The following is a 53,960-nucleotide window of genomic DNA, read 5'->3' as shown; positions in this document are numbered from 1 at the left end:
GGCTGATGCGCGCGGACGGCTCGCAGCGCAGCGTCCGGATGAGCATGATGCCGCTGGCCGACGAGCACGGCGCGCACGGCCGGGTGCTCTGCATGATCACCGACACCACCGACCACATCGACGCCCGCGGGCTCAAGCGCCAGCTCGACCACCTGCGCCGGCTGGACAGCATGAGCCAGCTGATCGGCGGCATCTCGCACGACTTCAACAACCTGATGACCGTGGTCCAGGGCTCCGCCGACATGATCGCGACGACCACGGCCGAGGGCTCGCCGCAGCACCAGATGGCCAAGGACATCATGGACGCGGTCAGCACCGGGCGCACGCTCACCCATCAGCTGCTGGCGTTCGGGCGCACCGAGGGGAACCGGCCGGAGGTCATCCCGATCCCGGACCTGCTCACCGACGTGCAGAGCCTGTTCAGCCGTACGCTGGGCGAGCGGATCGGCCTGGACCTGGCGTTCGGGCCGGACATCTGGCCGGTCCGGGCCGAGCGCGGGCCGCTGGAGCAGGCCCTGGTCAACCTGGCCGCGAACGCCCGGGACGCGATGCTGCACGGCGGCATGCTGCGGGTGGCGGCCACCAACGAGGTGGTGGAGCCGGGCCAGCTGGCCGAGGGCGCGCCGACCGGCCGGCTGGTGCACATGGTCATCCAGGACACCGGCACCGGCATGAGCGACGAGACCCGCCGGCGGGCGCTGGAGCCGTTCTTCACCACCCGGCCCACCGCGGCCGGGCTGGGGCTGGCCACCGCCGCGGGCGTCGTGCAGGGCATCGGCGGGCACATCTCGCTGGAGTCGCAGCCGCGGATGGGCACCACCGTGCACCTGTACCTGCCGGCCGCCGAGGAGCGCACCGGACCCGCGGTGGACCGGCAGAGCACCCCGTCGGTGATCGGCCGGGTGCTGATCGTCGAGGACCAGCCGGAGGTGGCGCAGCTCGTGCAACGGCTGATCGCGCCGGCCGGCTACGAGATCACGGTGGCCACCGACGCGCTGACGGCGGTCACCCAGGTGGCCGCGGGCGCCCACCCGGACCTGCTGATCACCGACGTGGTGATGCCGGCGATGACCGGCCCGGAGCTGGCCGCGGCGCTGCGCACCCACCACCCGGACCTGCCGGTGCTCTACATGTCCGGTTACACCGCGGCGTCGCTCGGCCCGCAGCTGCACCTGGACGCGAACAGCCTGCTGGTGGAGAAGCCGTTCACCCGGTCGACCCTGCTGGGCGCGATCCGCTCGCTCTGCGGACCGCAGCCGGTGCCTCAGTCCGGGAGCTGACCGGCCCGCGTCCGCGCCTCCGCGACGTCGGACGGGAGTGCAGAGCGGGCGCGGGCGGCGAGCAGATGGAAAGCCTGGGCCTCCGCGGACGTACCGGGCCGGTCGAAGCGCGGGGAGCCGCACGCGCCGCGGACGACACCGAACCGGTCGACCTCGCGGCTCGCCGCGGCCAGCAGGTCCCGGCCGACCTTCGCGTAGGAGCCCGGCAGCCAGCCGTCGGCCGCGCCCACCGACGCCGCGTAGGAGAACATCTGCGCCGCGTTCGTCTCCCGGAACGTCGCCGGGTCGTCCAGCACGTCGTGGAACAGCCCGTCCGGCCGGCGCAGCGCCAGGCAGGCGTCCAGCACCTCGCGGGCGTGGGCGGCCAGCCCGGCCCGCCCCGGGAAGCCGGGCACCAGGCGCAGCGTCCGCGCTATCGCCGCCACCACCCAGCCGTTGCCGCCACCCCAGTGCTCGGCCCGGCGCAGCGAGCCGGTCTCCTCCGACCAGATCGCCGCGTACAGGCCGTCGGCGCAGAGCCGGCGGCGGTGCCCGTCCAGCTGGGCCTGGGCCAGGTCGGCGCGGCCCGACAGGGCCAGGAACGGCACCACCATGTAGACCGTGTCGGCCCAGACCTCGCGGCCGCCGAGCAGGTGGAACAGCGTGCCGTCGCCGGCCCGGGGTGCGTCGTCGGCGAGCCAGGCGAGCTGCCGCCGGGCCGCGTCGGCAAAAACCGCATTCCCGGTACGCCGGTACGCCGCCAGCACCGCCTCCCCGCACGCGGCCCCGTTCACCGCGCCCGGCTCGGCCACGTCGGCCAGCCGCCCGTCCGCCGCCTGCCGGGTCACCGCCGCCTCGGCCAGCAGCAGCGCGAGGTCTTCGCGGCCCAGATCCAGCGCGGCCTGCGCGGCGACGCCCTGCTCCCACGACTGCCTCTGCACGGCCAGCAGCGCGGTCAGCACGGCGTCCAGCGATGTCATGCGAACAGCGCGCTGACCGACTCGCCGTTGTGGATGCGGCGCATCGCCTCGGCGAGCGCGGGCGCTACCGAGAGCACGGTCAGCTTGTCGGTGTGGTGGTCCTTCGGGATCGGCACCGTGTTGGTGCAGACGATCTCCTCGATGTCCTTCTCGGCCGACAGCCGGGCCACCGCGTCCGCGGCGAACAGCCCGTGCGTGCAGGCCACCCGGACGCTGCGGACGTGCCGCTCGCGCAGCCGGGCGAGCAGCTCGAAGACGGTGCTGCCCTTGGCGATCTCGTCGTCCAGCACGATCACGTCGCGGTCGGCCACCTCGCCGATCACCGAGCTGATCACCACCTTGTCGTCGGCAAAGCGCTGCTTGGCGCCGGCCGCGACCTCGATGCCGAGCAGCCGGGCGAACGCCGCGGCCTCCTTGGCGTTGCCCAGGTCCGGCGAGACCACCACGGTGTTGCTCAGGTCGTAGCCACGGAAGTGGTGCGCCAGCTCGCGGAGCGCGTGCAGGTGGTCGACCGGGACGCTGAAGAAGCCGTGCACCTGCGGCGAGTGCAGCGTCATGGCGAGGATCCGGTGCGCCCCCGCGGTCTGCAACAGGTCCGCGACCAGCCGGCCGCCGATCGAGATGCGCGGCGCGTCCTTCTTGTCGCTGCGGGCGTACGCGTAGTGCGGCAGCACCACGGTGATCCGCCCGGCCGACGCCCCGCGCGCCGCGTCGAGCATGAACAGCAGCTCGACCAGGTTCTCCTGCACCGGCGGCACCAGCGGCTGGATCAGGAACACGTCTCGTTCCCGGCAGTTGCCCTGCAGCTGCACCTCGATGCAATCGTTGGCGAACCGGGAGGTCTTGGTGGGAAGCAACGGGACGCCCAGGTGATCACAGATCTCGGCTGCCAGTTCCGGGTGGGCACTCCCGGTGAAAACCGCGATGTCACGCACGGGCACCACCCTAAGGGCAGCGCCGCCGACACCGGTGGGCGACCGGCCCGCCGCGCGGCCGGGTACCTCGGACGAGCGGATCTCGCCGGCTCGGCCAGTGGGAACCCGGTCGTCACCTTCTGACCGGCGGCGGGTTCAGGTGGCGGTCCGGATCGTGGGTTTGAGGGTCACTGTCGAGTTCAGGGAGTTGGCGATGTAGCACTCCTCGTGGGCCTGCCCGACCAGCGTGAGCACCAGCGCTTCGTCGGTGCCGGGGGCGACCTCGATCACCGGCGCCAGCTCGATCAGCTCGATCCGGGCGCGGCGCAAGTCCTCGCTGAGGTGGCCCACCGCGTTGTCGGTGTAGCGCACGACGTTCACGTGCCGGCGCGCCGCCAGCGACAGGAACGACAGCAGCTGGCAGGAGCTGGCCGCCAGCACCACCAGCTGCTCCGGGTTCAGCAGGGTGGCGTCGCCCCGGAAGTGCGGGTCGGCGCTGAGGTGCAGGGCCGCCTCGGCCGGTGGTGCGGTTGCCGCGTGGCTCCGGGGGTACGACCGGTAGCCCTCCCCCGTCGAGCCGTGCCACTCCAGGCGGGCCTGGTGCGTCAGTCTCTGCATGGCCTCAGCGAAGCAGACCACCGCGGTGATGTCACAACCAGCCGCGCCGCTTGAGATAGACGTACAGCCCGGTCGCCGAGACCAGGATCATGGCCAGGCTCAGCAGGAAGCCCCAGAACTTCTCGTAACCCCAGTACGGCACGTTCTGCCCGAAGAAGCCGGTCAGCGCCGTGGGCACGGCGATGATCGCGGCCCAGGCGGCGAGCTTGCGGGTCACGTCGTTCAGGGCGTTGCTCTGCTCGTTGAGGTCCGCGTCGAGCAGGCTGTTGATCCGGTCGCGGGCGTGGTCGATGGTGTCGAGCGTGCGCCGGGCGTGGTCGTCGATGTCCCGGTAGTACGGCGCGAGATGCTCGTCGACCAGGGCGGTGTCGGCGTGCATGACGTCGGCGAGGAGCCCGGCCATCGGCGCGGCCGGGCGGCGCAGTGCGGCCAGCGTCTTGCGCAGGTTGAAGCCGTACAGCCGGACCGCGCGGGGCGCGCCGCCCTCCTCGAGCATCTCGTCCTCGGTCTTGTCCATCGCCTCGTCGAGCCGGCGGGCCGCCGCGAACTGCCCGTCCACGATGACGTCGAGCAGGCCGTAGACCAGGAAGCCGATCCCGGCGTCCGGGGCGAGCCCGGCGTCGGCGTCCCAGCGCGCGATGAGCTTGGCGGTATCGCCCGCCGACTTGCGGACGGTGATCAGCGCCCGCTCGGTGATGAACACGCTGATCTCGGTCTTGCGCAGCTGCGGCCCGGGCGCGTCGAGGTCGACCTCGACGTCGTAGACGTTGAGGAACAGGTGCCCGGGATAGCGGTCGAGCTTGGGCCGCTGGTGGTCGTGGACGGCGTCCTCGACGGCGAGCGGGTGCAGCCCGAACTCGGCGGCGACGGCCTTGAGGTCGTCCAGGTCGGGGTCGAAGAGGTCCAGCCAGAGCACCGCCCGGGGGTGCGCCCGCAGCTTGTCGGTGATCTCGTGCGGGTCGAAGCCCTCGGCCACCACCTGGCCGGCCTCGTAGAGCCGGGTGTGGGTGGGGCAGGTCGGCGCCGGTGTGTCCATCACAAGGGACCACTATGCCCCGCGCCGCGACTGCCCGAACAAAGGGGACTTTCGACCCGACCCAAACGCGTTCCGGTGCCGGATGCTGCCTATCGGGCCGCCCCGCCACTCCGACCGGCGAGGCCACGCGAAGGGAACGATCATGAGAAGGCTGGCCGCCGCGGCAGCACTGTCCGCACTCCTGCTGACCGGTTGCGCGAACAGCACCACCCCGCAGCCGGTCGCCTCGGCCAGCTCGACGGCCGGGCAGGCGCTGCTGGCCAGGTACGGCCTCGACAACAAGACCACCGTCGAGATCATCGACCGGCTCGACCGGCTGGGCGGCACCGATCGGCCGGCCGACCTGAAGGCCTCGGTGCGCCGGGACGCCCTGATCGTCACCGGTGGCACCCAGGAATTCAGCCTCGCCATCCCCAACGACCGTTTCTACCTGTCCGTCGCCCCGTACGTCGACAAGACGCACGAGTGCTTCTATCACTCGCTGACCACCTGCAAGGGTGAGCTGGGCGGCAAGGACATCCAGGTCACGATCGTCGACAAGACGCACGACCGGGTGCTGGTCGACGAGCAGCGGACGGTCTTCGCCAACGGCTTCACCGGGTTCTGGCTGCCCCGCGACATCAAGGGCACCCTGCGTGTCTCGTCCGGCGGCAAGGTGGCCGAGACGGCGTTCACCACCGACAAGGATGCGCCGACCTGCCTCACCACCCTGCGCCTCAGCTGAGGCCCGGCGTCATCAGCGGGCGAACGTCTCGTACTCGGCGACCCGGGGCGTGCCGTCCGCGCCACGGATCACAAACGTGATCTTCCGCAGCGAGACCGGCGTGAACGTGATCGTCCCGGCCCCGCTGCCGGCGGCCAGCACCGCGTTGGTGTCGTGGTTGCGCACCTGCCAGGCCCCGATCCGGCCGCCGCCGGGCGCCTCCCGGATCCGGATCCGGGACACCGTGACCGGCACCGGCCACTTGATCGAGACCTCCCCGGTCACCCCGACCGGGGACCAGAAGGTGCTCAGGCTGCCGTCGCGGACGTCCTTGAAGCTCCGGCCCTCCGCCTTGGTCGACCCGTCGGCCTCCCCGTCGCCGCGCAGGCTGAGGTTGGGCGCGGCCGGCGGCGGCGTCGTCGGGCGGGTCGTCGGAGCCGGTGGGCGGGTCGTGGGGCGGCGGGTCGCGGGCGGGCGCGTCCCGGTGGCGCTCGCCGGGGCAGTGGACTGCGGGGAGATCGGCAGGACGGACGGATCGGCCGGCTCGGCGGGGAAGGTCGCCGGCTCGGCCGCCGACGGTGGTGACCACGGCTCGGCGAAGGCCAGCGGCGGCGGCTCCCGGTCGGGCCGCAGGGCCAGCACGGTCAACCCGATCAGCAGGACGCTGCCGGCGACGGCGGCGATCAGCGTCCATCGGGCTCGCGCGGAGGCCTGCCAGATCATCACGGGGCGCCAGCGTAGCGGTACCGAGGGCTGCCCGACAGGGGGAAGGGTCACCGGCGAGCGGCGCGCTCCCGATACGCGATCATGTTCATCCGGTTGCCGCAGCGCACGCTGCAGAACCGCTTGAGCCCGTTGCGGGACAGGTCGAGCAGCAGGCCGGCGCAGTCGTCGGCCGCGCACACCCGCAGCCGGCGCATCTCGTTCATCCGGATCACGTCGATGAACGCCAGCGCCGCCTCCACCCGGATCCGTTCGGCCAGCGGGGCCTCCGGCGCGGTCGCGTGCAGGTGCCAGTCCAGCCCGTCGTGCCGCACCAGGTACGGCAGCGCGCCGGCGTCGCGCAGCATCCCGTTGACCGACTCCACGGCGGCGTCCCGGTCCAGGGTCCACACCCGGCGCAGCAGGTCGCGGGCCCGCCGCACCTCCCGCAGCTCGGCCTCGTCGTGGTCAAAACGCCCGGAGTAGGAGAACCGGACCAGCAGGGCGGAGAGCTGCTCGACGGTCACGAGCTCGTCCTCGCCGCTGCGGGAGGCGCCGGCCTCGGTGTTGCCGAGGGCGACGACGAAGGCCAGCGACTCCTCCGTGTCAGGGGCAAAAAGCAAGTTGACTCCTCACTCGGACCGCCCTAGCGTCAGGGTCGTCAGCCAATTTAGCCCATGACGTAGCCGGACCGGGGAGTGCCATGAAGTCGTCGTCGAGGTCCACCGGACTGATCGCCGCGCTGATCTCCTGCGTCTCGTTCGGCACCTCCGGCGCGTTCGTCAAGCCGCTGCTGGAGGCGGGCTGGTCCCCGGCCGCGGCGGTCACCGCCCGCGCCCTCACCGCCGGGGCTGTGCTGCTGCCGTTCGTGCTGGTCGCGCTCCGCGGCCGGTGGGCGTCACTGTGGCGGGCGCGGTGGCGGGTCCTCGGCATGGGGCTGATCGGGGTGGCGTTCACCCAGGCCGCCTACTTCGCCGCCATCCGGCGCATCCCGGTGTCGACGGCCCTGCTCATCGAATACCTGGCGCCCCTGCTGCTGGTCGGGTTCGCCTGGGCGACCACCCGGCGGGCGCCCCGGGCCACGGTGCTGCTGGGCTCCGTGCTCGCGGTCGGCGGCCTGGTGCTGGTGATCGGGCCCGGCGCGCTGCAGGCCGTCGACCCGGTCGGGCTGGCGCTGGCGTTCAGCGCCGCGATCGGCTGCGCGCTGTACTTCGTGATCGCCGCCCGCCCCGCCGACGACCTGCCGCCGGTCGCGCTGGCCGGCGCCGGGCTGCTGCTGGCCGGCATGGTGCTCGCGCTGGTCGGCGCCGCCGGCCTGCTGCCGTTCACCGTTGTCCTCGGTGACGTGCCGCTGTTCGGCTCGCCGTTGCCGTGGTGGGTCCCGCTGCTCGTGGTCGCGGTCATCGGCACGGCGGTGGCGTACGCGACCGGGATCACCGCGTCGGCCGTGCTCGGCTCGCGGCTGGCCTCGTTCATCGGGCTGCTCGAGGTGGTCTCGGCGTCGCTGTTCGCCTGGCTGCTGCTGGGCGAGAAGCTGACGCCGCTGCAGTTCGCGGGCGGGGCGCTGATCCTGGGCGGGATCGCGGCGGTCCGCAGCGAGCGCCCGGCGGTGCCGGACAGGTCGGCGATCGAGGCGCCGCCGGCCCGCGAGCCGCTCCCCGCCCCGCTGTCGTAGCCGGGCGGGGCGGCCGGGACCCGTCAGGAGACGGCGGGGTACGGCAGGGTGGCCGGGCGCAGCGGGAGCCGCGTGCCGGTGGCGCCCAGCGTCGTCGCGGCGTTGCGGCGGTACAGCCGCCCACCGAACCGGAGCCAGGCGACGCTGCCGTCCGAGCCGCGCACGAAGTTCGCGCGGGAGTGCGTGTCCGCGCCGCTCGGCTCCAGCGCCAGCACGTAGTCCCGGCGGTAGAAGCCCAGCCGCAGCCCCTCCACGCCGCCCACCCGCGCGCTGAGCTGCCCGTCGTCGGCGACCAGGTCCACGCCGAACACGTCCGAGGTGCCGTCGAAGCCGATCTGCTCAGCGGTGTAGTGGCCGGTGTAGGCGGCGAGCGCGGCGTCGGACAGCGCGCGCGGCACGGCCGGCAGGTTCCGCACCCCGGCGAAGCGGCGCAGCGCCCAGTCGTCGGCGAACAATTCGGCGGTGAGCCCCGGCCCGCCCTCGGAGTTGGTCAGCACGGTGAGCGCGAAGCCGCGCTCGGGCACCATCAGGAACCCGGAGTGCTGCCCGGCCCAGTCGCCGCCGTGCTGCACGACCTCCGGGCCCTCGGCGGTGGGGCGCAGCAGCCAGGTCACGCCGACCCCGTCCAGCTCGACGAAGAGGGTGCCGCCCGGACCCGGGTGCGACTGCATCGCCCGCAGCGAGCGCGGGGTGAGCAGCCGTCGGCCGCCGCCAGGCACCCGGCCGTCGCCGAGGTGGAAGCGGGCCCAGCGCAGCTGGTCGCGGGCGCTGGAGATCAGGCCGCCGGCCGGGTGCACGCCGCGCGGCATGGCCAGCAGCTCCGGCAGCGCGATCGGCGCGCCGGTCTCGTCGTTGGCGTGCGGCACGGCGAGCACGGCGCCGGGCATCTGGTCCAGGAAGAACCCGCTGTGCCGCAGCCCGAGCGGGCCGGTGACCAGCGCGTGCAGGGCCTGCTCGTACGTCGTGCCGGTGGCCACCTCGATCAGCCGGCCGGCCAGCGAGATCGCCGCGTTGTTGTACGCGAACACCGCGCCCGGCGGGGTGAGCTGGGGCAGCCGGGACATCCCCGCGACGTACCGGGCCAGGGCGGCGTCGTCGGCGCCGGTGTCCAGGAAGAAGTCACCGAGCCAGCCGGCGCTGTGGTTGAGGACCTGCCGCACGGTGACCCGGTCCGAGGCCGCGGGGTCGGCGGTGCGGAAATCCGGCAGGTAGCGGCGGACGGTGCGGTCCAGGTCCAGCCGGCCGCGCTCGACCAGCCGCATCACCGCGGTGCCGGTGAAGGTCTTGGTGGTGGAGGCGACCCGGAAGACGGTGTCGCCGTCCACCGGCCGCGGGTCGTCGACGCTGGTCACGCCGAAGCCGCGGACGTACTCGGTGCCGCGGTGCAGCAGGCCGACGGCCACGCCCGGGATGCCGTACTTCGCCATCCCGGCGCGGATCTTGTCCTCCAGCTCCCGCAGGGCGGACGGGGCCCGGCCGGCGCCGGCCGCGGGGGCACCGATCGCCGTCCCGGCCACCACCGCGGCGGTGGCGCTCAGCAGCGTCCGGCGGGACATCGTCTGGGACATCGGCCTGACCCCCTGTCGTCCGCGCGCCCACGGTGGCGCACCGGCACTCCACAGTATTCAGACGGGCCGATGCCGGGCTGCCGGATCTAGGACACCAGCGGGATGCCCGGATCGGGGCGGAGCGCGACCTTGACGGCGCCCGCCCGCGGCCCGGCCGACGCGGTGCGCAGCGCGGTCCGCCAGTCGTCCAGCCCGAACGTCTGGGTCACCAGCCCGTCGACCACATAGGACGGATCAGCCAACCACTCCACCACCTGCGCCATGGTGGTCCGCCCACCCAGCGCGGCCTCCGGGCCCGAGTTGACGGTGCCCTGCACGGTCAGCTGGCGGTTCCACACCAGCGACCAGTCGACCGGCTGCTTGCCGGCGCCGCCGACCAGCACCAGCATGCCGGTGGGGCGGAGCAGGTGCAGGCCGAGGTCGAGCGACTGCGGCAGGGCGACGCAGTCGAAGACGACGTCCACGCCCTGCTCCAGGACGGGGATCCGGGTCAGGCGCGGCCGGATCACCCGGCCGCCGTGCAGCTCGGCGAGCGCCTCGACGACGTGCGGGCCCGGCGCCAGCGCGCGGTCGGCACCCACCCGTACGGCGTGCGCCTGGCTGAACGCGCCCGGGCCGACGGCGGTGATGTCGAGGTCGGGGTGCAGCCGGCGCAGGGCCGCGATCAGGAGCAGGCCGATGGTGCCCGGACCCACGACCACCGCCCGGTCGCCGCGGCGCTTCCAGTGCAGCGCCGCGTGCAGGGCGATGGAGGCGGGTTCGGCCAGCACCGCGCGGTGCGACGGGATCGCGCCGACCGGGTGCAGCTGGGTCTGGTGTGCGACCACGTACTGGCTCCAGCCGCCGCCCAGCGTCGCGTCGAAGCCCAGCGTGGAGGAGTGGCACCGGGTCACCCCGGGCTGGTCGAAGCGCTCGCACACGTACGGGAATCCCTCGCGGCAGGACCGGCAGGGCGCGAACCCGCGATGCGCGCAGGACAGCACCGGGTCGATCGTCACCCGGTCGCCGGGCGACACGGCGGTGACGCCGGGGCCGGCCCGGTCCACCACAGCGACGATCTCGTGGCCGAAGATCTGCCGGCGCGCGGCGTAGAAGGCGCTGAGCACCAGCGCGGTCTTGGCGTGCGCGACGGCGGTGTCGCTGCCGCAGATGCCGGACAGCTCGGGGCGCAGCCGGACCCAGCCGGGCGCCTCCGGCAGCTCCGGCACCGGCAGGTCGTCGCGCAGCGAGATCATGCCCGACGATCCCCAGCCTGCGCCCTTGCCGAGGCCGCCGGGCAGGCGCTGGGCGGCCGCGGTGGCCAGATACCGCGGGACGGACAGGTCGGTGAGGACACCTCGCATGGTCATCCCCCAGGACCGTACGGGAGGAGCCGTCGCGCGGACAGCCCCTCCCGCCGGCGCTACGCGGCGTAGGTCTCGAACTCCGCGACCTTGGGGGTGGCGGTCGAGCTGGTGATCCGGAACGTGATCTTGGTGAGCGACGTCGTGGCGAAGCTGATGACCCGCGCGCCGCTGCCGGAGGCCAGGACGGTCCCGGTGCCGTGGTTGATGACCTGCCAGGCGCCGATGCTGCCCGCGGAGCCGGCGGCCTCGCGGATATTGATCCGGGAGACCGCGGTCGCCGAACCCCACTTGATCGAGATGTCACCGGTGGCGCCGGCCGGCGACCAGTACGTGCTCAGGTCGCCGTCGCGGACGTTGCCGTACCCGGTGCCGCTGGCCTTGCTGGAGCCGTCGGAGCCGGCGCCGATGCTCAGGTTCGTGCCGGAGGGCTGCGTCGGCGTGGGCGTCGGCGTGCCGGTGGGGCTGACCGTCGGGCTCACGGTCGGGCTGACCGTCGGGCTGACGGTCGGGCTCACCGTGGGGCTGGTCGGCGTGCAGTTGCCGTTCGACACCTGCAGGCCCTTGTTGGCCCCGGCCGTCTGGGCGACGATCGCCGGCACGCAGCTCGCCCCGTCCAGGCTGTACGCGTACGGGATGCTCACGGTGGTGTTGGACACCGGGTCGGGCCCGGCGGGGTTGTTGTCGGTGCCCGGCGCCGACCACGTCACGTTGTCGAAGATGTTGCCGCTGACCTGCCAGAAGCCGGCCTCGCTGGTGTAGAACGTGCCGAGCACGTCCTTGGAGTTCCGGAAGTAGTTGTTGTCCACTTTGGCGCGCGCCCCGGCCCGGGAGTTGATGCCGGACTCGTTGAGGCTCACGTACGAGTTGTTGTAGATGTGCGCGATGCCGCCCCGCAGCAGCGGCGTGCGGGAGTCGAGGTTCTCGTACAGGTTGTGGTGGAACGTGACGAAGCCGTTCGTCCGGTCGCTCTCGCTGGAGCCGATGAGGCCGCCGCGGCCGGAGTTGCGCAGCGTGCTGTAGGACAGCGTCACGTACTGGACGTTGTCCTTCATGTCGAACAGCCCGTCGAAACCTTCCGACTCCCCGCCGGAGGCCTCCAGGTTGACGTGGTCGACCCAGACGTTGCGGACGGTGCTCTCCATGCCGATGGCGTCACCGCCGTTGGAGGTGGGTGAGCCCGACTTCTTGACGTTCCGGACGGTCACGTTCTGGATGATGATGTTGCTGGACTCGCGGATGTGGATGCCCAGCTGGTCGAAGACCGCACCGCTGCCGACCCCGACGATGGTGACGTTGCTGATCTGCTTGAGCTCGATCACCCCGGCCGCGGTGTTGCAGCTGTCGCCCGACACCTTGGCGGTGTTGCCGTGGTTGATGGTCCCCTGCACCTCGATGATGATCGGGGTGCTGCTGCTGGCCCGGCCGCACAGCGCGGTGTGGATCGCCGTCCCGGTGGTGGCCCGCACCGTCTGACCGCCCGCGCCGCCGGTGGTGCCGCCGTTCTGGGTCGCGTAGCCGGTGACGCCGCCGACCGCTGCCGACGCCTGCGTCATCGGCAGCGCCACCACGATCGCGGCGCCGGCCGCCACGGTGGCCGCCGCCGCGGAGAGCCGCACTGCAGCTGTTCTTCTCATCCTCGCCTCACCTTGTGTCGTCGAATGCTCGTTCGCGGGCCGTCGAGGCGGGCCGCCCGCCGTCGGCAGGACGCTGGTGCCGCTGCGCCGGATCGGTGGAAGTTCGCCAGGAAAGCGCTTTCCTCTGGGAGGATAGAGAGATGTCTATCGACAAGACAAGGACCTGTCCGGATTACGGGGGTCTGATGCCCTACCGCCGCGGCAGGGTGCCGGCCAGCACCAACAGGGCGATCGTCAGGACGACCTCGAGGCCCAGCCCGGTGCCGACACCGACGGCGTCCCGCAGTGAGAAGTGCTCGAAGTGCCGCACGTGGAACACGAAGTGGGTGAGCGAGTAGAGGCCGAAACCGGTGAGCGCCGCCAGCACCAGCCGGCGCTCCAGGTGCACCGCCGCGAAGATCAGCACTCCCACCAGCGCGATGTTCAGCCCGCCGACGTCCGACACGAGGTGCTCGTTGAACGGCGGGTCCAGGCGCACCGTGGGGAAGTCGTCGTAGAAGGAGCGCGGGAAGAAGTACTGCCAGACGCCGACGCTGCCGTCCAGCACGATCAGCAGGACGAGGCCCGCCCGCAACCAGGTTTTTCGAGTCATGCCCCGGGGACGAGCCACGAGCCGCGGGTGTGACATCACCGGCCCGCCGCGGGCAGCCGGATGGTGAAGGCCGCGCCCTGCCCGGGCCGGCCCCACGCCTCGATGCTGCCGCCGTGCCCGGTGACGACCTCCCGGGCGAGCGCGAGGCCGAGCCCGAAGCGGCGGTTGTCACCGTGGCCACCGCGGGCGAAGCGGGCGAACAGCCGTTCGGTGTCGGCCGGGTCGAAGCCGGTGCCGTCGTCGCGGACCACCACCGTGACCATGGTGTGGTCCGTGCCGAGGCCGACGCTCACGTGCCCACCGGCCGGCGTGTGGCTCAGCGCGTTGTCGACCAGGGCGGTGAGCACCCGCCGCAACGCGGCCTCGTGGCCGGGGACCACCGACGGCCCGCCGGCGTCGGGGAGCAGCGCCAGCTCCACCTCCTGCGCCCGGGCCCGGTCGGCCTGGCCGGCGACCACGTCCGCGGCCACGGCGCCGAGGTCCACAGGCTCGCGGGCGTCGTCCCGGTGGCCGAGCTGGCTGGAGAGCAGCAGGTCCTCGACGACCTCGCCCAGGTGCCGGGTGCCGGTGACCAGCCGGTCGACGTCGGCGGTGATGTCCGCGCCCGCCGCGCCGGAGCGCAGGTCCAGCTGGAGCAACTGGGCGCGGGTGTGCAACTGGGTCAGCGGGGTCCGCAGCTCGTGGCTGGCGTCGGCGACGAACTGCCGCTGCCGGGCCAGCGCGTCCACCAGCGGGGCCGTCGCGCGGCGGGCCAGCAGCGCCGCCGACAGCAGGGCGATGAGCAGGCCGACCAGTTCCCCGGCGGCGAGGGCGCCGAGCAGCCGTTCCCGCTCCTCGTGCTGCTCGTGCCGGCTCATGACCACCTGCACCACCCGGCCGTCCCGCCGCCGGGTCAGGGCCAGGTAGCCGCCCTCGCGGCCGTCGATGCCGGTGGTCTCGCTCGCCCCGCCGGCCCGCACCCGGTCCAGCGCGCCCCGGTCGGGAAGCCCGGCGGGTGCGTCCGCGGTGGCCGTGATGCCGCCGGCGGGATCCGCCACGAAGATCCACACGTCCGGCGGCGGATCCGCCACGTCCTCCGCGGTCGCGGCGGTGTTGCGCAGCAGCGTCGCGGCGGCACTGTCCTGGCTCCGGATCACCACGGCCAGCGCGAGCACGCCGAGCACGAGCAGGCTCACCGTGATCGCGGCCGCGGTCTGCAGGGCGATGACCCGCCGCGCCCGCGCCAGCAGCACCTGGTCCGGGTCGGGCCGCACCGGCTCCCGGCGCATCAGCCGCGCCCGAGCCGGTAGCCCACACCCCGGACGGTGCCGACCGCGCCCGCCCCGAGCTTGCGCCGCAGGTAGTGCACGTAGGTGTCGACCAGGGCGACACCGGCGGCGTCGGGAAAGACCTCGGCCATGATTTCCTCCCGGGTGAACGCCCGCGCCGGGTTGCGGGCCAGCAGCCGCAGCAGATCACTCTCCCGGCCCGACAGCCCCACGACCGAGCCGTCCGGCCCGGTGACCGTCCGGGAGATCAGGTCGAACGTCGCCCCGCCGACCGCCACCTGCTCGCCGGACGCGGGACGCCGGCGCAGCAGCACCCGCACGCGGGCCAGCAGCTCGTCCACCTCGAACGGCTTGACGAGATAGTCCTCGGCCCCGCTGTCCAGCCCGGTCACCCGGTCGGCCACCGTGCCGAGCGCGGTCAGCACGAGCACCGGCACCGTGACGCCGGACCGGCGCAGCCGGCCCAGCAGGTCGAGTCCCTCGATGGCCGGCAGCCCCCGGTCGAGGATCATCGCGTCGTACCGGCGGGTCAGCGCCAGGTGCAGGCCGGCCTGACCGTCCGGGGCGAGGTCGGGCTCGTAGCCGGCGCCGCGGAACAGCCGCAGCAGCAGCGGGCCCAGCTCGCGGTCGTCCTCGACCACCAGCACCCTCGCCGCGGGCGGCGCAGCGTCCGTCATCGGGTCACTCTCGCAGGCCGGAGATGGGAAGACTCCAAGATTGTCTCCCTAACCTTCGCGGAGACCTCGGGCGCCCGCGCCCGCCGCCTCGGAAGGACTCTCATGGGCTCCGTCAACGGACTGCCGGCACACATCCTGCTCGTCCACGCCATCGTGGTGTTGCTCCCGCTCGCCGCCCTGCTGCTCGTCCTGACCGCTGCCTGGCCCGCGGCCCGCCGGCGCCTCGCCGCCCCGAACGCGATCCTGTCCGTGCTCGTGGTCGTTCTCGTCCCCGTGACGACCAGCTCCGGCGAGTGGCTGGAGCACCGGGTCACCGGCTCCGAGCTGCTGCACGACCACGCCGAACTCGGCGAGACGGCCCTGTGGGTCGCCCTCCCGGTGGCCGTCCTGGCGCTGCTGATCTGGTGGCGGCAGCGCGAGGAGACCGGCACGACCGGGCGGCGCACCTACCTGGCGCCGGCGTCCGTCACGGTCACCCGGGTCGTCGCCGTGCTCGCCCTGGTCAGCGCGCTGGCGGCCGGCTACGACACCTACCTGATCGGTGACTCCGGCGCGAAGGCGGCCTGGACCGGCAACTTCAGCGCCACCCCGCGCTGACCCGCAGCAGGCCCGACCGCGTCACCAGCAGCGCCTCGTACCCGTCGAGCCGCTCCAGCCAGGGCACTGCCTCCGGCCCCCGCGCCGCGGCCGCGGTGGCGTAAACGTCGGCCCACAGCAGAGTGGGACCGGTCACCGTGACTGCCCGGGTCACGGCCGCGGGCCGCCGGGCGTACGGGTCGATGATGTGCGCCCCGCGGTGGGCGCTGCCCGAGGTGGCGACCGCGCCGGAACGGCGTTCGACCACGCGCATGACCCGGGCCGGGTCGTCCGGGTGCTCGATGCCGATCCGCCACCCGGGCTGGTCCGCCGGGGTGTGCACCAGGACGTCGCCGCCGGCGTTGAGGCACCACCCGTAGCCGTCCGGGGTGCCGAGGTGCCGGGCCGCGCGCTCCACCGCCCACCCCTTGACCAGGCCGGAGGGGTCGTAGCGCGGCGCCCCGGTGCGCGGGTCGGGCAGCCCGCGCGGGTCGAACCACCCCTCGGTGCGCCGGCGGGCCTCGTCGCACAGGGCGACAACCTCCGCCAGCATCGGATCGGCGTCGGCCAGGCGGAGCGCGCCGCGCTCCCACGCCGAGAGATCACTGTCGTCACGGTACGGGCTGAGCACGGCATCAACGCGGCGCAGCTCGGCGTAGACGGCCGCGACCCGCTGCTCGACGCCCTCGTCGGTGAGCCGGTCACCGCGCAGCTGGATGCTCACCGGCAGGCCCATGATCTGCTCGACCCAGGCCCGGCGCGGGGCGGCGGTGGTGGTCACGAGAGGTGGGCGGCGTCGAGGGCGGACTGCAGCGACTCCAGGTAGCCCTCGCTGGTGACCGTGGCGCCCGAGACGGTGTCGATGTCCGCGCTCTGTGCCGCCAGCGTCTCCTGCTTGAGCACCGGCAGGGCGTACGCGTTGATCTCCTGGTCCTTGTGGTTCTCCTGCGGGTAGACCGGCACCCCGACGTCGGTGATCTTGCCGTCGGTGACGGTGATGGTGACCTGCACGTCGCCCCAGCGGGTGGACGCGACCGTGCCCGTGTAGGTCTTCGAGCCGGTCTCCGCGGACGACCCGGTGCTGGTCGGGTCCGGCTCGGCGGCTGTCGTGGGTGTCGTGGTGGTCGTGGTGGTCGTGACCGGGGCCGCGGTGGTCTGCGCGGGGGTGTTGGTGCTGGTGCGGTAGCTGAACAGCAGCACCACGGCCGCCACGGTGGAGAACAACCACAAGCTGATCCGTCGCATCGCTCATATCCTTTTCGGAGTCACCAGGAGAACAGTTCGGTGTGCAGGTTGCCGGGCTCGGCCCCGGCGGCGAGCGCGGCGGCGCGGGCCGCGTCGGTCCACGCCTCGGGCCCGCAGAGGTAGACGTGCGCGCCGGCGATCTGCGGGGCCATCTCGCGCAGCGCGTCGGCGTCGGCGTGGTCGGCGAACTGCCCGGGCAGCCAGGACGGCCGGGCGGCGCGGGCGCCGAGCAGATAGACGATCCGCACCCCGCGGTAGGCGGCGAACCACTCCAGCTCGGTGCGGAACGCCACCTCCGCCTCGGTCCGGGCGCGGTAGATCAGCGTCGCCTCACCCGGCCGGTAGTTCAGCTCGCCGAGCAGCGACAACAGTGGCGTGACCCCGATGCCGCAGGCCATCAGCACCACCGGCCCGCCCCGGTAGGTCTCGCCGGTCAGCTTGCCGTACGGGCCCTCGATCAGCGCCCTGGTGCCGGGCCGCAGCGACGCGACGCGGGAACTGCCGTCGCCGAGGTCCTTCACGGTCACGCGCAGCAGCCGGCCGTTCGGGGTGGCCGACAGCGAGTACGGGTGCGACCGGGACCAGCCGGGCCCGTCGAGGAACCGCCACTGGAAGAACTGCCCGGCCCGGACCGGCAGCCGGTCCAGCCGGCGCCCGGTCAGGTAGACCGAGGTCAGCCCGGGACCCTCCGGCTGTACGTGGCTGACCACCAGGCGGTGCCGCCACGAGCGCCAGGCGGGCAGCCCGACCCGGTAGACCAGCACCGCCCCGGCGGAGACCGCGTACAGCGTCCACCAGTACGCGGTCGACGCCGCCGAGCCGATGAAGTCCGTGCCGGTCCACAGCTGGTGCGGCAGCGCGAGGCCGACGCCGAGGTACGCGTACAGGTGGAGCAGGTGCCAGGACTCGTACCGCAGCTTGCGCCGGGCCGCCCGGATCGAGGTGACCACCACCATGACCAGGGCCAGCGTGCCGGCCGTGGCCAGCAGCATGCCCGGGTACGTGAGGATCATGTCCCACAGCTCGGCGAAGGCGTTGGTGTGGGCGGCGCCGGCGTAGCCGAGGGTGATCAGCACGATGTGCCCGATCATCAGCCAGAAGGAGCCGAACCCGGTCCACCGGTGCCACCGGGTGAGCCGGTCCTGGCCGAAGGCCCGCTCCACCACCGGGATCCGGGCCATCAGCAGCACCTGGAGCAGCAGCAGGTCGGAGGCCCACAGCCCGGTGAGCCGGCCGATCGCCGACACCGCGTCCGAGCCGCCGCCGGTGACCTGCCGCACGCCGCCGTGGCTGACCCACAGGGCGGTCACGACCAGCAGGCTCAGCCCGGCGGCGAGCCCACCGGCGTCACCCCACCAGCGCGGCGTCACCCGGCGCCGCGGAAGGGCGAGGCCGGGTGGCGGGGCGAGGGCGGCGGGAGCGGTCGAGGTGGTCATGACATCAGCATCGGTCGGGAAGTTGAGAAACCGAGGCTCGAAACTATGCGCTGCCTATGAGCCGGCTATGAACCTCGGCCCGGCGCCGTCAGCCGACGTGCGGGCTGCGGCGTTCGATGAAGACGACGTCGCGCCACCGGTTGCCCTGGGCGACATGACGGCCGATCCGTTCCCGGATGCCCACGGTGCGGAAGCCGGCGGCCCGGTGCAGGGCGAGGCTGGCGGCATTCTCCGGGAAGATCCCGGACTGGATGGTCCAGATGCCGGCCGCCTCGGTGGCGGCGATCACCGCGTCGAGCAGGGCCCGGCCGGCGCCGCGCCGCCGGGCGGCCGGATCCACGTAGACGGAGTGCTCGACCACCCCGGCGTAGACGCAGCGGGAGGAGACCGCCGAGACGGCGACCCAGCCGAGCACCGTGCCGGGGTCGTCCGCCGCGACGGCGACGAAGCGGTGGTCCGGCAGCTTGCCCGCGTCGAACGCCGCCCAGTCGGGCGCGGTGTGCTCGAAGCTGGCGTTGCCGGCGTCCATGCCGGCCTGATAGATCGCGAGCACCTGGGCGGCGTCCCCGGCCCGCATGGCCCGGATCACCACGGCGGTCATGCGCAGGCTCCCGCCGGCGCGGGACGGCCCATCACGACGTCGGCGGCGGACGGGAAGCAGTCGACGCAGCGGGTGTTGATCCGGTAGTGCCGGGCCGTGCCGACCGGCTCGACCAGCACGAAGCGCACCTCGGTGAGGATCTTCAGGTGCTGCGAGACGGTGGACTGGGCCAGCCCGGCCGCGGCGACGATCTCCGCCACCGGCATCGGCCGGGCCTGCCGGGCCAGATACTCCACGATCTGCACCCGCGTGGGGTCCGCCAGCGCGCGGAACCAGGAGGCGTACTCCCGCGCGGTGCTCCGATCGAGCAGGTCTGCCATCGTCCACCCCTTCATCGTCAATCGCCGATCAACGATGAAGTGTACCCGGGATCGGTTATCCGCAGCAGCCCTGCCCCGCGGCGACGGCCTCGGCCTTGGCCGCGCCGCCGCAGCACGAGTCCTCGGCGACGGCGGCGGCCGTCGTGCCGCAGCACGGAGCCGCGCTCCGCTCGGGCTGGTCCGGCGCCGCCCCGGACGGGGCGCCGCAACAACCGCCGCTCCCGCTCACGGCGAGCGTCTCGGCGGGGGAACTGCCGCGGGTGTGGGTCTCGGTCATGGTCACTCCTCGATTCGGTTCGACGTCTGTCGAACTTGATGACTGTCGAAACCGACAGTTGCACGTGGATTCGATATCTGTCAACCTCGAAGCATGTCAAAATCAGAGACGCCGGTCGCCGACGTGCCGTGCTGCCCGCCGATGGCCACGACCCGCGTCCCGGCAGCGTCCGCCGCCGCGCTGGCGCACGCGTTCAAGGCGCTCGGTGACCCGATCCGGCTGCAGCTGATGTCGATGATCGCCTCGGCCGAGGCCGGCGAGGCCTGCGTCTGCGACCTCACCCCGGCGTTCGAGATCTCCGGGCCGACCATCTCGCACCACCTCAAGGTGCTGCGCGAGGCGGGGCTGGTCGATGCGGAGCGGCGGGCGAGCTGGGTCTACTACCGCGCCCGGCCGGGCATGCTGCAGCGGCTCGCCACCCTGCTGACCGTCGACGAGGCCGCGCACGCGTGACCGGGGTGGGCTACCCCTCCGGGGGCGGGCAGCAGCAGGCCAGATAGCCCTGGAGCTCGGTCAGCCGGGTGCCGATCGAGGCGGGGTCGGCGCGGTAGCGGACGAGCTTGCCGTCGCGGGTCGCGGTGACCAGACCGCCGCGGCGCAGGATGGCCAGCTGCTCGCTGGCGGTCGACTGGCCCAGCCCGCAGCAGCCGGCCACCTCGCCGACGGTGAGCTGCTTCCCGCCGGCGAACAGCGTCATGATCTGCTGGCGGGTCTCGCTGGCCAGCGCCTTGAGGAAGTCCCGGGCGGGCCCGTCCAGGGCCGGTGGTGTCGTCATCAGGTTTCAGTCTGCCCCATCACAACGTTTCGTCTTTTTCCGATGTGACGATACATTGCTCGGATGAGTGCCGCGGACGTTGTCATCATCGGGGGCGGTCAGGCCGGCCTGGCCACCGCCCACGTCGCCGCCGCCCGAGGGCTGCGGCCGCTCGTGCTGGAGGCCCAGGCCGGGCCAGGCGGCTCCTGGCCGTCCTATTACGACAGCCTGACGCTGTTCTCGCCGGCCGGATACTCCGCGCTGCCCGGCCTCGCGTTCCCCGGCGACCCGCAGCACTACCCGCTGCGCGACGAGGTCGTCGACTACCTGACCGCCTACACCGCGCGGCTGGCCGCCGAGGTCCGGTTCGGCAGCCCGGTCACCCGGGTCGAGCCGGACGACGACGGGTTCGGTGTCACGACGGCGGACGGCACGGTGGTCCGGGCGCGCTCGGTGGTGGCGGCGACCGGCGGGTTCGGGTCCCCGTACCGGCCGGCGCTGCCGGGCCTGGACGACTTCACCGGCACGGTGCTGCACTCGGCGCAGTACCGCAACGCCGCACCGTTCGCCGGCGCCCGGGTGCTGGTGGTCGGTGGCGGCAACTCGGCGGTACAGATCGCCGTCGAGCTGGCGGCCACGGCGCGGGTGACCCTGACCACCCGCGGGCCGCTGCGCTTCCAGCCGCAGCGGTACCTGGGCCGCGACTTCCACTGGTGGCTGCACCGCACCGGCCTGGACTCGTCCCGGCTCGGGCCGCGGCTGGCCAGGGGGCCGGTGCCGGTGATCGACGACGGCCGGTACCGGGCGGCGCTGCGGGCTGGGCGGCCCGACCACCGGCCGCTGTTCGCCCGGCTCGACGGGGACCGCGCGGTGTGGTCCGACGGCGCGTCCGAACGGGTCGACACGGTGCTGCTGGCCACCGGCTACCGGCCGCACCTGCCGTTCCTGGACGGCACCGGGGCGCTCGACGCCTATGGTGTGCCGATGCACGAGGGTGGCTTGTCGACCGCCGTACCCGGTCTGGGTTTTGTGGGTCTGGAACGGCAGCGCAGCTTCGCGTCGGCCACCCTGCGCGGCGTCGGCCGGGACGCGGCCCACGTGCTGGGCGCGCTGCGGCCGGCCCGGCACGCGGCGACCCGCGGGTGAGCACGGTCGCGGTCGCGGCGCTGCTGATCGCCTCGATGCTGGCAATCGGTACGGCCCTGACCGTCGCCGACTTCCGCACCCTGGCCCGCCGGCCCGGCGTGGTCGCGGGCGCGGTGGCGCTCAACGTGCTCGCCGTGCCGGGGCTGGCCGTGGCGCTGACCCGCCTGGCGGAGCTCGCGCCGGACGCGGCCCTGGGCGTCGTGCTGGCGGCGGCCGCACCGGGCGGCGGGACCGGCGCGCTGCTGACCCTGTACGCCCGCGGGGACCTGGCCGTCAGCGCCGCGCTCCAGGGCATCCACGCGCCGCTGGGCCTGATCAGCGTCCCGGCCTGGGCGACGGTGGCCGGGCACGACGTGCTCCCGGCCGGCCCGGGCGGGCTGCTGCTGATCGGCACCGCGCTGCTGGGCCAGCTGGTCCCGCTGGCCGTCGGCATGGTGCTGCGGCGGCGCCGGCCCGACCTCGCCGCGCGCGTGCACCGGCGCGCGCGCCGGGTCGCGGACGTGCTGCTCGCCGGGCTGGTGACGTACTTCGTGGTGACCGGCGCCGGGCGGCTGCCGCAGCTCGGCTGGGAAACCGTCGCGGTGATCGCCGCGGTCGTGTCGGCCTGCCTGGCCCTTGTGCTCGTCCCCCGGCCCGGCCCGGCGGCGGTGCGCCGGGCCGTCGTCATGACGACCACCGTCCGCAACCTGTCGCTGGCCCTCTTCGTGGCCTCGACCGCCTCCGCCACGGTGGCCCTCACCCTGCTGGCGTACGGGCTGCTGATGTACGGCCTGTCCGTGCCGGCCGCGTGGCGCCTGGCCCGCAGCCCCGGCGGGGTGACCATCGGATGAACAACCGGCCCCGCCTCTTGCGGCGCCGAAAAGCTCAGTACATATTGAGTCAATGGCCACTGAGCGGATGTCCCTGAGCGAGCGGGCCCGGGTGCACGCCGCCCTCGGCGACCCCGCGCGCCTGGCGATCGTCGACGCGCTGATCCTCGGTGACGCCTCGCCCGGCGAGATCGCCCACGACCTGGCGCTGCCGACCAACCTCGTCGCGCACCACGTCAAGGTTCTCGCCGAGGCCGGGCTGCTGGAACGCACCCGCTCGGAGGCCGACCGGCGCCGCACGTACCTGCGGCTGCGACCGGAGACCCTCGCCCTGCTCACGCCACCCCGGCTGCCGGACCCGGCCCGGGTGGTCTTCGTCTGCACGCACAACTCGGCGCGTTCGCAGCTCGCCGCCGCCCTGTGGGCCGACCGCACCCACCGGCCCGCCGCGTCGGCCGGGACCCACCCCGCCGACCGGGTGCACCCCCGGGCGGTCCGGGTCGCCCGCCGGCACGGGCTGCGGCTGCAGCCGGCCGGCACCGCGCACGTCGACGACGTGGTGACCGGCGACGACCTGATCATCGCGGTCTGCGACAACGCCCACGAGGACCTCACCGCGACGGCGCGGCCCCGGCTGCACTGGTCGGTGCCCGATCCGGTACGCGCGGACACCGACGCCGCGTTCGAGGCCGCCTACACCGAGCTCGCCGGGCGCATCGACCGGCTCGCACCCGCCCACCACCTGGAGAAACCCCACTCATGAACCCTGTTGCGACCTGGCGGCGCCTGCTCGCCGAGTTCGTCGGCACCGCGCTGCTGGTGACCGCCGTCGTCGGCTCCGGCGTGATGGCGACCACGCTGTCGCCGGACGACGTCGGCCTGCAGCTGCTGGAGAACTCGGTCGCCACCGCGTTCGCCCTCGGCGCGCTGATCCTCACCTTCGGCCCGGTCTCCGGGGCACACTTCAACCCGGTCGTCTCGGCCGCCGACTGGTTCCTCGGCCGGCGCAGCGGCACCGGCCTGACCGGCACCCAGCTCGGCGGGTACGCCCTGGCCCAGACCGCCGGCGCGATCGCCGGCTCGGTGCTGGCGAACCTGATGTTCGACCTGGCCGCGGTCGACTTCTCCGGCAAGCAACGCTCCGCCGGGCACCTGTGGCTGGGCGAGGTCGTCGCCACCGCCGGGCTGCTCCTGCTGATCTTCGCCCTCGCCCGCTCCGGCCGGGCCGCGGTCGCCCCGGCCGCGGTGGGCGCGTACATCGGCGCCGCGTACTGGTTCACCAGCAGCACCAGCTTCGCCAACCCGGCCGTGACGATCGGCCGCGCCTTCACCGACACCTTCGCCGGGATCGCCCCGGCCTCGGTGCCCGGCTTCATCGTCGCCCAGCTCGTCGGCCTCATCGTCGGCACCGGGTTGCTGCTCGCCCTCTACCCGGGTGTGGGTCAGGCAGCCGGTGAGGTCGTGGTCGCCCATGACAACACCGACGCGCCTTCACCCGTCGGCCACCCATGACAGACCGACCACCCTTCGGCCGGCTGATCGATCCCACCCACACCACCAGGAGACACATCCGATGAGCAAGCCCAGCGTCCTGTTCGTCTGCGTGCACAACGCCGGCCGTTCCCAGATGGCCGCCGGCTGGCTGCGCCACCTCGCCGGCGACACCGTCGAGGTCCGCTCCGCCGGCTCGGCGCCGGCCGAGACCATCAACCCGGCCGCGGTCGAGGCGATGCGCGAGGTCGGCATCGACATCACCGACCAGACCCCGAAGAAGCTCGAATGGGAGACCGCCGAGTCCTCCGACGTCATCATCACCATGGGCTGCGGCGACGCCTGCCCGATCTTCCCCGGCAAGCGCTACGAGGACTGGAAGCTCGACGACCCGGCCGGCCAGGGCGTCGAGGCCGTACGCCCGATCCGCGACGAGATCAAAGCCCGGATCGAGCACCTGCTCGCCGACCTCGTCCCGGGCCCGGCGCGGCAGCGACCCTAGCCGCGCCGACCGGCGTTCGCGTCGCCCCAGAACGCCAGCTCGCCGCCGGCCAGGCAGACGATCAGGAAGCCGCCCGGGCCGGCGACCGCCCAGGACTCGACGTCCGGGTCCACATCGACCAGCAGCGTCGAGCCGCTGCCGAAGGTGATCTCCAGCTCGCCGGTGTCGCGCGCCCGCGCGGTCCGGACCACGTCGCCGAGCAGCGTCGCGAGGGCGTCCGAGGGGTGCTCGCCGGGCTCGACGGCGGCGTGGCCGTGCGGGCCGTGCAGGTGGGCGACGGTCTCGATCAGCACCTGCCGGCCGCCGGTGAAACCGAGCACCACGGCGTGGCCGAGCCGGAGGAACTCCAGCTTCTGCCCCGGCAGCAGCGGGATCGGACGGTTTGACCGGGGACGCCGTCCCGCGCCCATGTCGGCGACCATGACTGGCAGCATGAGTACCTCGATCGGCTCGTCGGAGAAGCTGACGGCAGGACCGTAGCCCGCACTTTCATAAGAGAGCCTTAAAGGCGGAAGAGAAATATCTCGCCCGCCGCCGGGACCCCGGCCCCTCAGGCCTCGGCGTAGTCGGTGCTGGTGCTCAGGTCGCGCCAGGTCTCGATCTCGGTGCGCGGGCTGTCGAGGGTCTCGCCGATGACGGCGACCGCGTGTTGTCGCCGCGGGCGAGGACGGCCTCGGCCAGGGCGCGGCGCGGAGCGGACAGGCTTGCGGCGAGGCGGCTGGTCAGCGGGTGAGCAGGCCGATGCGACGCAGCCAGGCCTCGACGGCGGGCCCGGCGGCGGCGACTTCCTCGCCACGCACGGCCAGGCCCTCCCCGAGCTTCGCGCCGGGACAGGAAGCGGTGTAGTCGCGCTCGGTGGTGCCCAGACCGCTCATCGCGTACGTCGTGAGCGGGTGCACGGTCTTGCCGGCGAAGTCGAAGGGCTCCACGAACGTCGTCATGATCATCGGGGCGCGCACGTTCCAGATCGGGCTGCCGAGCAGGACCGTGTCGTAGTCGTCGATCGACGCAGGCGGGTTGGCGATGGCCGGGCGGGCGTCCGCCCTCTGCTCCTCGACGTTGCGCGCGACGGTCGGCTCGTAGTCGTCGGGATAGGGCTCGGCGGCCTCGATGCGGTGCACGTCGCAGCCGATCAACCGGCCGATCATGCCCGCCACCACCTCGGTGTTGCCCACGGTCAGCCGCCGCCGGCCGCCGTTGAAGTAGTTCTCCCCGGCCCGGGAGAAGTAGGCCAGCAGCACCCTGCTCCGTCCGGCCGAGGCGGAAGCCGGGGCCGCGGCGGAAGCCGGAGCGGCTGTCGGGGGAGGGGCATCAGTACAGGCGTGGAGCAGCGCACCGGACGCCGTGCCGGCGGCACCGAGCAGCACACCCCGCAGTATCGCGCGGCGCGGGTGTCCGGTCATCGCATCCATCGGGGTTCCTCCCCCAGCGAGCCCATCCCTTGAAGCCAACCTCTCAAGTTTCCCCGCCCGGCAGTCCGTTCGTGGCTTGTCAGGGCAGGGGCGCCTCGACGCCCGAGAGGGCGAGCACCGGCGCGGGCAGCCGTTCGCCGCGGATCGGGATCGCATCGAGCGCGGCGGTGAACTCGCCGAACTCGGCGTCGGTGAACGCGAACTCCTCGGTGCCGATGTTCTCCAGCAGGTGCGAGGTGCGGGTGGCGCTGGGGATCGGCACGATCCACGGCTTCTGCGCCAGCAGCCAGGGCCAGCGACACCTGGGCGGGCGTGGCGCCCTTGCGGACCGCCCACTCCCCCAGGAGCTGCACGACCGGCATGTTCGCGGCCAGGTTCTCCGGCGAGTTGCGCGGCACGTACTGCCGGAAGTCGCCCGCGGTGAACCGGGTGTAGGGGTTGATGGTGCCGGTGGTGAAGCCGTACGCCAGCGGCGCCCAGCACACAAAGCCGATGCCCAGCTCCTCGCAGATCGGCAGGATCTGCTGCTCGGATCCGCGCCACAGCAGGTTGTGCTCGTTCTGGACGGCGGTCAGCGGGTGCACGGCGTGGGCGCGGCGGACCGTCTGCGGGCCCGGCTCGGACAGACCCCAGTGCCGGACCTTGCCGGCCTTGATCAGGTCCTGGACCGCGCCGGCGACATGTTCGATCGGCACGGCGGGGTCGACGCGGTGCTGGTACAGCAGGTCGATGTGGTCGGTGCGCAGCCGCCGGAGCATGCCGTCGACGGCACGCCTGATGTGCGCGGGCCGGCTGTTGAGGCCGCCGAGCTGCTGACCGGTGTCCGGGTCGATGTTCCAGCCGAACTTCGTCGCGATCACCACATCGTCGCGGACCCCGCGCAGCGCCTCGCCGACGATGCGCTCGGACTCGAACGGCCCGTACGCCTCGGCCGTGTCGAAGAACGTGACGCCCTGGTCGACCGCGCTGCGAATGATCTTGACCATGTCCGCGCGGCTGCTGACCGGTCCGTACAGGTTGCCGGGCATGGTCTGGCAGCCGAGCCCGACGCTGGAGACCTTGAGCCGGCCCAGCCGGCGGCGGCCGGTCAGCGTGGTGGCCGTACGGGCCGGGGCGCCGTTGCCGGCGGGACGGCTGGAAGCCTGCGCGGCCTCGGCGGGCCCGAGCAGGCCGGCGACCACGGGAGCGGCGGCGACGCCCGCGGCGCCGGCCAGGAAACGGCGGCGGCTGTTGTTGTCTGACATTGAGCACCTTCTCGTTGTCGCGACAGGGGCATGAATCGCCTCCCATGCAACCCGCGATCCCGGCAACCAGGGAGGCCCTGCGGAAAGGGGTGCCGGCAGCACCCCCCTCCGATCCGCCGAACCCGCGTGGGGGCTCGTAGCGTGGGACACATGGACAACCGCAGCGAGGTACGGGACTTCCTGGTCACCCGCCGTGGCAAAGTCACCCCGGAACAGGCGGGCCTGACCACCACCGGCACCCGCCGCGTGTCCGGGCTGCGCCGCGGTGAGGTCGCGCAGCTCGCCGGGGTGTCGGTCGAGTACTACACCCAGCTCGAACGCGGCACCATCCACGGCGCCTCCGACAGCGTCCTCGACGCCGTCGCCCGCGCCCTGCAGCTGGACGAGGCCGAACGGGCCCACCTGTTCGACCTGGCCCGCGCGGCCACCCGCGCCGGCGCCACGCTGCGCCGCAAGCCGGCCGCCCAGCGGGTCCGCCCGATCATCCAGCAGATCCTCGACAGCCAGCTCTCCCCGGCGTGGGTGAGCAACAACCGCGGGGACTTCGTGGCAGCCAACCGGCTGGGCCGGGCCCTGAACGCGCCGCTGTTCGACAGCCCCGCGCAGCCGGCGAACCCGGCACGGTTCCGGTTCCTCGACCCGCGGGCGGCCGACTTCTACCGCGACTGGGATGCGACCGCCCGCGATACCGTCGCCGTGTTGCGGGCGGCGGCCGGCGCGAACCCGTACGACAAAGGCCTGAGCGACCTGATCGGTGAGCTGGCCACCCGCAGCGAGGAGTTCCGCACCCGCTGGGCCAGCCACGACGTCCGCCTGCACCGCACCGGCCGCAAGCGGCTGCACCACCCGGTCGTCGGCGACCTGGACCTGGCCTACGAGGTCCTCGAGCTGCCCGCCGACGCCGGCCTGGCCCTGGTCGTCTTCACCGCGGAGCCGGGATCACCGTCGCAGCACGCGCTCGACCTGCTCGCCAGCTGGGCCGCCACGAAGGCACAGCACATCTCGTCCTGATCTCCGGCACTCCCCCGCCCGAGGCGACCTTGCGGTAGGCATGAGGTGCGCCCAGCTACCGCACCTCAACCCAGGAGTCGCCATGACCGTTCCCGCGGGGATCGCCGCCAGCAAGCAGATCAGCCTGACCACGTACCGCAAGGACGGCACCCCGGTGCCGACCCCGGTCTGGCACGTGGCCGAGGGCAACACCGTGACAACGGTCTCGGCGGCCGACGCCTGGAAGGTCAAGCGCATCCGCAGGAACCCCGAGGTCGAGGTCGTAGCCTGCGACGTCCGCGGCAAGGTGGCCCCGGACGCCCGCCCCGTCCGGGGCACCGCGACCCTCCTCCCGGCCTCGGAGACCGAGACCGCACGCCGCCTCCTGGAGCGCCGCTACGTCTCCGCCCGCATCGGCGGCGGGCTGTTGCGGCTCCTGCGCATCAAGCGCCCGCCGGGCATCGGCATCGTCATCACCCTCCACGAGAACACCTGATCCGGGCGGTGCTGGCCGTCACGGTCTGTGCGGCAGGACGACAACGCGGGGCCACACGCAGCTGTACTGGGTTGCCACGCACCTATGTCGATCTCGGCGGAACGCTCTCCGGCGGCTCGCATCGTGCGAACGGTCATCGCGTCGACCCCGCCGCAGCGTCAGGTAAGAGCGCAGACCTGGACCATGCGGGCAAGGGCACGCTCGACTTTCGCCATTTCTGGAGCACGGTGCCCGGTGATTTTAGCTCACCAAGATCTGCGGGAAGGCTGCGGCCTCCAGCGCCGTCGTGCCCGAACGCGCGCGGACAGGTACGGCTGATTCTCGTCCGGCAGCTGATAACCCAGGCCGAATCGGCTCGGCCGGTGGGCGTCACGATGGGCGGAAAACCGATCATCGTGCACGACGGGCAGGCCGAGGAAGAGGTCGATACCGCGCGGTTCCCGGATTCGAGCTTCGCAGATCGCGCACTGCGACACCGGCCTTCCCGCAGTCGGCAAAGGCAGGCCAGCGGAACGCAACGGCCCCATCCAGGACAGCGGCACAGACGTTCGCCGCGCCCTTGGCAGCGTAGCGTCTCAGCCGTGAGCAGAGCCCGCACCTGGTGGCCGATCGTCCTCGCCCTGGTAGCGGCGGTCGCGCTGCTGTACGGGGTAGTCCTGCCGGGCGGCTACCTGACCTGGCTGTGGGTGGCCATGGTCCTGTGGGCGGTGGCCGCCGTGGGTTGGCTGGCGTCGCTGGCCGGCCGGTCCTGGCCGGTCCGGTTGGCCGTGCCGGTGGTGTCCGTCGTGACGATGGTGGTGGCGTGCTCGGGTGTGGTCGGCCGGGTGCTGTTCCCCCTGCACCGTTCGGGACTGGAGCAGCTGGCGACGGCGCCGCTCGGCGCAAGCCATGGCCTGTACCACTTCTCGGCCGTGTGGAGTCATGGCGGCTGCGTCACGTACGTGACCGAGGACAGCGGCATGTCGTACTTCTCCGGTCTGGTGCGGTGCACGCCCGGCGTGCGACCGCCGCCCCGCCTGGGAGACACCGCCCGCGACGCCGTGATCGAGCCGCTCGGCGACGACTGGTACGCCTTCATCGTCCCGCGTTCCGGCTCGCAGGTCTGGGGCTTCAACCCGTTCAACGTCGGCGCCACCACCGAGGCCTGACGGTCTACTCGCCCAGGAATTCCGGCGTGCGTCGCTGCAGGCTGGCCTCGATGCCCTCCGCGCTGTCCCGGGTCGCCCAGTGGATCTTCTGTTCGGCGAGTTCGTGATCCAGCGCCCGCCGGACCCGGGCCGGCAGGTCCCCCCGCAGCGTGGCCCGGATGGAGCGCACCGCCAGCGGCGCCGACGCGGCGACCCGGGCGGCCAGCTCGAAGGCCGTCTCCCGCAGCCGGCCCGGCTCGGCGAGGCGGTCGGCCAGCCCGATCCGTACCGCCTCCTCGCCGCCGATCCGGCGGCCGGTCAGCAACATGTCGGCCGCGGCCTGCCGACCGACCACCTCCGGCAGCGTGACACTCAGGCCGAAACCCTGATGGAAACCCAGCCGCGCGAAGTTCGCCACGAACCGCGTCGACGGCTCGGCGACCCGGAAATCGGCCACGCACGCCAACCCCAGACCGCCGCCCACGGCGGTGCCCTGCACGGCCGCGATGATCGGCGTACGCACGTCGAACAGCGCAGCCGCCCGCCGATACAACCGCTCGGCCGCAGCCACCTGATCCCGCGCGAAGTCCCCGCCGCCGAAATCCGCCCCGGCACAGAAGTGCTTGCCCTGCGACGCCAACACGATCACCCGACAGACCGGATCGTCGTCGAGACCTGCCGCAGCGTCCACGAGCCGTCCGATCAGCAGCTCGTCGAAGTGATTGGCCGGCGGCCGGCGCATCTCCAGCAACGCGACACCATCGCCGACGGTGACGGACAGATCCGCGCTGTTGTCCGCACTCACCACAAGCCTCCCGGGGCCCCGCAACGATCTCCGTCCGGACTCCACGGATCCTCCCATGATCGCAGCCGACGGCCGGGAGCACGTCGCCACCCGCCAAGATGCGACGATGAGCTCCCGAGCCGCTCCGACCTGAGAAACCCGGCCCGGGGCCGTGTCGATCCGCGGCCCGCTCGTTCGACCTGTGGGTGCGAGGGCCGAGAGCCGGCCCCGCCGGATGAGGAGAACGCCATGGCGAAGTACCTGCTGATCATGCGGGGCACCGACGAGTCGAACGCGGCCATGATGGCCGACATCACCACCATGATGGCCACCACCCGGCAGTTCATCGAGGACATGATCAAGGCCGGCGTCCTCCTCGCGGCCGAGGGGCTGGACGATCCGGCCAAGGGCGTCGTGGTCGACTTCAGCGGCGAGACCCCGGTGGTCACGGACGGGCCGTACGGCGAGACCAAGGAGCTGTTCGGGGGCTTCTTCATGCTCGACGTCGCCTCGCAACAGGAGGCGGTCGAGTGGGCCAAGCGTGTCCCGGTGGCGGCCGGCGCCAGGATCGAGGTCCGGCGGGTGCCCGGGAGCGACGAGGTTCCGCAGGTCGACGAGTGATCGTCGACGACCGGGCCGGCCGCGCGAGCACCGGCCGGCCGTGATGGGCACGGCCGATGTCGAGGCCGTCTGGCGGATCGAGTCGGCCCGGATCGTCGCCGCGCTGACCCGGTTCACCGGCGATTTCGGGCTGGCCGAGGACGCGGCCCAGGAGGCGGTGGCCGAGGCGCTGGTGTCGTGGCCGCTCGCCGGCCCGGCTAGCCCGGCCGGCTGGCTGATGGCCACGGCCCGGCGCCGGGCGATCGACGCGATCCGCCGCCGGGCCGCCCTGCAGAACCGGTACGCCCTGCTGGCGGCCGACGCGGCAGCCGACGCGGAGGTGGCCGACGACCTCGATCCCGACCGGATCGATGACGACGTGCTGGCGCTGATGTTCATCAGCTGCCACCCGGTGCTCTCCCCCGAGGCCCGGGTGGCGCTGACCCTGCGCGTGGTCGGCGGCCTGTCGACCGACCAGATCGCCCGCGCGTTCCTGGTGCCCGTGCCGACCGTGCAGGCCCGCATCACCCGGGCCAAGAAGACGATCGCGGCGGCCGGGGTGCCGTTCGAGCTGCCGCCGGCCGGCGAGCGCCGGGAACGGCTGGGCGGCGTGCTCAGCGTCCTCTACGTGATCTTCACCGAGGGGTCGACGGCCACGTCGGGTGACCGGCTGCTGCGCCCCGACCTCGCGTACGAGGCCATCAGGTTGGCCCGCACGCTGGCCGCGCTGCAACCGGCCGAGCCCGAGGTGCACGGTCTGCTCGCGTTGTGCGAGCTGACGGCCGCGCGCTTCCCGGCGCGGACCGGCCCGGACGGCTCGCCGGTCCTGCTCGAGGACCAGGACCGCCGCCGGTGGGACATCTCGGCGATCCGCCGCGGGCTGGCCGCGCTGGCCAGGGCGTCGCCCCGCGGCCTCGGGCCCTACGGCCTGCAGGCCGCGATCGCCGCCACCCACGCGGCGGCGCCGTCGGTCGAGGAGACCGACTGGGACCGGATCGTGGTGCTCTACGAGGCGCTCGGCCGGGTGGCGCCCTCGCCGGTGGTCGAGCTCAACCGGGCCGTCGCCGTCGCGATGGCCTCCGGCCCGGCGCCGGCCCTGGCCATCGTGGACGAGCTGATCGCGACGGACCGGCTCCCCGGTTCCCATCTGGTCCCGACGGTACGCGGTGAGCTGCTGTCCCGCCTCGGCCGCCGACCGGAGGCGCGCGCCGAGCTGGAACTGGCCGCCCGGCTGTGCGCCAACCAGCGCGAACGCTCAGTGCTGTTGCGCAAGGCGGCCGCGCTGGGCTGACCGGACGGGAACGGCGGAGCCGGGTGGGATCCCACCCGGCTCCGCGCTGAGCAAAAGAGGGACTCAGAAGGCGCCGGTGTAGAGCAGCCGGTTCGGCGAGCCGGAGCCGGGGCTCGTCACCACGCCCGTGGTCGCGTTGCTGACGATGGCGCTGTGCACCTGCGCGGGCGTGTCGCCCGGGTGGCCGGCCAGGTACAGCGCGGCGGCGCCGGCCACGTGCGGGGTGGCCATCGAGGTGCCGCTGATCGTGTTGGTGGCGGAGTCGCTGGTGGACCAGGTCGACGTGATGCTGATGCCGGGGGCGAAGACGTCGACGCAGGTGCCGCGGTTGGCCCAGGACGGCTTGGCGTCGCTGCTGTTGGTCGCGGAGACGGTGATCGCGGTGCTGACCCGGGCCGGCGACTGGGTGCAGGCGTCCAGGGCGAAGATGCCGAACAGACCGTTGCCCGCCGCGATCGCATAACTGACGCCGGAGTCGATCGACGCGCGTACCGCATTGTCCAGGGCGGTGTCCGCGCCGCCGCCGAGGCTCATGTTGGCGACGGCGGGCTTGGCCGCGTTGGCGGTCACCCACTCGATGCCGGCGGCGACCTGCGCGGTGGTGCCGCTGCCCTCGCAGTTGAGCACCCGCACGGCGACAAGCTGGACGCCCTTGGCGACACCGTGGGCACTGCCGCCGACGGTGCCGGCAACGTGCGTACCGTGGCCGTTGCAGTCGTCGGCGGCGCCGCCGTCGACCGCGTCGAATCCGCTGGTCGCGCGCCCGCCGAAGTCCCCGTGGGTGGTCCGGATGCCGGTGTCGATGATGTAGGCGTGCACGTTCGCCGCAGCTGTGCTGTAGGTATACGCCTGGTTCAGCGGACGGTTACGCTGATCGATGCGGTCCAGGCCGTAGGACGGCGGGTTGGTCTGCGTCGCGGAGATCCGGTGGATCACGTCGGGCTGCACGAACGCGACGTCCGGATCCGCGGCCACCTGCCGCGCCTGCCGCGCCGACATGGTCGCCGCAAACCCGTTGAAAACCCTCTTGTACGTGTGCAGCACGGTCGCGTCATGCTCGGCGGCAACCGTGCGAGCGACCTTGCCGGACTTGAGCACAACGACGTAGCTGTCCGGCACCACCTCGGCCCCGGCCACCGAGAGAACGTCAGCCTCGGCCGGCGCCGCCTGCGCACCGGTGGTCAACCCGAGGACCGACAGGACAACGGCGCCCGCAGCGGCGGCGCCTCGACGGATGGCTGTTCTCACCTGATCCTCCCCACATCGGGTGGTCACGCAACCACGCGACGTGACGCTAGCAGGCAAATCGACGCATGTGAATAACGCGCCGGGCCGGACCGCAAGCCCAACTCCCGGCGTCAGTCCGCAGCGGGTTCTGCCGGATACTCGCGCCATGCCTGACGATTGGGTCCATCTCGGCCGGCTCTGGACCAACGGCGACCCGTATCTCGCCGTCGATGCCGCCGTCCGGCACCTCTGGCTCGGCTTCAGCGAGGACGAGTACTTCGATCGAATCGTCGACCTCGGACCCGAGGAGACCGGCATCTCGCTCGGCGAACACACAGCCGCAGTCGTCGGGGCCGACGGAGTGGTCCGCGACGACAGCTGGATGGAGGTCTTCGAGTCGCCCGAGGGCTCCATCGCCATCATTCAGGCTTCCGGCGACGACTACCGGAAGACCCTGACCGCTGCCCTGCGCTACCCCGGCGACTCGGACGATCCCGGAACCACGATCCACGTCCGTAGCGGTGAGCTGGCCGTGTTCAGCGCCGCGTGCGACGGCGCGGGCGAATATTCGATGACGCTGCGGCCGGCGCTGCCGGGCCGTGCACCCGCGGAACACGGAGCACCAGCTCGGGCAGCCGACACGGGATTGCTGGTCAAAACCCGCAGCACCAGGTACCGGGTCGAAGCCCGGTCCTACACCGAACTCGACGGCGCGAGCTGCTTTGCTCGCTGGCTGCTCGTCCCTGAGCAACCGGCCCCCTGACCGGTCCGCGGCCACGGACGACCCACGGCTCAGTCCGCCGTCGCCGGCGCGGGGCGGGGCCGTTCCGACGGCGTCTCCGCCGCGCTGCGCCACCAGCGGCGCGAGGCCAGCCCGGCCAGCACCGCGCCGGCCGCGTTGACCAGCACGTCGTCGACCGACGACACCCGGTCCAGCCGCAGCGCGTACTGGGCGAGCTCGACCAGGGCCGAGCAGCCGGCCGCCAGCGCCAGGATCCGCGGCACCGACGCCAGCGCCGCGAAGCGCAGCGGGGCGAAGAACCCCAGCGCCGCGAAGATCAGCAGGTTGCCGCCGATCCCGATGGGCCCCATCGTGAGCAGGTCCCGCAGCGGGATCAGGCTCACCCGGCCGGGGACGACGCCGGCACCCGGGCCCGGCATCATGGTGATCCACACCAGCGGCACCGTCCCGTAGACCATGCCCACCTCGGCCAGCGACATCCGCCACGCCGAGAGGTCACCGCCGGCACTCCGGAGGCGCGTCAGCGCCCACACCAGCAGAGCGGCCACCGGCAGCCCCACCAGCATCATGAGCAGCACGCCGTTCTCGGTGTCGTAGCAGCCGTGCCAGTGCCCGGCCATGCACCGCGGCGCGGACATCAGCAGCGGCCGCCGCACGGCGAACGCGACGCCCAGCACGCCGAGGGCCGCCAGGCTCAGGAGCACGATCCTGCGCGTGCGGCGGGGCGGTGCCGACCCGGATGCGATGTCGTTCATGCCGCCATTGAAGCGGCCGAGCTGTAGCGGCGGCATAAGGATCCGCGACACGCCGGGACCGGCTTGCTCTTTGGTGAGGAATCACGAAGACGCCGGGCTCGACCGGCAATTAGATTCACATCCATCGACGGCAATCCCCTGAAGAAAGGGAAAGGACCCAGCGGGACTGCCGCACACCGGAAACGAAAGAGGGGGACATGCGCAATCGTGTGTGGAAAGTCTGCGCCCGGACCGCAGTGGCGATGACCGCCAGCATCGCGGCCTTCGCCACAGCCGGAGTGCTGGCGGTCGCCGGCCCGGCCGGCGCCGTCGGCTCGTCGAGCCCGCCGAGTTCGTCGGTCATCGACGTCACCAACGGTGAGTTCACAGTCATCCTGCCGAACACCCGAGTCGGAAAGCTGGCGGCCGAGGACAACATCACGGCGTTCCACGGCTTCAGCGCCCTGCAGAACATCACGATCCAGTCGCAGGGCTTCGATCTCGAGGGACGCATTCAGGGCCGGCTGCGGACCTACAACTTCAGGAGCCTGTGGCAGGTCTACAACCTTCCGGCGTCGTCCGGCTGGAAGGTGTGGGCGCTCAGCTTCAAGAAGGACGCCAGCCAGAGCGTCCTGAAGGAGACCTTCCGCCAGGAGCAGCTGATCGATGTCACCATCGACATCACCTTCCGGGTCTCGGCGGCCGCGCTGCACGGGGTGTCCACCCTGCGCATCGGGTTCGAGACGCTGCGGCTGCAGCTCAACGGCACGACCAAGGACTTCACGGTGGTCAACGGGGCCTCCGGCGGCGCCAAGGACCAGGACGGCGACGACGTCCCGGTCGACTTCGAGGAGCTCTGACCGGCGATTCCCGGCAGGCTCTCGGCGGTGATCGGTTCCGGGCAGATACCGGGACCGGTCGCCGCCGGGCCTCGTCGGGCCGCCCTCGTGTTCACCCTGATATTTGGCCGAAGGGGGCCGACGTGTATTCCACCGCGAATTCTCCGACATCAACCACCAACGTTTCACGGCGCGTGCTGGCGAGATTCGCCACGGGCGCGGTGTCGACAATGGTGGCCGCGGCAATGCTGCTGATCGGCCATTCCAGCGCGGCACTTGCGGAGGGGGCACACTTCGTACCGGAGGACACCGATGCCGGTTGGGACGGCACCGTCGCCACCGTTGCTTTCCGCGAGGTGGAGGTGGCGCTGGAGGCGGAGGCAACCACCATTTCCGTCAAGGTGACCGCGGGCGTGGACGCCGTCTGCACCCGGGGCGAGTCGACACTTCACCTTCACCGGTCGGCGACCGCCCTGGATGTGCGGGACTATCCGCTCGGCGAGGACGGCACCGTCGAAGGTGACACCGTGGTGCCGCTCAAGGTGACGGGATTGAAGGTGTCCGGCTTTACCTGCGTGATAACGCACGTCTCGGTCACGGCCGTGCTGGAGGATTTCTGGACCGGCGCGACCCTGACCCACAAGACCTGACCGGAGGTGCGGGTGATCCGCGCGGCTCGGGTGGCGGCTCAGCACCATCCCGCGCCCAGCGCGCGGGTCACGGCGGCGCTGAGGATGCGTACGCCCCGGGTGGAGCCGGGCACCAGACCGGTCAGCTCGCGCACCCGCTGGAGCCGGTAGTCGAGCGTACGCGGATGGATGTGCAGCGCCGACGCCGTGCCGAGCCGGCTCATGTCGTTGCGGAAGTAGACGTCGAGGGTGAGCAGCAGGTCCGGGCCGGGCCGCAGGCGCATGATGTAGCCGCGGAGCCAGTCGTCCAGCCAGGGCGCCGCGGCCACGCCGACCTCGACGAACAGGTCGTCAACCGTGTAGAGCTGCTGGCGCACGTTCGCCGGAGGCGCCACCCCGCTGATCCGGCGAGCGGTCTCGAGGGCCTCCGCGAGTTCGCCGGTGCGTCCGTGCGCCATCCCGGCCGAGCAGGGCTGCCGCAGTTCGGCGGCGACCGTCCGCGCCAGGGCGGCCGCCCGCTGCTCGGTCGCCTCGTCATCGGTGCCGCCCGGAAGGAGAAACACGAACTCCTCGGCGCCCAGCCACGTCATCGGCATCGGGTCGGCTCTGCCCAGCGACTCGACGACCTTCTCGCGCGCCTCCCGGGACGCGCCGGGCTCAGCGGCAAAACGCAGGACGCACACCAGATGCCGCGGCGCTGCGGTCGCCCCGAGCCGCGGGGCCAGCCGGTCGTCCACCCGTTCGCCGGCGACCTCCCGGGCGTTCGCCTCGGACCGGCGCCGCAGACGCTCGACTAGCTGACTCACCGCACCCACCACACTCCATCGTCCTCAGCCGGCTGGCGATCGGAGTGTTTCAACGGGGAATGGAGAACGACTGGACAACCACGGGCCACGCGTCCAGTGCGGGCCGGCCGCCTGGACGGATGGGCTGATCAGTCGTCGTCGCCGCCGCGGATCGCGCCGGTAACCGCGTCGACGTCCACCTCACGCTCGTCGCCGCGCAGCAGGAACTCCATTTCCCAGATCGGTCCGCCTGCTCGCTCGTCAAGCTCCGCCTCGACCACCCGGGCGCCGGGGAACCGCTGGGCCACGATCTCGGCTGCCCGTACGGCGTTGACCGGCCGCGGACCGAACTTCGCGTCCAGGTCCGGGTCGATGTTGAGCTCGAACCCGGCCGAGGTGCTCCGCCGTTCCGCGTCGTCGCCGGCCATCGCCAGGGCGGTGCCCGCGCTCAACGGCACGGCAACGCCGACAACTGTGATCGCGACCAACAGACTTCTGCGCATCGAGTCCTCCACCTGCTGTAGTCGCCGCCTCGGCGGACCTGACGTCACCGTGCGGCGGTTGACGTCCGGCAGTACGGGCAACCGGGCGGCGCAGACGGGGTGCCGGGGAAAGCCTGGCTGTTCCCTGGCCATTTCCTGCCTGTTGCGTGCCGGCGGCGGCCCGGATCGGCGTACGTACAGGAATTGTCCAGGAGCTGCGCAGGGTTCGTCCGGGCGGGAATCCGGGCTCCGCGACGGCACGTCTTCTGCTGCGTACGGCTATTTGGCTGGAGGTTGGCGTGGCAGAGACAGCAACTCAGGAGACGTGGTCAGCCGCGGAGATCGCGCGGGCGGTGAATGCGGCGTTGCGAGAGGCCGGCGGCGGCCGGATGGCCGGCGTGCGGATCGCGTACGAGTTCGGCAAGCGGGTTTACGTGGTGCAGTTCGTCCGCGGTACGTGGCTGTGCGCTGCGACGGTCGACGCGGCCACCGGCGCGGTGCTCTCGATCCTGGGCGAGGGCCTCCCCGTTGCCCAGACGGACACGTCCGGCGAGGTGCCGGTTGTGGTGACGGCGCGGCTGGGCTTTCACCCGGTGGGCGACGTGCAGCCGGCCGTGGAGGACCCGGCAGCGGCGTATGTGGCGACCGAGGCGGGTGTCGGCGTGGTCCGGTTGTTCCGCGACATCGGCTGGACCTTGGTCGTCGAGGACCACCACCCGACCGGCTTCGCCCCGACCCGTCGGCTGGCCGCGGTGCCCGGCGGGGTGCTCGCCACGACCGCGGACGGCCAGGTGTTCCGGATGGACACCGCCGGACGGCTCCAGTGGCACTCCCGCCTGCCGTGTCGCGCGCACAGCATCACCGCCGACTCCACCGGGATACGGGTGCTGGTGGCCACCGACGGGGGCGCCGTCGAGCTGGACGCCCGCACCGGCCGGCGCCTCGGCCTGTTCGACGGCCCGGCCCGTGCCGCGGCCTACCTGCCCGACGGCGGCCGGACCGTCGCCGGACCCCGCGGTGACCTGCGCGTCACCACGGCCGAGGGTGCGACGCGGTGGCGGATGGAGCAGGGCGAGTTCCCGGAACGGCTGTGGGTGCAGCACGAGCGGATCTTCGTGGCCGGTACGGGCGGGCTGAAGGAGATCGCGGTCGGTGAGGGGGTGGTGGCGCGCTGGTCGGTGCCGGCCGCCGAGACCGTGGACCACGGTGTCGTGATCAACGGGTCGGTGTTCACGGTGTCCGGCGGGTCACGGCTGGACCGGCACGGCTATGCCACCGCCGGCTACCACGGCCGGCTGGCGCGGTTCGTCGAGCCGGCGGCGATCACGGTGATCGAGGCCGGTCGGCGGCCGTGGCTGCTGGTCGGCCATCAGGACGGGCGGCTGTCGGCGCAGCCGGTGTGAGGCGTCCGCCGGGCGGCTCACCCCGTCCGGCCGGCCGGCGGACCGTACCCGCCGTCGGTGGGGACGACCAGCCGGAACCCGACTCCGCGCCGGTTCTCGATCCACCGCGGATCGCCGAGCTTGCGGCGCAGCGTCGCGACGTGGAAGTCCAGGGTCTTGCCACGGCCGAAGAAGTTCGGCTCCCACACCGTCTCCAGGATCCGGCGCCGGTCCACGACCGCTCCGGGGTCCGCCGCGAGCAGCGTCAGCAGGTGATACTCCTTCGGCGTCAACGCCAGCGGCGCTCCGGCCAGCCGGGCCTGCCGGGTGCGTTCGTCGATCGTCAGCGGCCCGAGCCGGTTCTCCGGGACCGCGACCTCGCGGACGGCCGCGCGGGTGCGGCGGCCGACGGCGCGCATCCGGGCGACCAGCTCGCGGGTGCTGAACGGCTTCGGCAGGTAGTCGTCGGCGCCGATCTCCAGCCCCAGGACGCGGTCGGTCTCGTCGCCGCGGGCGGTGAGCATGATGATCGGGACGTCGCTGACCTGTCGCAGCCGGCGGCACACGTCGATGCCGTCGATGTCCGGCAGCCCCAGGTCCAGCAGGACAAAATCGCCGAGCGGCGCGCTCAGGGCTTCGGCGCCGGTGGTCACCCGGTCGGTGGTGATGCCGTACCGGCGCAGACCGTCGGCGAGCGGCTCGGCGATCGATTCGTCGTCCTCCACCAGCAGAACCCGCACCATGCCTCCTCGACCAGCAAGATCCCCGTGGTTACAGATACGGAGCGAACCGTCAGATGGTTGAACCCGCCCGGCCGGGCCACCCGTACCGATGCCTGTGATCCGCCGCCTGCTGTTGACGTATGTGTCGCTGACCCTGGTGGTGCTGGCCGGCCTGGCGCTGCCGTTCGGCTACGTCTACCAACGCGGCGAACAGCAGCACGCCCTGGCCCAGCTGGAACACGACGCGGAAACCCTCGCCGCGTTCATCGACACCGCCCTGCGCACGAACCCCCCGGGCCAGGCCCACTCCCTGGTCCACGACGCCGCGCGCCGGTGGAACGCCCGCATCGACCTGGTCGGCGTCGACGGCCGCACGGTGGCCACCACCCGCACCGACGGCTCCGCCGCACCGGACCTGGGCCGGGTGCTGACCGACCACACCCCCGTGATCAGCGCCATCGACGCCGGCCGGATGACCGTGGCCGTGCCGATCCATCCCGGCAGACCGTCGCAAGGCGCCCTCCAGGTCAGCGTGTCCAGCGCACCGCTGACCGCCCGGATCCACCAGTTCCACCTCCTGCTCGCCGGCGTCGGCGTGGCCGTACTGATCTGCGGCGCGCTCATCGCGCTCGCGCTCGCCCGATGGATCGGCCGGCCCGTGCGGGCCCTGGAACGCGCCACCCGGCGCCTCGCCGAGGGCGCCACGACCTCGGCATCGACCACCACCGGCCCGCCGGAACTGCGCCGGCTGGCGGAGACCTTCAACGCCACAGCGGTACGCCTGCAGGAACTGATCGCCGCGCAGCGGTCCTTCGTCGGGCACGCCTCCCACCAGCTCAGAACCCCGCTGACCGCACTACGGCTGCGGCTGGAGAACCTGGAACCGGCCATCGCCGCCGACGGTGCGGCCAACCTGCGGGCGGCCCTGCTCGAGGCCGACCGGCTCGCCACCCTGGTCGACGCCCTGCTGGCGATGACCCGCATCGAGCACCGGGCCGCGCCCGCCGAACCGGTGCCGATCAGCGCCGCCGTCACCGCCCGAGCCGCCGTCTGGCGGCCGGTGGCCGAGGACCGCGGCGTCACTCTCACGGCCGGCGGGCCCGACCAGGTGACCGCCCAGGTCATCCCGGGCACCCTGGAACAAATCCTCGACAACCTGATCGCCAACGCACTCGACGTGGCCCCGCCCGGCACCACCGTCGCCGTCACCTGGCAGCTTGACGGCACCACCGTCGAACTCCACGTCATCGACGCCGGCCCCGGGCTCAGCGACGAAGACCGCGCGCGGGCCCTGCAGCCGTTCTGGCGCGCGCCGGGCGCACCCAAGGGCGGCACCGGGCTGGGACTCGCGCTGGTACACAAGCTCGCCGCGGCCAGCGGCGGCCGGACCCGGCTCGACAAGGCCGAACCCACGGGCCTCGACGCCGTCGTCGCCCTGCCCGCCTGACCGCTTTTGTCCATTCTGGAGTCGACGTTGCGACCCGTTTCTATACTGCGGGCGCATGGAACTCCAACGGGAAGGATCCATATGCCACCGGCTCCATGGCGGCTGCGTGCCGCCGTGACCCTTACCGCGGCCGTCGTCGTCTCGGCGTCGCTCTCCGTGGTCGCATTGCCGGCGCAGGCCGTCGGCAAGGCCGGTCTGCTGGCCGTCGTCGACGGCACGGTTGTCGAGTACAAGACGGCCAAGGGGAAGCAGAGCAAGATCACGCTGACCCGCAAGGGCAACACGATCACGGTCGACGACCGGGTCGCCATCAGGGTCGGGGCCGGCTGCAAGCGGGTCAAGGGCGACAAGACCAAGGCGCGCTGCACGCCGGCCAGCGCGCCGACCCGGCTGCGCGTCTACGCCTACGACCGCGCCGACACGATCGCCAACAACACCGACCTGCCGATCACCGCCGACGGCGGCTCCGGCAACGACAAGCTCACCGGCGGCCCGGGCCACGACCGGCTCTACGGCCGCTCCGGCAACGACGTCCTCAAGGGCCGCGGCGGCAACGACACCCTGTACGGCGAGGCCGGCACCGACAAGCTCTACGGCGGCGCCGGCAACGACTCGCTCGACGACGGTTCCGGCACGGACGCGGCCTGGGGCGGCACGGGCAGCGACAGCTTCACCAACGGCACCGGCAACGACAAGTTCTACGGCGAGGCCGGAAACGACTACTTCAACTCTCGGCAGCACGCGGGCAAGGACGCCGACCGCTACCTGGGCGGCTCAGGGGTCGACTCGGCCGGATACACCCACTACACGAGCGCGGTGAGCCTCGACCTCGACGGCAAGAAGGGTGACGACGGCCGCAAGGGCGAGGGCGACACCATCGGCGCCGACGTCGAGGACCTGCTCGGCGGTCACGGCAACGACCGGCTCGTCGGCAACGGCAAGGCGAACTACCTCGACGGCCGGGAGAGCAACGACAGGATCTACGGCAACGGCGGGAACGACACGCTGCTGGGCCACCGAGGCGTCGACAAGATGTACGGCGGCGCCGGCGACGACTGGCTCGACGGCAACGACGTACCCGGCGTCTACGACGAGTTCGACGAGGTGACCGACCTGCTCGACGGCGGCGCGAACACCGCGGTCGGCGACACCTGCATCGTGCTCCTCCTCGCCCTCACCACCGATTGCGAGAAGAACTGACGGATCACGACCCGGGTCGGAGCGCGGCGGAAACGACGTGCGGCGACCCGGGTCGTTCCTGTGCTCCCACCGTAACGAACGACCTGTTCCGACCGGTTCAGCCGCTCGCCGCACCAAGCACCTCGGCCTATCATCGCCGTCGCCCCGGCTGCGGGCGGCGGGCTCTTCCTGAAGAACAAGTTCTGGCGCACCGGCAGACCCGGGAGCGGTGACGCGGCCCTCAGGGCAGGCGCCGTCGCACCACGTCGGCGAGCGCCGTCGTCACGAACCGGTGCACGGCGGCCGGGGCCGGCGGGCCGGCCTCGCGGTCAGCGAACAGCAGATGCCCGCCGCCGACCAGCGACAACGTGAGCGACTCGAGGTCGGCGCCGGCGGTGATGCGGCCCCGGGCCTGCTCGTCGGCCAGGTAGGCGGCAACCGCGGCGGTGACCTGCCCCAGGATCGCGATGCCGCCACCGGGCCGGGCCTGCCGCAGCCGTGCGCGCAGCTCGTCGCGGAAGGTGATGAGCGGGATGATCGCCAGCGGCACCGGTCCGAACAGGGCGGTCAGCGCGTCGGTGAGGTTGTCTTCCGGCGTGCCGGTGCCGGCGGAGTCACGCAGCGCGCCGGCCCGCGTCTCGAGCTGCGCGGCGCGGTCGAGCACGAGGCCGGCGAGGAAGTCGTCAAAGTCGGCGAAGTGCCGGTGCAGGACGCCCTTGGCGCAGCCCGCCTCGTCGGTGACGGCCCGGCTGGTCAGCCCGGACGGCCCGGCTCGCAGCAGCACGCGCTCGGCGGCGTCGAACAACTGCTGGCGCGCGTCGCGCAGGTGCACCCCGGTCGGCACTCGGACGTCCCCTCGGCAGGTTGCTTAGTGGGCATGTGCCCATTAGCGTGGGCGCATGCCCACTTTACCGCCGGAGCCGCCGGAGCCGCACCGGGCGCGGCAGCTCGCCGAGTCGTTCGGCACGGACCCGCAGCGCTACGACCGGGCCCGCCCCGGCTACCCCGACGCCCTGGTGGCACGGATCGTCGCCGGCAGTCCCGGTCCCCGCGTGCTCGACGTGGGGTGCGGCACCGGCATCGCCGCCCGGCAGTTCCAGGCCGCCGGCTGCACGGTGCTCGGGGTCGAGCCCGACGCGCGGATGGCCGCCTTCGCCCGGGGCCGCGGCCTGCCGGTCGAGGTGGCGAGATTCGAGCACTGGGAGCCGGCCGGCCGCACGTTCGACGCGGTGATCGCCGCCCAGTCGTGGCACTGGGTCGACCCGGTCGCCGGCGCGGCGCAAGCGGCCCGGGTGCTGCGTCCGTCCGGGCGGCTGACGATCTTCGGGCACGTGTTCGAGCCACCCGCCGAGGTGGCCGAGCCGTTCGCCGCGGCATACCGGCGGCTGGTGCCGGACGCGCCGTTCGCCGCCGGGCCCGCCCGGCGGCCACTGGAGACGTACCGGGCCGGCTACGCGCAGGTCGCCGCCCGGCTCCGCGAGACCGGCAGATTCGGCGAGCCCGAGGAGTGGCTCTTCGACTCGGAGCGGACCTACACGCGTGACGAGTGGCTCGCGCTGCTGCCCACCACCGGCGGCCTGACCCGGCTCCCCGCGGACCGCACGGCCGAGATCCTCGGCGCGGTCGGCGCCGCCGTCGACGCGCTGGGCGGCCGCTTCACGATGCGGCTCACGACCCTGGCGGTCACCGCCGTGGGCATAGACACGATGCGCCCATTCGGCCCGGCCTGACCCCCTGGCCCGGGGATGCGTGCGGTGACACGGTGGTCTCTGGACACCACAGAGGAGGCCGCGATGGCTACATCGGACAATCGTGAAAGCGCCGACCTGAAGCTGGAGGTGATCACCCTCCCGGTCGCGGACCTGGACCGGGCGAAGGCCTTCTACGCCGGCCTGGGCTGGCGGCTCGACGCCGACTTCGTCCTGGGCGGCAACCGGGCCATCCAGTTCACCCCGCCGGGCTCGCCCTGCTCGATCCACTTCACCCCGGGCACAGCGGCGGTCCCGCCGGGTTCGGCGCAGGGGCTGTTCCTGGTCGTCTCCGACATCGAGGCCGCCCGCGACGACCTGACCCGGCGCGGCGTCCAGGTCGGCGAGATATTCCACAACACCCCGGACGGCCGCGACAGCGGGCCCGCGCCCGACCGCGCCACCTACAACTCGCTCGCCGCGTTCACCGACCCGGACGGCAACGGCTGGTTGCTCCAGGAGGTCACCAGCCGGCTGCCCGGCCGCGTCGATCCCGGGGCGACCACGTACGCGTCGGCGCAAGACCTCGCCGCCGCGCTGCGACGGGCCGCGGCCGCGCACGGCGAGCACGAGCAGCGCACCGGCGAGGCGGACGAGAACTGGCCCGACTGGTACGCGGAGTACCTGGTCAGCGAGCAGGCGGGCACCGAGCCTCCCAAGTGAGACGGGACGGCCGGCCCCGTCGTCCAGCCGTTCCGCATCCGGCCGGGCTGCTCACCCGTACCGTTCGGTGATCGCCCGCACCCCGCACCCGGACCGGACCGTCAGCCCGCGGCGCGGCCGGGCCGGCCGCTCCACGGTTACCGGAACGGCGACCGTGGAGCGGCCGGCCCGACGTCGCGCGGGTCGACGGCGGCAGGCGGACCGGGGTCACGCTCGTGCCATCGAAGTACAGCGCGGTGCACGTGGCCCGGGAAGCCTCGCCCCCGTTGCCGTCGCCGAACATCGGCACGCCGGCCACGCTGCGACAGCAGCATGACCGTGACGTCGGTTGGAGTACTCGCGGCTGATCAGCGCGCCCTGTGCACGGGCCTGCATCGCAGGACTTAAGCGGAACGGGCCGTCGTGATGCCTCCGTCGACGGCGATCTCTGTGCCGTGGATGTAACCGGCGCGCCCGGAGAGCAACCACGCCACCGTGTCGGCGATTTCCTCGGGGGTGCCGGGGCGTCCGGCAGGGGTGCCGGCGGTCATGTGAGCGATCACGTCGCCGTCGGCTGCGTTGATCGGGGTACGCGTTGCTCCGGGGGAGACGGTGTTGACCTGCACACCGCGGGGACCGAACTCCGCGGCCCAGCTGCGGGCGAGCTGGATCTCGGCGGCCTTGGTCGCGGAGTACAGCCCGACGAAGGGGTGCCCGACGTGGGCCATCCAGGAACCGATGACAACGATCGCGCCGTGGCCGCGTTCGGCCATCACGGGGGCCAGCGCCGCGGTCAGCACGTGGGGGGCGCGGATGTTCACCGCGAGCGTGGTCTCCAGATCGGTGTCGGTAAGGCTCACCGTGTCGACGGCCGGGCACACGGCGGCGTTGTGAACCACCGCGTCCAGTCGCCCACCGGCGGCCTCGGTGGCGGCGCGGGCGAAGTCCCGCAGCGATTCGGGTGGGCCGGTCAGGTCGGAGGGGACGAAGGCGGCTTGTCCGCCGCTGCCTTCGATGTCGGTGACGACAGCCGCGCCGCGGTCCTGATCGCGGCCGGTGACGACAACGCGCCATCCCTGCGCGGCCAGGGTCCGGGCGGTGGCGGCACCGATGCCGCTGGTGGAGCCGGTGATCAGAACGGTGCGGATCTGCTCGGAAGGAGTCTCGATGACGGTCATGATCACTACCTCACCCGAGACGCGCAGCCCGCACCAGGGCGCGTCCTGCCTGGTCATCCCGTGACCAGGTGCGCGTCGCGGTCGGCTCCTATGCTGGGTGGGTGCCTGCTGATCGTGCTGCCCTCGGGGCGTTCCTGCGGTCCCGGCGTGACCGCCTGACGCCGGCCCAGGCCGGCATCGCGGCCTTCCCTGGCCCCCGGCGGGTTCCGGGTCTGCGCAAGGAGGAACTGGCCGTGCTCGCCGGGCTGAGCCCGGACCACTACAGCCGCCTGGAACAGGGACGCCAGCACACCGTCACCGATGAAGTGGTGCAGGCACTGTCACGGGCGCTGCAGCTCGACGAGATCGAACGCGCACACCTGCGGGACCTGGCCGCCCCGACCTCGCACCGACGGTGGGCGGCGCCGGAGGTCGCTCAACGGCCCGACCCGGGGATGCTGCGCCTGATGGGAGCGCTGAGCCACATCCCGGTGCTGCTGCTGGGGCGGCGTTCACAAGTGCTGGCCCGCAACGGGCTGCTGAGCGCGGTGCTCGGTCCGGCGCTGGAGCCGGGATCGTCGTTCGCGCGCTGGCTGTTCCTGGACCCCGACGCGCGGGTGCGGATCGTGAACTGGGCCGACTTCGCCCCCGCCGCAGTCGGAGCGCTGCGCTACGAGGCAGGACGCCACCCCGACGATCGTCGCCTCGTCGACCTGGTGCAGGAACTACGCCGGAACGATCCCGACTTCGCGCAATGGTGGGACGACCAGCGGGTCACCTTCCGCACCTCGCTGACCAAGCACCTGGCCCACCCGACCGCCGGACCGCTCACCTTCGGCATCGAGTCGGTCGTCGGGCCACACGATCCGGAACAGCGCCTGGTCGTCTACACCGTCGAACCCGACTCGCCCACAGCGCGGGTACTGCCGTTGCTGGCGAGCTGGACAGCCATGCCGCAGGAGTCGAGCCCAGCAGGCGCCACCACCTGAGCGAGCCGCCCGACGTCGTCGGCTCACTTCACCGCCCGCATCTCGGCTACCAGGATCGCTTGCACGCAGGGTGCACGGCCTCGGGATCTATCACCGGCACGCGGCGGGAGGTGCAGGTGTCGAAGGGGATTTGAACCCACGCACCTTCGAGTCGTCCGTGGGTGCCCGACCTTCGACTCTTGAGTGCTGCAATAACCGGCCCGGCGGCATTATGCAGCCATCCTTCGCGCTGAGCATCTGGGTTCTCGCGCGTTGCCGACGGCAGATGAGTCTGCGGTTTCTGTCGGGTACAAATGCCGCGACTTGCGGCTGCTCCGGGCGCTCGATTGCATGGCCTGGACTTTGTCCGCCGCGATGGACGACTTCGTCCGGGCGAACGAGGAATTCCGATTCGCCGCCTCGGGCGGTGGAGTCTCCGGACGCACCTGACTGCTCTACAATCTCCGAGGTCATCGACGATCTTGGAGGTTTCCGTGGAGGACTGGGACGTCGATCAGCAACGCCGACCGGCGGCAAACCGCCCGGTGCTCATTACGGCCGTGCTGCTGATCGCCGTAGTTCTCACGCTCCTGGCGGTCGCGGTCGGCGCAATGCTGCGGGCAGACCAACCGGCGAATCCGTTCGCGGCGCCGGCGGCGACCGGCGCATCGCAGCCGGCGGGCATCGGTGCTGACCCGGCGTTGGACGCCGAGCGCGACGCCGCGGCGGAAGAGGCCGCGGAACTGCTGTTCGGCGACGCCCTGCGGGCCGGTGATCCGTACTCGCTCAATCTGTCCCTGGGCCAAACCGCGATCCTGCACAACAGCGATGCCGAAGTGGCTGTGACACCAGGGCGGGTCACCGCCGGAACGGGCCCGTGCGCGGCAGGCCCCCTGCTGACTGTTGCCGTGTCCGTGCGGGTGACGCGCGGAGCGGCGGGTCTGGCACCGAGCGACTTCGCGCTGCTCGGCCGGGACGGCTCGGTGGTACGCGCCGTTGAGAAATGCTCGTCTGGATTCGTCGAAGCCGCGCAGGAACGCACGGTGGTCTTCGCCGCCGCGGCGCAACCGGAACGGCTGGTTTACGGGCCGGACCCGGAACATCCGATCGCCCGGTGGTATCTGACCTGACCGTCGTGTCAGAGGGCCACGACCGAGGCGGTGAATGGCTCGTCGGACCACAGCAGATATCCGTGCTGATAGCGGGTGCTGCCCTCGCCGAGGACGGCGCAAACCATGACGTAGCGGGTGCCGAGGACAAGCCGTACCGCGGCCGGCGACGACAACTACAACTCGCTGCAGCACTCCGGTATGGACGCGGGTCTAGCCCCATCGGCGGCTGAAGGCCTTGACCATGAGTTTTCGGATAGCTTGAGGGCATGACCCTTGACCTGCGCCACCGTCTGGCTGCGCTGATCGTCGAGGCGTTGCAGGTCGGTTCCCGCAAGCACGAGGGCGACGTCATCGGAGAGTTGTTCGCGGCGTTCGGGATCGACTTCGGAGAGTTGAATGCGTTGTTCCCGGCCGCTACTCCGGGCCGGGAAACGGCGCTGCGAGAGGAGTCCGCCCGGCGGCTTGCCGAGGCCACTCCGAGCGCGGCCGCGCTGCTCAACGCAGTCATGCGCTGCGGCGGTCGATTCGTGGCGATGGTGGACGAGGTGTATGCGCGCCTCGCCCGGCATGCCGCGACCACGACTGGCACATCGGAGACCTTTCGACTCGAACGTCGGGACGTCGCCGAGGAGCATCTGACTTTGAGTCCGGCCTTCGTGGAAGAGGCGCGCCGCTTGGCGAAGAGACTGTCCACCATCCCGATCGGGCTCGTCGACGAGAAAGCCGTCGACAGCTTCATCCTGTCGGACAACGGCGAGTTCTACGGCAGGTGGCCGCTCGGCGTGAGCGACGAGACAAAAGGCTCTATCCGGCTGCCCGATGATGTGTTGCACCTGGCATGGATCCAGCCCGCCGTCGCCGACGGGCTCGCCGACGTGATCGCAACCGTTCAATCGACCGTCGCCGCAGCCGACCGCCTGATCACCGCGGCCGCGCAACTGCTGCGCGGGTACACCATGAAGCTGAGCACGCTTCTGGACGCCGACCCCGAAGACGCCGCCCCTCAGTTGTTTCCCGCCGGCGCAGAGCGAAATCGTCTGAGTCTGCTGGAATCCGATCTACGGCGGTTCCGCGCCGGGCGGGTCCTCGGCACTCGAGTCGAAGAAGGATTCATCAGCGGCGTCGAGGTGACGAGCGTCGTCGGCCTTCGCGACGCCACCCAGCCGGTGACCATTCCGGACCGCGGCTTTGACCGAGGCACCGGCATGAGTGCGCTGGCAGGTTTCGTCGCGATGTGGCGCGAACAGCGCTGGCCACCCAGACAGCGACGCGACCTGGAGCCGTTGCTCAACGACCCCCAGCGGCTGAGAGCCTGGCTAGAACGGCTCGGCACAGCCTGCGACGAGGCGGCGACGTGGCTGGCCGGCGACGTCTTCCAGCCGACCGGCAGCCTTCCGGCCGAGGAACTGGTCGAGATCGTCGAGGAGTTCCTCAATCTGCCACTCTGGCAGCGGCGCGATCTCCTGTACGAGGTGTGGGTGCTCTGCGCCACCCTGGAATCCGCCGAGCGGGCGAACTGGGAGGTCGAGCTGGCCGGCTTGGCCGAGACTGCAGGCACCTGGCGGCTCACCCTCAGCCCGGCCCAAGATCCGGTCGCCCGGCTCAGCCGGCCCCATGAACCCAATCTGTCTCTCGAAGTCTGGCATGAGCCGAAACGGATCACCGGCCTCGGCCTGCAGACCCCCGACATCACGGTGTCGACGGTAGGCCCGACCCCGCGCGACCTACTCGTCGTGGAGGCGAAGGACCGGCACCAGATGATCGCTGACCTGCCGACGCGGGGGCGTCGAGGCCGGCCGACTTCCGCAGAACGCACCGCTCTCGGCGTGGCCCGCAAATATGCCGAGGGCTTGCATCCCGTCGTCACCTGGGTGTGCAACCACTGTGACTTCCAAGCCGAGGTTGATTCCTCGGCCAACCACGGTGATCCGTGGACACGCATCCACCTGGGGGCACAGTTCCGGCCAGGCAACGTGCCGAGCTCCTTCGGCGAATCGGTGGAGTTTGCGTTGCGACCGGCCGGCCTCGCCCTTGGTGTGTCCGCCGTGACGCTCGTCGTGGACGTCACCGGCAGCATGGCGGGGGTCCGCGACGAGATCTGGGAAGTCCTGGCCGCCCACGGCGACTGGACCTCCGTCCAGGAGTTCCGCGCCGTCCTCTACGGCGACCACGGCGCACACGAACGTTTGCTGGTCCGGAAACTCGGCCCTTTCGCCGAGCTGGCGGACCTCGCCGACGCGGTGGCTGCTCAGCCGTCCTGCGACGGCGGGGACATTCCCGAGGCGCTGGAGGACGCCATGTCTCGCTGTCGGGAGCTCGTCGCGGACATCGGCCCGCACCCGCTCGTCGTCATCACCGACGCGCCACCTCACTCGGTTGACGAATGTCCATACGGGATCGACTTCACGGCGGAGGTGGAGGCCCTGCTTGCCGCGGGCTGCAGAATCCACGTCGCCACCGACTGGCACGACGACGACGGATGGTGGGCGGCGTTCGCGGACGTCGCCGGAATCCACCAGCAACCGCTGAGCGACATCGCCCGGGCCCTCCGCTAAGCGGGTTCCGGCAACGGCGGCAGATCGCGCGCGAGCGCGTTGATGGAGGGGGCGATGCTGCGCCCGTTGATCCAGGCCTCCGCCAGCCTGGATCGATAGATACTGTTCGTCTCCGGCAGCGGAGCCCGCCGGTAGAGATGGTTCAGCAGCGTCGCGGCACGAGTCTGGAACCACCGAGTCGCCAACGTCGACGAAGACGGCGTCAAGGTCGCAAGATTCTGCATGTACGCGAGCAGCGTGGCGAGATTGTGGTGCAGACACCGCAGGCGCTGCCCAGCCCGGGGAAGATCGCCGGGCAGCACCAGCCCCACGACCTCGCCGCGGACGTCGATGGCGCCCCCACGGCTGCGGAGAGGAACGGCCCCGTTGCCCCCGCTGTCCTCGAACAGCGTGGCCAGAGCGGACGCCAGGGCACCGGGATCGGGTGCCTGCTGGTGCAATGCGGACACCATGACAAAGGACCCTGCCTGCTCGAACCCGGCAGCGCGGCCGTCGGCATCGACCGTCGGCAATGGTGGGAGGGTGTTGAGGGCGACGCCGTCGCGCACCTGCCCGCTGCCGGGCAACGGTGTCTCCAGCAGCGTCCGGAAGAGCTCTGCGGCGCCCGCGGCAGCCGGCCACGGATCGATCGGCGCCAGCTCGATATGCATGACCGTGCTTACCGCGAACGGGTGACGGAAGACGCTGACCGAGCACGGTCCTCGAGACTGCGGCAGATCGGCGACTGCTTCCTCGTAGAGCAGCGGAATCAACGACGGCACCAGCACACGAGAGGGGATGTCCTGATAGGTGCCGTTGAACATCCGGGTCCACAGCGTGCTGCGGTAGCGCGGCCAGGGCAGGCCGAAGCCGTCCGGGCCGGGTCCTCCTTTCAGGGTGTCGATCTGGTGCCGGTAGCCGGCCTTGTCATCGGCGACCGACGCCGCATCGTCGGTGGCGTACCGCCACGTCCGGCCGACGGACACAGAGACTTTGTGCAGCATGTCACTCCCCTTGCGGTAAGCTGTGTCCGATTGATCCTGACCATGGGCGCCGACGTGTTCGGCGTGCCGCAGGCGGATCGGCGGGCCGGCCCTTTGCAGGCCGGCCCGCGCCGCTTACTCCTCGACCAGCAGCGGCTTGTCGCCGCTGACCTGGGTGTCGGCCATGTTCACCTCGGCGACGCCGGTGGGCAGCCTCCACTTGATCACCACCTCCCCGCGTCGAACCTTGTTCCGCACGGCGGAGATGTCGTCGCGGTCCACGGCGGCGCGAAATTCCGAACGCTGTTCCCTGGTCGCTCCGGCGGAGTGCTGGTAGATGATTTCGCACGCCACGGTCGACCGGTCGCCCGCAGCTCGGGCCAGGAGCAGATAGCGCGCGTTGCCCGCGATCACCTCGGGCAGCGTCAGCCGAGCCTTGCAGGCATCGAGACGCTTGAGCACCGTCTCGGGCGAGTCGCCCACGGTGAACTGCTTGCGTCCGCTGCGCCGGTAGAAAACGGACGCCACTGCGGCCCACACCAGAACGCCGACCAGAAACCCGGTTCCCAGGAGCCACGCCACGTCGAACGTGCCCAGCTTGTCGGTGAGGTCCCGGCCCATCACCAGCCAGATGGCCAGATATGCCACGGCCGCGAACGGCACTACAAACGGCAGGACACGCAGATCCTGGATCTCGATGGTGTCGGGCACCTGCGGATTGCGGGGATAGACGTAGCGCGTGAGCAGCAGGAAGACGACGACCGCCAGCAACCCCGGCAGGACGAACAGGGTGCCGAGGCCGAACGGTGTCAGGGCGTCGACGCCAAAGACGGCGAGCTCGACTTCCGCGGTGCCGGTGGCGTCGGTCCTGACCGGCGGCTCCCCGGCCCGCTCGGCCTGCGTGCCGGACAGCAACACGCCGACGACCTGCTTGCCCGTGTGCACGCGGTCGTGGGCGCGGAGGCGCACGTCGAGAAGGCGGGAGGCACCGGGCGGCAGGGCTTCGAGGCAGACCAGCACAGGACGGGAGGTGGAGGCGTGACTGGCGGGGCAGCGCGTAAACGGGGAGCGGACCTCCTCGACGACCACGTCGACGTCATCGCTGTTCAGTGCGACGAAGACCAGGTCAACATAGACAAAGGGGGTCGGGTTCGTCACGCGTACAACCGCGGTGCGCGCCTGGCCGTCGTTGATCCGCGGTGGCGATGCCACGAACGCCACCTCGGGGCGTTGCGCGGCGACGCCCGTCTTGATTGCCAGCGTGGCGGTAACGATCCGGTGGATCGAGCCAGTCTGCTGGTATGCCACGAATGCCACCAGGTCACCGCTTCCTTGCCCCGGCAAGGTCACTACGCGGAACCGTTCGCGGGCGAATCCGCCGGCCGGGATGACCGGCAGCGACGCCTCCGTCTCCCGGGTCGCAGTGACCCTTTTGGGCGCAACGAGGTCGATGCTCGCGACCTTAGCCGCCACCGTCCCCGTGTTCGTGAGGAGAACATCGACCACGGCGGCGTCGCCGGACTCGAGCGTCAAGACAGACGGCAGCAACTGCGCCTGCAGGCTACCGCTGCCACTAGGGGCGGCCGATGCCGTGCTGACGACCGGACAGATCGATGCCGGTGCCGCGAGGGCGATGACCACCGCGAATCTCGCGACCGCCCGTCCCGGCCGCCGTCCTGCCGGGGTGTCCATGTCGCTGACGATAACCCGTCCCAGACCGGCATGCTCTCTGAAATAGTCGATGTGAACAGCTCGGCCCGGCGTTGTCGCGGTACGAAATCAGCGGACGCGCCGAGCGCGGCCGAAGCAGTCGGCATGATCGCCCCGGTGAGTCCGCTGAACGCAGTGGAACAGTCGGCGCATCTGGTCAACGATGATCGCGATCAGACCGTCCGGGCCGGCACTGCTGACTGGCGTCGCCGCGGCAAGGAACGCGAAAGCGGCGATGACCAGAGTGGGTCCAACGGTGCGAGATCGGTCTTCGCCCTCTGGACCCTCAGTGGGCGGGAGGCCGTCCCCGCCGGATCAGTTACGACGATGAGGCGTTCATCGTCGCGACGGCCATCGTCGGCCGGGAACGGCTGCGGCAGATCCTGCGCCGTAACGAGGTCAGCAGGCGACGGACCCGCACCCGGAAGGAATCCAGGGACCCCGACTTCGACGCCAAACTCGACCGGATCGAGGAAGTAACCACCAGGTTTCCCGGCCCACTGTTTCGCGTTCGACCAGTTCGGGCCTCTGTCGATCCGCCCGCACCACGGCCGCGGCTGGGGCACCGCGCTGGCATCCGGACCGGGTGCCAGCGACCTACCATCGCGCGCGGCATCCGCTACTTCCACGGCTACAGCATCGACGACGATCAACTCTGGGGTGTCAACCGCCGCCGCGAAGGCGCCGGCCACACCCTGTCCGCGCTGAAATCGATCCGCAAGACTCGGCCGGACCGCGCCGATCTACGTAATGTCAGGCTGCACCTGACTGGCTCTTCGAAGTTAAGCGGGGTGCGCTGACCGATCCGGCCCGGAGATGAGGGCTCGCAGCCCTTCGGTGATCATCTGAGTGTCGAGTTCGGATG

At 72.1% G+C, this 53,960-nt stretch carries 59 protein-coding genes and 1 pseudogene (1 of these 60 running past the window's edge); 27 read left to right on the top strand and 33 right to left on the bottom strand.

The genetic code is table 11. The features are described 5' to 3' along the window. Positions 1–1,280, top strand: partial view of a response regulator gene (locus tag ACIBQZ_RS40275; RefSeq protein ID WP_396094224.1) — the 3' portion only. It extends 796 nt beyond the left edge of the window; the window shows 1,280 of its 2,076 coding nt (coding positions 797–2,076); the start codon falls outside the window, past its left edge; the stop codon is at positions 1,278–1,280. On the opposite strand, the gene ACIBQZ_RS40270 is transcribed toward ACIBQZ_RS40275, so the two are convergent. The 4 genes from ACIBQZ_RS40270 to ACIBQZ_RS40255 all read right to left on the bottom strand — a co-directional run bounded on the left by ACIBQZ_RS40270 (position 1,265) and on the right by ACIBQZ_RS40255 (position 4,807). Then, positions 1,265–2,239: a glycoside hydrolase family 88 protein gene (locus ACIBQZ_RS40270; protein WP_396094223.1), complete on the bottom strand. Its 975-nt coding sequence runs from the start codon at positions 2,237–2,239 to the stop codon at positions 1,265–1,267. The genes ACIBQZ_RS40275 and ACIBQZ_RS40270 overlap by 16 nt on opposite strands. Continuing rightward, a complete protein-coding gene (locus ACIBQZ_RS40265) occupies positions 2,236–3,174 on the bottom strand; it encodes a ribose-phosphate diphosphokinase (protein ID WP_396094222.1) in 939 nt (312 codons plus the stop codon). Before ACIBQZ_RS40265 ends, ACIBQZ_RS40270 begins: the two co-directional genes overlap by 4 nt. A gap of 135 nt (positions 3,175–3,309) precedes the next feature. Continuing rightward, positions 3,310–3,771, bottom strand: a complete 462-nt coding sequence (locus ACIBQZ_RS40260; protein ID WP_396094221.1) for an OsmC family protein — start codon at positions 3,769–3,771, stop codon at positions 3,310–3,312. Between the two features lie 31 nt (positions 3,772–3,802). Beyond that, positions 3,803–4,807: a magnesium transporter CorA family protein gene (locus ACIBQZ_RS40255; RefSeq protein WP_396094231.1), complete on the bottom strand. Its 1,005-nt coding sequence runs from the start codon at positions 4,805–4,807 to the stop codon at positions 3,803–3,805. A 142-nt stretch (positions 4,808–4,949) separates the two neighbouring features. On the opposite strand from ACIBQZ_RS40255, the gene ACIBQZ_RS40250 reads away from it, so the two are divergent. Continuing rightward, complete coding sequence (locus ACIBQZ_RS40250; protein WP_396094220.1) at positions 4,950–5,531, top strand: CueP family metal-binding protein; 582 nt, start codon at positions 4,950–4,952, stop codon at positions 5,529–5,531. Positions 5,532–5,543: 12 nt separating this feature from the next. Here the strand turns inward: ACIBQZ_RS40250 and ACIBQZ_RS40245 are convergent, their stop codons facing one another. After that, positions 5,544–6,236 carry a hypothetical protein gene (locus tag ACIBQZ_RS40245; RefSeq protein WP_396094219.1) on the bottom strand — a complete coding sequence of 231 codons (693 nt, stop codon included), beginning with the start codon at positions 6,234–6,236 and terminating at the stop codon, positions 5,544–5,546. A 47-nt stretch (positions 6,237–6,283) separates the two neighbouring features. Then, positions 6,284–6,835, bottom strand: a complete 552-nt coding sequence (locus ACIBQZ_RS40240; RefSeq protein ID WP_396094218.1) for a CGNR zinc finger domain-containing protein — start codon at positions 6,833–6,835, stop codon at positions 6,284–6,286. 80 nt (positions 6,836–6,915) lie between these two features. On the opposite strand from ACIBQZ_RS40240, the gene ACIBQZ_RS40235 reads away from it, so the two are divergent. Continuing rightward, on the top strand, positions 6,916–7,887 hold the full coding sequence (locus ACIBQZ_RS40235) for an EamA family transporter (protein WP_396094217.1): 972 nt from the start codon (positions 6,916–6,918) through the stop codon (positions 7,885–7,887). Positions 7,888–7,910: 23 nt separating this feature from the next. Here ACIBQZ_RS40235 and ACIBQZ_RS40230 read toward each other — a convergent pair whose 3' ends face one another. From ACIBQZ_RS40230 to ACIBQZ_RS40205, 6 genes are all read right to left on the bottom strand, one after another. After that, positions 7,911–9,455 carry a serine hydrolase domain-containing protein gene (locus ACIBQZ_RS40230; RefSeq protein ID WP_396094216.1) on the bottom strand — a complete coding sequence of 515 codons (1,545 nt, stop codon included), beginning with the start codon at positions 9,453–9,455 and terminating at the stop codon, positions 7,911–7,913. Positions 9,456–9,541: 86 nt separating this feature from the next. Next, positions 9,542–10,804, bottom strand: coding sequence for a zinc-binding dehydrogenase (locus tag ACIBQZ_RS40225; RefSeq protein WP_396094215.1), 1,263 nt, complete (start codon positions 10,802–10,804; stop codon positions 9,542–9,544). Between the two features lie 53 nt (positions 10,805–10,857). Beyond that, positions 10,858–12,435 (bottom strand): polysaccharide lyase family 1 protein, encoded by a 1,578-nt coding sequence (locus tag ACIBQZ_RS40220; protein WP_396094214.1) that lies wholly within the window; start codon positions 12,433–12,435, stop codon positions 10,858–10,860. A 190-nt stretch (positions 12,436–12,625) separates the two neighbouring features. After that, positions 12,626–13,027 carry a hypothetical protein gene (locus tag ACIBQZ_RS40215; RefSeq protein ID WP_396094213.1) on the bottom strand — a complete coding sequence of 134 codons (402 nt, stop codon included), beginning with the start codon at positions 13,025–13,027 and terminating at the stop codon, positions 12,626–12,628. Between the two features lie 35 nt (positions 13,028–13,062). Next, the gene (locus tag ACIBQZ_RS40210) at positions 13,063–14,295 is read right to left on the bottom strand and encodes a sensor histidine kinase (protein WP_396094212.1); all 1,233 of its coding nucleotides are present in this window, start codon (positions 14,293–14,295) and stop codon (positions 13,063–13,065) included. Then, complete coding sequence (locus tag ACIBQZ_RS40205; protein ID WP_396094211.1) at positions 14,295–14,972, bottom strand: response regulator transcription factor; 678 nt, start codon at positions 14,970–14,972, stop codon at positions 14,295–14,297. Before ACIBQZ_RS40205 ends, ACIBQZ_RS40210 begins: the two co-directional genes overlap by 1 nt. Positions 14,973–15,074: 102 nt before the next feature. Between ACIBQZ_RS40205 and ACIBQZ_RS40200 the strand changes: the two genes are divergently transcribed. Further along, entirely contained in the window at positions 15,075–15,569 is a 495-nt protein-coding gene (locus tag ACIBQZ_RS40200; RefSeq protein ID WP_396094210.1) for a DUF2231 domain-containing protein, read from the top strand. Here ACIBQZ_RS40200 and ACIBQZ_RS40195 read toward each other — a convergent pair. From ACIBQZ_RS40195 to ACIBQZ_RS40170, 6 genes are all read right to left on the bottom strand, one after another. Further along, complete coding sequence (locus tag ACIBQZ_RS40195) at positions 15,550–16,329, bottom strand: FAD:protein FMN transferase (RefSeq protein ID WP_396094209.1); 780 nt, start codon at positions 16,327–16,329, stop codon at positions 15,550–15,552. The genes ACIBQZ_RS40200 and ACIBQZ_RS40195 overlap by 20 nt on opposite strands. Beyond that, positions 16,326–16,793, bottom strand: a complete 468-nt coding sequence (locus ACIBQZ_RS40190; protein WP_396094208.1) for an FMN-binding protein — start codon at positions 16,791–16,793, stop codon at positions 16,326–16,328. Before ACIBQZ_RS40190 ends, ACIBQZ_RS40195 begins: the two co-directional genes overlap by 4 nt. Before the next feature lie 20 nt (positions 16,794–16,813). After that, positions 16,814–18,229: a ferric reductase-like transmembrane domain-containing protein gene (locus ACIBQZ_RS40185; protein ID WP_396094207.1), complete on the bottom strand. Its 1,416-nt coding sequence runs from the start codon at positions 18,227–18,229 to the stop codon at positions 16,814–16,816. Between the two features lie 88 nt (positions 18,230–18,317). Beyond that, on the bottom strand, positions 18,318–18,830 hold the full coding sequence (locus ACIBQZ_RS40180; RefSeq protein ID WP_396094206.1) for a GNAT family N-acetyltransferase: 513 nt from the start codon (positions 18,828–18,830) through the stop codon (positions 18,318–18,320). After that, positions 18,827–19,150 (bottom strand): ArsR/SmtB family transcription factor, encoded by a 324-nt coding sequence (locus ACIBQZ_RS40175; protein ID WP_396094205.1) that lies wholly within the window; start codon positions 19,148–19,150, stop codon positions 18,827–18,829. The genes ACIBQZ_RS40180 and ACIBQZ_RS40175 overlap by 4 nt, the downstream gene beginning before the upstream one ends. Positions 19,151–19,205: 55 nt before the next feature. After that, positions 19,206–19,427 (bottom strand): hypothetical protein, encoded by a 222-nt coding sequence (locus tag ACIBQZ_RS40170; RefSeq protein WP_396094204.1) that lies wholly within the window; start codon positions 19,425–19,427, stop codon positions 19,206–19,208. Positions 19,428–19,520: 93 nt separating this feature from the next. Between ACIBQZ_RS40170 and ACIBQZ_RS40165 the strand changes: the two genes are divergently transcribed. Further along, positions 19,521–19,880 (top strand): ArsR/SmtB family transcription factor, encoded by a 360-nt coding sequence (locus tag ACIBQZ_RS40165; RefSeq protein ID WP_396094203.1) that lies wholly within the window; start codon positions 19,521–19,523, stop codon positions 19,878–19,880. A 10-nt stretch (positions 19,881–19,890) separates the two neighbouring features. On the opposite strand, the gene ACIBQZ_RS40160 is transcribed toward ACIBQZ_RS40165, so the two are convergent. Beyond that, complete coding sequence (locus ACIBQZ_RS40160; RefSeq protein ID WP_396094202.1) at positions 19,891–20,202, bottom strand: ArsR/SmtB family transcription factor; 312 nt, start codon at positions 20,200–20,202, stop codon at positions 19,891–19,893. A gap of 63 nt (positions 20,203–20,265) precedes the next feature. Here ACIBQZ_RS40160 and ACIBQZ_RS40155 point away from each other — a divergent pair, with 63 nt between their 5' ends. The 5 genes from ACIBQZ_RS40155 (at position 20,266) to ACIBQZ_RS40135 (ending at position 24,129) form a co-directional block, all read left to right on the top strand. Beyond that, positions 20,266–21,327, top strand: a complete 1,062-nt coding sequence (locus ACIBQZ_RS40155; RefSeq protein ID WP_396094201.1) for a flavin-containing monooxygenase — start codon at positions 20,266–20,268, stop codon at positions 21,325–21,327. Continuing rightward, a complete protein-coding gene (locus ACIBQZ_RS40150; RefSeq protein ID WP_396094200.1) occupies positions 21,324–22,157 on the top strand; it encodes a hypothetical protein in 834 nt (277 codons plus the stop codon). The genes ACIBQZ_RS40155 and ACIBQZ_RS40150 overlap by 4 nt, the downstream gene beginning before the upstream one ends. A gap of 52 nt (positions 22,158–22,209) precedes the next feature. Further along, positions 22,210–22,899: a helix-turn-helix domain-containing protein gene (locus ACIBQZ_RS40145; RefSeq protein WP_396094199.1), complete on the top strand. Its 690-nt coding sequence runs from the start codon at positions 22,210–22,212 to the stop codon at positions 22,897–22,899. Continuing rightward, entirely contained in the window at positions 22,896–23,648 is a 753-nt protein-coding gene (locus ACIBQZ_RS40140; protein ID WP_396094198.1) for an aquaporin, read from the top strand. Before ACIBQZ_RS40145 ends, ACIBQZ_RS40140 begins: the two co-directional genes overlap by 4 nt. A gap of 61 nt (positions 23,649–23,709) precedes the next feature. Then, a complete protein-coding gene (locus tag ACIBQZ_RS40135; RefSeq protein ID WP_396094197.1) occupies positions 23,710–24,129 on the top strand; it encodes an arsenate reductase ArsC in 420 nt (139 codons plus the stop codon). On the opposite strand, the gene ACIBQZ_RS40130 is transcribed toward ACIBQZ_RS40135, so the two are convergent. The 3 genes from ACIBQZ_RS40130 to ACIBQZ_RS40120 all read right to left on the bottom strand — a co-directional run bounded on the left by ACIBQZ_RS40130 (position 24,126) and on the right by ACIBQZ_RS40120 (position 26,785). Beyond that, on the bottom strand, positions 24,126–24,551 hold the full coding sequence (locus ACIBQZ_RS40130; protein ID WP_396094196.1) for a DUF6188 family protein: 426 nt from the start codon (positions 24,549–24,551) through the stop codon (positions 24,126–24,128). The genes ACIBQZ_RS40135 and ACIBQZ_RS40130 overlap by 4 nt on opposite strands. 300 nt (positions 24,552–24,851) lie before the next feature. Beyond that, complete coding sequence (locus tag ACIBQZ_RS40125) at positions 24,852–25,370, bottom strand: flavodoxin (protein WP_396094195.1); 519 nt, start codon at positions 25,368–25,370, stop codon at positions 24,852–24,854. Positions 25,371–25,528: 158 nt separating this feature from the next. Further along, entirely contained in the window at positions 25,529–26,785 is a 1,257-nt protein-coding gene (locus ACIBQZ_RS40120) for an aldo/keto reductase (protein WP_396094194.1), read from the bottom strand. Positions 26,786–26,935: 150 nt separating this feature from the next. Here ACIBQZ_RS40120 and ACIBQZ_RS40115 point away from each other — a divergent pair, with 150 nt between their 5' ends. The 3 genes from ACIBQZ_RS40115 (at position 26,936) to ACIBQZ_RS40105 (ending at position 29,419) form a co-directional block, all read left to right on the top strand. Beyond that, positions 26,936–27,796: a helix-turn-helix transcriptional regulator gene (locus ACIBQZ_RS40115; RefSeq protein WP_396094193.1), complete on the top strand. Its 861-nt coding sequence runs from the start codon at positions 26,936–26,938 to the stop codon at positions 27,794–27,796. A gap of 82 nt (positions 27,797–27,878) precedes the next feature. Further along, positions 27,879–28,271 carry a PPOX class F420-dependent oxidoreductase gene (locus ACIBQZ_RS40110; protein ID WP_396094192.1) on the top strand — a complete coding sequence of 131 codons (393 nt, stop codon included), beginning with the start codon at positions 27,879–27,881 and terminating at the stop codon, positions 28,269–28,271. Positions 28,272–28,852: 581 nt separating this feature from the next. Then, on the top strand, positions 28,853–29,419 hold the full coding sequence (locus tag ACIBQZ_RS40105; RefSeq protein ID WP_396094191.1) for a hypothetical protein: 567 nt from the start codon (positions 28,853–28,855) through the stop codon (positions 29,417–29,419). Positions 29,420–29,423: 4 nt separating this feature from the next. On the opposite strand, the gene ACIBQZ_RS40100 is transcribed toward ACIBQZ_RS40105, so the two are convergent. Then, positions 29,424–30,203 carry an enoyl-CoA hydratase/isomerase family protein gene (locus ACIBQZ_RS40100; RefSeq protein ID WP_396094190.1) on the bottom strand — a complete coding sequence of 260 codons (780 nt, stop codon included), beginning with the start codon at positions 30,201–30,203 and terminating at the stop codon, positions 29,424–29,426. Between the two features lie 228 nt (positions 30,204–30,431). Between ACIBQZ_RS40100 and ACIBQZ_RS40095 the strand changes: the two genes are divergently transcribed. Continuing rightward, positions 30,432–30,803 (top strand): YciI family protein, encoded by a 372-nt coding sequence (locus ACIBQZ_RS40095; RefSeq protein ID WP_396094189.1) that lies wholly within the window; start codon positions 30,432–30,434, stop codon positions 30,801–30,803. Positions 30,804–30,846: 43 nt separating this feature from the next. Next, positions 30,847–32,073, top strand: coding sequence for an RNA polymerase sigma factor (locus tag ACIBQZ_RS40090; RefSeq protein WP_396094230.1), 1,227 nt, complete (start codon positions 30,847–30,849; stop codon positions 32,071–32,073). Positions 32,074–32,136: 63 nt separating this feature from the next. On the opposite strand, the gene ACIBQZ_RS40085 is transcribed toward ACIBQZ_RS40090, so the two are convergent. Next, complete coding sequence (locus tag ACIBQZ_RS40085) at positions 32,137–33,321, bottom strand: S8 family peptidase (RefSeq protein ID WP_396094188.1); 1,185 nt, start codon at positions 33,319–33,321, stop codon at positions 32,137–32,139. Positions 33,322–33,361: 40 nt separating this feature from the next. On the opposite strand from ACIBQZ_RS40085, the gene ACIBQZ_RS40080 reads away from it, so the two are divergent. Continuing rightward, the gene (locus ACIBQZ_RS40080) at positions 33,362–34,063 is read left to right on the top strand and encodes a hypothetical protein (RefSeq protein ID WP_396094187.1); all 702 of its coding nucleotides are present in this window, start codon (positions 33,362–33,364) and stop codon (positions 34,061–34,063) included. Between the two features lie 29 nt (positions 34,064–34,092). Here ACIBQZ_RS40080 and ACIBQZ_RS40075 read toward each other — a convergent pair whose 3' ends face one another. Then, a complete protein-coding gene (locus ACIBQZ_RS40075) occupies positions 34,093–34,797 on the bottom strand; it encodes a VanZ family protein (protein ID WP_396094186.1) in 705 nt (234 codons plus the stop codon). Positions 34,798–34,994: 197 nt separating this feature from the next. On the opposite strand from ACIBQZ_RS40075, the gene ACIBQZ_RS40070 reads away from it, so the two are divergent. Both ACIBQZ_RS40070 and ACIBQZ_RS40065 read left to right on the top strand, forming a co-directional pair. Then, the gene (locus ACIBQZ_RS40070) at positions 34,995–35,636 is read left to right on the top strand and encodes a hypothetical protein (protein WP_396094185.1); all 642 of its coding nucleotides are present in this window, start codon (positions 34,995–34,997) and stop codon (positions 35,634–35,636) included. 122 nt (positions 35,637–35,758) lie between these two features. Continuing rightward, a complete protein-coding gene (locus ACIBQZ_RS40065; protein WP_396094184.1) occupies positions 35,759–36,265 on the top strand; it encodes a hypothetical protein in 507 nt (168 codons plus the stop codon). Positions 36,266–36,303: 38 nt separating this feature from the next. Here ACIBQZ_RS40065 and ACIBQZ_RS40060 read toward each other — a convergent pair whose 3' ends face one another. Beyond that, entirely contained in the window at positions 36,304–37,050 is a 747-nt protein-coding gene (locus tag ACIBQZ_RS40060; RefSeq protein ID WP_396094183.1) for a PucR family transcriptional regulator, read from the bottom strand. A gap of 128 nt (positions 37,051–37,178) precedes the next feature. Continuing rightward, a complete protein-coding gene (locus ACIBQZ_RS40055) occupies positions 37,179–37,532 on the bottom strand; it encodes a PepSY domain-containing protein (protein WP_396094182.1) in 354 nt (117 codons plus the stop codon). A 278-nt stretch (positions 37,533–37,810) separates the two neighbouring features. Between ACIBQZ_RS40055 and ACIBQZ_RS40050 the strand changes: the two genes are divergently transcribed. Then, positions 37,811–38,914, top strand: coding sequence for a hypothetical protein (locus ACIBQZ_RS40050; protein WP_396094181.1), 1,104 nt, complete (start codon positions 37,811–37,813; stop codon positions 38,912–38,914). 17 nt (positions 38,915–38,931) lie between these two features. Here ACIBQZ_RS40050 and ACIBQZ_RS40045 read toward each other — a convergent pair whose 3' ends face one another. Beyond that, positions 38,932–39,636, bottom strand: a complete 705-nt coding sequence (locus tag ACIBQZ_RS40045; protein ID WP_396094180.1) for a response regulator transcription factor — start codon at positions 39,634–39,636, stop codon at positions 38,932–38,934. Between the two features lie 88 nt (positions 39,637–39,724). Here ACIBQZ_RS40045 and ACIBQZ_RS40040 point away from each other — a divergent pair, with 88 nt between their 5' ends. Then, entirely contained in the window at positions 39,725–41,062 is a 1,338-nt protein-coding gene (locus ACIBQZ_RS40040) for a sensor histidine kinase (protein WP_396094179.1), read from the top strand. Between the two features lie 114 nt (positions 41,063–41,176). Further along, a complete protein-coding gene (locus tag ACIBQZ_RS40035; protein WP_396094178.1) occupies positions 41,177–42,262 on the top strand; it encodes a calcium-binding protein in 1,086 nt (361 codons plus the stop codon). A 220-nt stretch (positions 42,263–42,482) separates the two neighbouring features. Here the strand turns inward: ACIBQZ_RS40035 and ACIBQZ_RS40030 are convergent, their stop codons facing one another. Next, on the bottom strand, positions 42,483–43,085 hold the full coding sequence (locus ACIBQZ_RS40030) for a TetR/AcrR family transcriptional regulator (protein WP_396094177.1): 603 nt from the start codon (positions 43,083–43,085) through the stop codon (positions 42,483–42,485). Positions 43,086–43,140: 55 nt separating this feature from the next. Between ACIBQZ_RS40030 and ACIBQZ_RS40025 the strand changes: the two genes are divergently transcribed. Both ACIBQZ_RS40025 and ACIBQZ_RS40020 read left to right on the top strand, forming a co-directional pair. Then, positions 43,141–43,971, top strand: coding sequence for a class I SAM-dependent methyltransferase (locus ACIBQZ_RS40025; protein WP_396094176.1), 831 nt, complete (start codon positions 43,141–43,143; stop codon positions 43,969–43,971). A 63-nt stretch (positions 43,972–44,034) separates the two neighbouring features. Beyond that, a complete protein-coding gene (locus ACIBQZ_RS40020) occupies positions 44,035–44,652 on the top strand; it encodes a VOC family protein (RefSeq protein ID WP_396094175.1) in 618 nt (205 codons plus the stop codon). A gap of 383 nt (positions 44,653–45,035) precedes the next feature. On the opposite strand, the gene ACIBQZ_RS40015 is transcribed toward ACIBQZ_RS40020, so the two are convergent. Beyond that, the gene (locus ACIBQZ_RS40015) at positions 45,036–45,866 is read right to left on the bottom strand and encodes an SDR family NAD(P)-dependent oxidoreductase (protein WP_396094174.1); all 831 of its coding nucleotides are present in this window, start codon (positions 45,864–45,866) and stop codon (positions 45,036–45,038) included. 44 nt (positions 45,867–45,910) lie between these two features. Here ACIBQZ_RS40015 and ACIBQZ_RS40010 point away from each other — a divergent pair, with 44 nt between their 5' ends. Beyond that, on the top strand, positions 45,911–46,777 hold the full coding sequence (locus ACIBQZ_RS40010; protein ID WP_396094173.1) for a helix-turn-helix transcriptional regulator: 867 nt from the start codon (positions 45,911–45,913) through the stop codon (positions 46,775–46,777). Positions 46,778–47,250: 473 nt separating this feature from the next. Next, positions 47,251–47,886 carry a hypothetical protein gene (locus ACIBQZ_RS40005; RefSeq protein WP_396094172.1) on the top strand — a complete coding sequence of 212 codons (636 nt, stop codon included), beginning with the start codon at positions 47,251–47,253 and terminating at the stop codon, positions 47,884–47,886. 8 nt (positions 47,887–47,894) lie between these two features. On the opposite strand, the gene ACIBQZ_RS40000 is transcribed toward ACIBQZ_RS40005, so the two are convergent. Further along, a complete protein-coding gene (locus tag ACIBQZ_RS40000) occupies positions 47,895–48,041 on the bottom strand; it encodes a hypothetical protein (RefSeq protein WP_396094171.1) in 147 nt (48 codons plus the stop codon). A 93-nt stretch (positions 48,042–48,134) separates the two neighbouring features. On the opposite strand from ACIBQZ_RS40000, the gene ACIBQZ_RS39995 reads away from it, so the two are divergent. Beyond that, positions 48,135–50,423: a hypothetical protein gene (locus tag ACIBQZ_RS39995; protein ID WP_396094170.1), complete on the top strand. Its 2,289-nt coding sequence runs from the start codon at positions 48,135–48,137 to the stop codon at positions 50,421–50,423. On the opposite strand, the gene ACIBQZ_RS39990 is transcribed toward ACIBQZ_RS39995, so the two are convergent. Both ACIBQZ_RS39990 and ACIBQZ_RS39985 read right to left on the bottom strand, forming a co-directional pair. Then, positions 50,420–51,406, bottom strand: a complete 987-nt coding sequence (locus tag ACIBQZ_RS39990) for a hypothetical protein (RefSeq protein WP_396094169.1) — start codon at positions 51,404–51,406, stop codon at positions 50,420–50,422. The two genes, ACIBQZ_RS39995 and ACIBQZ_RS39990, sit on opposite strands and share 4 nt — an antisense overlap. A 114-nt stretch (positions 51,407–51,520) precedes the next feature. Beyond that, the gene (locus tag ACIBQZ_RS39985; RefSeq protein WP_396094168.1) at positions 51,521–53,077 is read right to left on the bottom strand and encodes a hypothetical protein; all 1,557 of its coding nucleotides are present in this window, start codon (positions 53,075–53,077) and stop codon (positions 51,521–51,523) included. Positions 53,078–53,355: 278 nt separating this feature from the next. Between ACIBQZ_RS39985 and ACIBQZ_RS39980 the strand changes: the two are divergent. Next, positions 53,356–53,848 (top strand): annotated as a pseudogene (locus ACIBQZ_RS39980) (IS630 family transposase); the annotation flags it as partial. Positions 53,849–53,960 lie beyond the last annotated feature (112 nt).

Source organism: Actinoplanes sp. NPDC049599 (assembly GCF_044465625.1).
Classification (GTDB): Bacteria; Actinomycetota; Actinomycetes; order Mycobacteriales; family Micromonosporaceae; genus Actinoplanes.
Note: the sequence above shows the minus strand (reverse complement) of the source record. Positions and strands in the feature narration are given on the sequence as shown.

Coding starts and splice junctions, on each gene's coding strand:
- ACIBQZ_RS40215 (WP_396094213.1), bottom strand. CDS start 13,027: ATGACTCGAAAAACCTGGTTGCGGGCGGGCCTCGTCCTGCTGATCGTG.
- ACIBQZ_RS40140 (WP_396094198.1), top strand. CDS start 22,896: ATGAACCCTGTTGCGACCTGGCGGCGCCTGCTCGCCGAGTTCGTCGGC.
- ACIBQZ_RS40170 (WP_396094204.1), bottom strand. CDS start 19,427: ATGACCGAGACCCACACCCGCGGCAGTTCCCCCGCCGAGACGCTCGCC.
- ACIBQZ_RS40175 (WP_396094205.1), bottom strand. CDS start 19,150: ATGGCAGACCTGCTCGATCGGAGCACCGCGCGGGAGTACGCCTCCTGG.
- ACIBQZ_RS40255 (WP_396094231.1), bottom strand. CDS start 4,807: ATGGACACACCGGCGCCGACCTGCCCCACCCACACCCGGCTCTACGAG.
- ACIBQZ_RS40090 (WP_396094230.1), top strand. CDS start 30,847: ATGGGCACGGCCGATGTCGAGGCCGTCTGGCGGATCGAGTCGGCCCGG.
- ACIBQZ_RS40145 (WP_396094199.1), top strand. CDS start 22,210: ATGGCCACTGAGCGGATGTCCCTGAGCGAGCGGGCCCGGGTGCACGCC.
- ACIBQZ_RS40130 (WP_396094196.1), bottom strand. CDS start 24,551: ATGGTCGCCGACATGGGCGCGGGACGGCGTCCCCGGTCAAACCGTCCG.
- ACIBQZ_RS40055 (WP_396094182.1), bottom strand. CDS start 37,532: ATGCGCAGAAGTCTGTTGGTCGCGATCACAGTTGTCGGCGTTGCCGTG.
- ACIBQZ_RS40250 (WP_396094220.1), top strand. CDS start 4,950: ATGAGAAGGCTGGCCGCCGCGGCAGCACTGTCCGCACTCCTGCTGACC.
- ACIBQZ_RS40110 (WP_396094192.1), top strand. CDS start 27,879: ATGACCGTTCCCGCGGGGATCGCCGCCAGCAAGCAGATCAGCCTGACC.
- ACIBQZ_RS40220 (WP_396094214.1), bottom strand. CDS start 12,435: ATGAGAAGAACAGCTGCAGTGCGGCTCTCCGCGGCGGCGGCCACCGTG.
- ACIBQZ_RS40205 (WP_396094211.1), bottom strand. CDS start 14,972: ATGACGGACGCTGCGCCGCCCGCGGCGAGGGTGCTGGTGGTCGAGGAC.
- ACIBQZ_RS40235 (WP_396094217.1), top strand. CDS start 6,916: ATGAAGTCGTCGTCGAGGTCCACCGGACTGATCGCCGCGCTGATCTCC.
- ACIBQZ_RS40180 (WP_396094206.1), bottom strand. CDS start 18,830: ATGACCGCCGTGGTGATCCGGGCCATGCGGGCCGGGGACGCCGCCCAG.
- ACIBQZ_RS40230 (WP_396094216.1), bottom strand. CDS start 9,455: ATGTCCCAGACGATGTCCCGCCGGACGCTGCTGAGCGCCACCGCCGCG.
- ACIBQZ_RS40015 (WP_396094174.1), bottom strand. CDS start 45,866: ATGACCAGGCAGGACGCGCCCTGGTGCGGGCTGCGCGTCTCGGGTGAG.
- ACIBQZ_RS40040 (WP_396094179.1), top strand. CDS start 39,725: ATGCCTGTGATCCGCCGCCTGCTGTTGACGTATGTGTCGCTGACCCTG.
- ACIBQZ_RS40225 (WP_396094215.1), bottom strand. CDS start 10,804: ATGACCATGCGAGGTGTCCTCACCGACCTGTCCGTCCCGCGGTATCTG.
- ACIBQZ_RS40165 (WP_396094203.1), top strand. CDS start 19,521: ATGTCAAAATCAGAGACGCCGGTCGCCGACGTGCCGTGCTGCCCGCCG.
- ACIBQZ_RS39995 (WP_396094170.1), top strand. CDS start 48,135: ATGACCCTTGACCTGCGCCACCGTCTGGCTGCGCTGATCGTCGAGGCG.
- ACIBQZ_RS40045 (WP_396094180.1), bottom strand. CDS start 39,636: ATGGTGCGGGTTCTGCTGGTGGAGGACGACGAATCGATCGCCGAGCCG.
- ACIBQZ_RS40115 (WP_396094193.1), top strand. CDS start 26,936: ATGGACAACCGCAGCGAGGTACGGGACTTCCTGGTCACCCGCCGTGGC.
- ACIBQZ_RS39985 (WP_396094168.1), bottom strand. CDS start 53,077: ATGGACACCCCGGCAGGACGGCGGCCGGGACGGGCGGTCGCGAGATTC.
- ACIBQZ_RS40120 (WP_396094194.1), bottom strand. CDS start 26,785: ATGTCAGACAACAACAGCCGCCGCCGTTTCCTGGCCGGCGCCGCGGGC.
- ACIBQZ_RS40135 (WP_396094197.1), top strand. CDS start 23,710: ATGAGCAAGCCCAGCGTCCTGTTCGTCTGCGTGCACAACGCCGGCCGT.
- ACIBQZ_RS40095 (WP_396094189.1), top strand. CDS start 30,432: ATGGCGAAGTACCTGCTGATCATGCGGGGCACCGACGAGTCGAACGCG.
- ACIBQZ_RS40270 (WP_396094223.1), bottom strand. CDS start 2,239: ATGACATCGCTGGACGCCGTGCTGACCGCGCTGCTGGCCGTGCAGAGG.
- ACIBQZ_RS40155 (WP_396094201.1), top strand. CDS start 20,266: ATGAGTGCCGCGGACGTTGTCATCATCGGGGGCGGTCAGGCCGGCCTG.
- ACIBQZ_RS40260 (WP_396094221.1), bottom strand. CDS start 3,771: ATGCAGAGACTGACGCACCAGGCCCGCCTGGAGTGGCACGGCTCGACG.
- ACIBQZ_RS40020 (WP_396094175.1), top strand. CDS start 44,035: ATGGCTACATCGGACAATCGTGAAAGCGCCGACCTGAAGCTGGAGGTG.
- ACIBQZ_RS40190 (WP_396094208.1), bottom strand. CDS start 16,793: ATGCGACGGATCAGCTTGTGGTTGTTCTCCACCGTGGCGGCCGTGGTG.
- ACIBQZ_RS40200 (WP_396094210.1), top strand. CDS start 15,075: ATGGGCTCCGTCAACGGACTGCCGGCACACATCCTGCTCGTCCACGCC.
- ACIBQZ_RS40025 (WP_396094176.1), top strand. CDS start 43,141: ATGCCCACTTTACCGCCGGAGCCGCCGGAGCCGCACCGGGCGCGGCAG.
- ACIBQZ_RS40075 (WP_396094186.1), bottom strand. CDS start 34,797: ATGAACGACATCGCATCCGGGTCGGCACCGCCCCGCCGCACGCGCAGG.
- ACIBQZ_RS40070 (WP_396094185.1), top strand. CDS start 34,995: ATGCGCAATCGTGTGTGGAAAGTCTGCGCCCGGACCGCAGTGGCGATG.
- ACIBQZ_RS40185 (WP_396094207.1), bottom strand. CDS start 18,229: ATGACCACCTCGACCGCTCCCGCCGCCCTCGCCCCGCCACCCGGCCTC.
- ACIBQZ_RS39990 (WP_396094169.1), bottom strand. CDS start 51,406: ATGCTGCACAAAGTCTCTGTGTCCGTCGGCCGGACGTGGCGGTACGCC.
- ACIBQZ_RS40210 (WP_396094212.1), bottom strand. CDS start 14,295: ATGCGCCGGGAGCCGGTGCGGCCCGACCCGGACCAGGTGCTGCTGGCG.
- ACIBQZ_RS40160 (WP_396094202.1), bottom strand. CDS start 20,202: ATGACGACACCACCGGCCCTGGACGGGCCCGCCCGGGACTTCCTCAAG.